At 67.9% G+C, this 56821-nt stretch carries 49 protein-coding genes, 1 tRNA gene and 1 pseudogene (2 of these 51 running past the window's edge); 22 read left to right on the top strand and 29 right to left on the bottom strand.

Features of this window, described 5'->3' with window-relative positions:
- From KF941_RS03065 to KF941_RS27785, 4 genes are all read left to right on the top strand, one after another.
- Positions 1-88: the final stretch of a DNA repair exonuclease gene (locus tag KF941_RS03065; RefSeq protein ID WP_214272515.1), read on the top strand. Its footprint begins 1175 nt before the window's first position; the window shows 88 of its 1263 coding nt (coding positions 1176-1263); the start codon falls outside the window, past its left edge; it ends in the stop codon at positions 86-88.
- On the top strand, positions 88-3462 hold the full coding sequence (locus KF941_RS03060; RefSeq protein ID WP_214272514.1) for a YhaN family protein: 3375 nt from the start codon (positions 88-90) through the stop codon (positions 3460-3462). Before KF941_RS03065 ends, KF941_RS03060 begins: the two co-directional genes overlap by 1 nt.
- Before the next feature lie 23 nt (positions 3463-3485).
- The gene (locus KF941_RS03055) at positions 3486-9416 is read left to right on the top strand and encodes a DUF3320 domain-containing protein (RefSeq protein WP_214272513.1); all 5931 of its coding nucleotides are present in this window, start codon (positions 3486-3488) and stop codon (positions 9414-9416) included.
- A 375-nt stretch (positions 9417-9791) separates the two neighbouring features.
- Positions 9792-10409, top strand: coding sequence for a hypothetical protein (locus KF941_RS27785; RefSeq protein ID WP_240540200.1), 618 nt, complete (start codon positions 9792-9794; stop codon positions 10407-10409).
- A 66-nt stretch (positions 10410-10475) separates the two neighbouring features.
- Here KF941_RS27785 and KF941_RS03045 read toward each other — a convergent pair whose 3' ends face one another.
- On the bottom strand, positions 10476-11063 hold the full coding sequence (locus KF941_RS03045; RefSeq protein WP_214272512.1) for a hypothetical protein: 588 nt from the start codon (positions 11061-11063) through the stop codon (positions 10476-10478).
- A gap of 282 nt (positions 11064-11345) precedes the next feature.
- Between KF941_RS03045 and KF941_RS03040 the strand changes: the two genes are divergently transcribed.
- The 7 genes from KF941_RS03040 to KF941_RS03010 all read left to right on the top strand — a co-directional run bounded on the left by KF941_RS03040 (position 11346) and on the right by KF941_RS03010 (position 20442).
- Positions 11346-12101: a hypothetical protein gene (locus KF941_RS03040; protein WP_214272511.1), complete on the top strand. Its 756-nt coding sequence runs from the start codon at positions 11346-11348 to the stop codon at positions 12099-12101.
- Between the two features lie 4 nt (positions 12102-12105).
- Entirely contained in the window at positions 12106-14337 is a 2232-nt protein-coding gene (locus tag KF941_RS03035; protein WP_214272510.1) for a Mu transposase C-terminal domain-containing protein, read from the top strand.
- A 2-nt stretch (positions 14338-14339) separates the two neighbouring features.
- Positions 14340-15308 (top strand): TniB family NTP-binding protein, encoded by a 969-nt coding sequence (locus KF941_RS03030; RefSeq protein ID WP_140848629.1) that lies wholly within the window; start codon positions 14340-14342, stop codon positions 15306-15308.
- A 2-nt stretch (positions 15309-15310) separates the two neighbouring features.
- Complete coding sequence (locus tag KF941_RS03025; RefSeq protein ID WP_214272509.1) at positions 15311-16861, top strand: TniQ family protein; 1551 nt, start codon at positions 15311-15313, stop codon at positions 16859-16861.
- Between the two features lie 830 nt (positions 16862-17691).
- On the top strand, positions 17692-19239 hold the full coding sequence (locus KF941_RS03020; RefSeq protein WP_240540199.1) for a S8 family serine peptidase: 1548 nt from the start codon (positions 17692-17694) through the stop codon (positions 19237-19239).
- A gap of 19 nt (positions 19240-19258) precedes the next feature.
- Positions 19259-19513: a hypothetical protein gene (locus KF941_RS03015; RefSeq protein WP_139293952.1), complete on the top strand. Its 255-nt coding sequence runs from the start codon at positions 19259-19261 to the stop codon at positions 19511-19513.
- A complete protein-coding gene (locus tag KF941_RS03010) occupies positions 19513-20442 on the top strand; it encodes a DNA/RNA non-specific endonuclease (RefSeq protein ID WP_214272507.1) in 930 nt (309 codons plus the stop codon). The genes KF941_RS03015 and KF941_RS03010 overlap by 1 nt, the downstream gene beginning before the upstream one ends.
- On the opposite strand, the gene KF941_RS03005 is transcribed toward KF941_RS03010, so the two are convergent.
- The 10 genes and pseudogenes from KF941_RS03005 to tatA form a co-directional block, all read right to left on the bottom strand.
- The gene (locus KF941_RS03005; RefSeq protein ID WP_214272506.1) at positions 20427-22079 is read right to left on the bottom strand and encodes an acyl-CoA dehydrogenase family protein; all 1653 of its coding nucleotides are present in this window, start codon (positions 22077-22079) and stop codon (positions 20427-20429) included. The genes KF941_RS03010 and KF941_RS03005 overlap by 16 nt on opposite strands.
- A 178-nt stretch (positions 22080-22257) precedes the next feature.
- Positions 22258-22758 carry an acetone carboxylase subunit gamma gene (locus KF941_RS03000; RefSeq protein WP_036759216.1) on the bottom strand — a complete coding sequence of 167 codons (501 nt, stop codon included), beginning with the start codon at positions 22756-22758 and terminating at the stop codon, positions 22258-22260.
- A gap of 69 nt (positions 22759-22827) precedes the next feature.
- Complete coding sequence (locus KF941_RS02995) at positions 22828-25143, bottom strand: hydantoinase B/oxoprolinase family protein (RefSeq protein WP_214272505.1); 2316 nt, start codon at positions 25141-25143, stop codon at positions 22828-22830.
- A 15-nt stretch (positions 25144-25158) separates the two neighbouring features.
- Entirely contained in the window at positions 25159-27306 is a 2148-nt protein-coding gene (locus KF941_RS02990; RefSeq protein WP_114536414.1) for a hydantoinase/oxoprolinase family protein, read from the bottom strand.
- Between the two features lie 140 nt (positions 27307-27446).
- Positions 27447-29198: a sigma 54-interacting transcriptional regulator gene (locus tag KF941_RS02985; protein ID WP_346428956.1), complete on the bottom strand. Its 1752-nt coding sequence runs from the start codon at positions 29196-29198 to the stop codon at positions 27447-27449.
- A 293-nt stretch (positions 29199-29491) separates the two neighbouring features.
- A tRNA-Met gene (locus tag KF941_RS02980) sits at positions 29492-29568 on the bottom strand.
- 200 nt (positions 29569-29768) lie between these two features.
- The gene (locus KF941_RS02975; RefSeq protein ID WP_036759181.1) at positions 29769-30611 is read right to left on the bottom strand and encodes an ATP-binding protein; all 843 of its coding nucleotides are present in this window, start codon (positions 30609-30611) and stop codon (positions 29769-29771) included.
- On the bottom strand, positions 30604-31482 hold the full coding sequence (gene tatC, locus KF941_RS02970) for a twin-arginine translocase subunit TatC (RefSeq protein WP_214273632.1): 879 nt from the start codon (positions 31480-31482) through the stop codon (positions 30604-30606). Before tatC ends, KF941_RS02975 begins: the two co-directional genes overlap by 8 nt.
- A gap of 33 nt (positions 31483-31515) precedes the next feature.
- Entirely contained in the window at positions 31516-32025 is a 510-nt protein-coding gene (tatB, locus tag KF941_RS02965; protein WP_036759186.1) for a Sec-independent protein translocase protein TatB, read from the bottom strand.
- Between the two features lie 192 nt (positions 32026-32217).
- Positions 32218-32370 (bottom strand): annotated as a pseudogene (gene tatA / locus KF941_RS27780) (twin-arginine translocase TatA/TatE family subunit); the annotation flags it as partial.
- Positions 32371-32529: 159 nt separating this feature from the next.
- Between tatA and KF941_RS02955 the strand changes: the two are divergent.
- Both KF941_RS02955 and KF941_RS02950 read left to right on the top strand, forming a co-directional pair.
- Entirely contained in the window at positions 32530-33141 is a 612-nt protein-coding gene (locus tag KF941_RS02955) for a MarC family protein (RefSeq protein WP_036759190.1), read from the top strand.
- Positions 33141-33716 carry a TIGR02281 family clan AA aspartic protease gene (locus tag KF941_RS02950; protein WP_072462053.1) on the top strand — a complete coding sequence of 192 codons (576 nt, stop codon included), beginning with the start codon at positions 33141-33143 and terminating at the stop codon, positions 33714-33716. Before KF941_RS02955 ends, KF941_RS02950 begins: the two co-directional genes overlap by 1 nt.
- Before the next feature lie 16 nt (positions 33717-33732).
- On the opposite strand, the gene KF941_RS02945 is transcribed toward KF941_RS02950, so the two are convergent.
- The 5 genes from KF941_RS02945 to KF941_RS02925 all read right to left on the bottom strand — a co-directional run bounded on the left by KF941_RS02945 (position 33733) and on the right by KF941_RS02925 (position 37606).
- Positions 33733-33882: a hypothetical protein gene (locus tag KF941_RS02945; RefSeq protein WP_157034092.1), complete on the bottom strand. Its 150-nt coding sequence runs from the start codon at positions 33880-33882 to the stop codon at positions 33733-33735.
- A 155-nt stretch (positions 33883-34037) separates the two neighbouring features.
- The gene (locus tag KF941_RS02940; protein ID WP_036759192.1) at positions 34038-34238 is read right to left on the bottom strand and encodes a hypothetical protein; all 201 of its coding nucleotides are present in this window, start codon (positions 34236-34238) and stop codon (positions 34038-34040) included.
- Positions 34239-34306: 68 nt separating this feature from the next.
- Positions 34307-34513: a cold-shock protein gene (locus KF941_RS02935; RefSeq protein WP_036759195.1), complete on the bottom strand. Its 207-nt coding sequence runs from the start codon at positions 34511-34513 to the stop codon at positions 34307-34309.
- A gap of 182 nt (positions 34514-34695) precedes the next feature.
- Positions 34696-36516 (bottom strand): ATP-binding cassette domain-containing protein, encoded by a 1821-nt coding sequence (locus KF941_RS02930; RefSeq protein ID WP_214272503.1) that lies wholly within the window; start codon positions 36514-36516, stop codon positions 34696-34698.
- A 127-nt stretch (positions 36517-36643) separates the two neighbouring features.
- Positions 36644-37606 (bottom strand): serine hydrolase domain-containing protein, encoded by a 963-nt coding sequence (locus tag KF941_RS02925; protein ID WP_036759718.1) that lies wholly within the window; start codon positions 37604-37606, stop codon positions 36644-36646.
- A 107-nt stretch (positions 37607-37713) separates the two neighbouring features.
- Between KF941_RS02925 and KF941_RS02920 the strand changes: the two genes are divergently transcribed.
- The 4 genes from KF941_RS02920 to recR are packed head-to-tail and all read left to right on the top strand — an operon-like array spanning position 37714 to position 40802.
- Positions 37714-38010, top strand: a complete 297-nt coding sequence (locus KF941_RS02920) for a DUF2218 domain-containing protein (RefSeq protein ID WP_036759720.1) — start codon at positions 37714-37716, stop codon at positions 38008-38010.
- Between the two features lie 59 nt (positions 38011-38069).
- Positions 38070-39848, top strand: a complete 1779-nt coding sequence (locus KF941_RS02915) for a DNA polymerase III subunit gamma/tau (RefSeq protein WP_214272502.1) — start codon at positions 38070-38072, stop codon at positions 39846-39848.
- A gap of 3 nt (positions 39849-39851) precedes the next feature.
- On the top strand, positions 39852-40196 hold the full coding sequence (locus KF941_RS02910; RefSeq protein ID WP_036759723.1) for a YbaB/EbfC family nucleoid-associated protein: 345 nt from the start codon (positions 39852-39854) through the stop codon (positions 40194-40196).
- A 3-nt stretch (positions 40197-40199) separates the two neighbouring features.
- Positions 40200-40802, top strand: coding sequence for a recombination mediator RecR (gene recR / locus KF941_RS02905; protein ID WP_072461993.1), 603 nt, complete (start codon positions 40200-40202; stop codon positions 40800-40802).
- A gap of 129 nt (positions 40803-40931) precedes the next feature.
- On the opposite strand, the gene KF941_RS02900 is transcribed toward recR, so the two are convergent.
- Positions 40932-41378, bottom strand: coding sequence for an Hsp20 family protein (locus tag KF941_RS02900; RefSeq protein ID WP_036759727.1), 447 nt, complete (start codon positions 41376-41378; stop codon positions 40932-40934).
- 212 nt (positions 41379-41590) lie between these two features.
- Positions 41591-41833, bottom strand: coding sequence for a DUF465 domain-containing protein (locus tag KF941_RS02895; RefSeq protein ID WP_214272501.1), 243 nt, complete (start codon positions 41831-41833; stop codon positions 41591-41593).
- 93 nt (positions 41834-41926) lie between these two features.
- On the opposite strand from KF941_RS02895, the gene KF941_RS02890 reads away from it, so the two are divergent.
- Positions 41927-42694 carry a DUF599 domain-containing protein gene (locus KF941_RS02890; RefSeq protein ID WP_036759729.1) on the top strand — a complete coding sequence of 256 codons (768 nt, stop codon included), beginning with the start codon at positions 41927-41929 and terminating at the stop codon, positions 42692-42694.
- Here the strand turns inward: KF941_RS02890 and KF941_RS02885 are convergent.
- From KF941_RS02885 to KF941_RS02855, 7 genes are all read right to left on the bottom strand, one after another.
- Positions 42605-43801 carry an MFS transporter gene (locus KF941_RS02885; RefSeq protein ID WP_036759730.1) on the bottom strand — a complete coding sequence of 399 codons (1197 nt, stop codon included), beginning with the start codon at positions 43799-43801 and terminating at the stop codon, positions 42605-42607. The genes KF941_RS02890 and KF941_RS02885 overlap by 90 nt on opposite strands.
- A 279-nt stretch (positions 43802-44080) precedes the next feature.
- Positions 44081-44866 (bottom strand): crotonase/enoyl-CoA hydratase family protein, encoded by a 786-nt coding sequence (locus KF941_RS02880; protein ID WP_214272500.1) that lies wholly within the window; start codon positions 44864-44866, stop codon positions 44081-44083.
- Positions 44863-45717 carry a hydroxymethylglutaryl-CoA lyase gene (locus KF941_RS02875; RefSeq protein ID WP_114536673.1) on the bottom strand — a complete coding sequence of 285 codons (855 nt, stop codon included), beginning with the start codon at positions 45715-45717 and terminating at the stop codon, positions 44863-44865. The genes KF941_RS02880 and KF941_RS02875 overlap by 4 nt, the downstream gene beginning before the upstream one ends.
- The gene (locus KF941_RS02870) at positions 45704-46357 is read right to left on the bottom strand and encodes a glutathione S-transferase (RefSeq protein ID WP_214272499.1); all 654 of its coding nucleotides are present in this window, start codon (positions 46355-46357) and stop codon (positions 45704-45706) included. Before KF941_RS02870 ends, KF941_RS02875 begins: the two co-directional genes overlap by 14 nt.
- A complete protein-coding gene (locus KF941_RS02865; RefSeq protein ID WP_214272498.1) occupies positions 46354-48282 on the bottom strand; it encodes a biotin carboxylase N-terminal domain-containing protein in 1929 nt (642 codons plus the stop codon). Before KF941_RS02865 ends, KF941_RS02870 begins: the two co-directional genes overlap by 4 nt.
- 79 nt (positions 48283-48361) lie before the next feature.
- Entirely contained in the window at positions 48362-48862 is a 501-nt protein-coding gene (locus KF941_RS02860) for an O-acetyl-ADP-ribose deacetylase (protein WP_072461999.1), read from the bottom strand.
- Positions 48863-48867: 5 nt separating this feature from the next.
- A complete protein-coding gene (locus KF941_RS02855; protein WP_214272497.1) occupies positions 48868-50472 on the bottom strand; it encodes a carboxyl transferase domain-containing protein in 1605 nt (534 codons plus the stop codon).
- A 143-nt stretch (positions 50473-50615) separates the two neighbouring features.
- Between KF941_RS02855 and KF941_RS02850 the strand changes: the two genes are divergently transcribed.
- Positions 50616-51224: an OmpW family outer membrane protein gene (locus KF941_RS02850; protein ID WP_116222255.1), complete on the top strand. Its 609-nt coding sequence runs from the start codon at positions 50616-50618 to the stop codon at positions 51222-51224.
- Between the two features lie 62 nt (positions 51225-51286).
- Here the strand turns inward: KF941_RS02850 and KF941_RS02845 are convergent, their stop codons facing one another.
- Genes KF941_RS02845 through KF941_RS02835 form a run of 3 tightly spaced genes read right to left on the bottom strand, consistent with a single transcriptional unit; the run spans position 51287 to position 53381 of the window.
- Positions 51287-51724, bottom strand: a complete 438-nt coding sequence (locus KF941_RS02845) for a lysozyme inhibitor LprI family protein (protein ID WP_214272496.1) — start codon at positions 51722-51724, stop codon at positions 51287-51289.
- Complete coding sequence (locus KF941_RS02840; protein ID WP_214272495.1) at positions 51724-52221, bottom strand: lysozyme inhibitor LprI family protein; 498 nt, start codon at positions 52219-52221, stop codon at positions 51724-51726. The genes KF941_RS02845 and KF941_RS02840 overlap by 1 nt, the downstream gene beginning before the upstream one ends.
- Entirely contained in the window at positions 52221-53381 is a 1161-nt protein-coding gene (locus tag KF941_RS02835; protein WP_214272494.1) for an isovaleryl-CoA dehydrogenase, read from the bottom strand. Before KF941_RS02835 ends, KF941_RS02840 begins: the two co-directional genes overlap by 1 nt.
- 184 nt (positions 53382-53565) lie before the next feature.
- Here KF941_RS02835 and KF941_RS02830 point away from each other — a divergent pair, with 184 nt between their 5' ends.
- Complete coding sequence (locus KF941_RS02830) at positions 53566-54120, top strand: histidine phosphatase family protein (protein WP_214272493.1); 555 nt, start codon at positions 53566-53568, stop codon at positions 54118-54120.
- The gene (gene cbiB / locus KF941_RS02825; protein WP_214272492.1) at positions 54117-55046 is read left to right on the top strand and encodes an adenosylcobinamide-phosphate synthase CbiB; all 930 of its coding nucleotides are present in this window, start codon (positions 54117-54119) and stop codon (positions 55044-55046) included. The genes KF941_RS02830 and cbiB overlap by 4 nt, the downstream gene beginning before the upstream one ends.
- Here the strand turns inward: cbiB and hemC are convergent.
- Complete coding sequence (hemC, locus tag KF941_RS02820; protein WP_208021314.1) at positions 55043-55984, bottom strand: hydroxymethylbilane synthase; 942 nt, start codon at positions 55982-55984, stop codon at positions 55043-55045. The two genes, cbiB and hemC, sit on opposite strands and share 4 nt — an antisense overlap.
- A 75-nt stretch (positions 55985-56059) precedes the next feature.
- On the opposite strand from hemC, the gene hemE reads away from it, so the two are divergent.
- Positions 56060-56821 carry the 5' portion of a uroporphyrinogen decarboxylase gene (gene hemE / locus KF941_RS02815; protein ID WP_214272491.1) on the top strand. The gene runs 267 nt beyond the window's last position, so only the first 762 of its 1029 coding nucleotides appear in the window; its start codon is at positions 56060-56062; its stop codon lies off the right edge, out of view.

Genomic DNA, 56821 nt, shown 5'->3' with positions numbered 1-56821 from the left:
TGCGGCTTTTGCCACGGCCTGCGCCGATCTGCTGCGACAGGGCAGCGATACGATCCTTGCCCGCCTTGCCCCGGTCGGAGAGGCGTGATGAGGCTGGACCGCCTTGATCTGGCCCGCTACGGCCATTTCACCGACAAGCGGTTGGACTTTCCCGCACCGGCGCCGGGCGGGCCGGATCTTCACGTTGTCTTCGGCCCCAATGAGGCCGGGAAATCGACACTGTTCTCGGGTTGGCTGGATTTCCTGTTCGGCATCCCGGCGCGCAGCCGTCACGATTTCCTGCACCCGGGGCCGACGATGCGGATCGCCGCGCGGCTTGGCCATGCCAGCGGCGCGCTGGAACTGGCGCGGGTGAAGCGCAACGGGCCAAGCCTGCTGGACGCTCATGGCGGCGTGGTTCCAGAAACCGTCCTGCACGCGGTTCTGGGCGGGCTGACGCGCGACGGTTATGCCGCGATGTTCTCGCTGGACGACGACACGCTGGAAAAGGGCGGCGACAGCATCCTTGCCAGCCGTGGCGACCTTGGCGAGATGCTGTTTTCCGCCAGCGCCGGCCTGGCCGGTCTTGGCCCGCAGCTTGATGCGATCCGCGCCGAACTGGACGCGTTCCACCGCCCCGGCGGGCGCAAGGGCGGGTTGCGCGCCGCCAAGGCGCGGCTTGCCGAACTGGACCGGCAGCGGCGCGATCTGGATACATCCGCCGCCGCGATGGAGCGGCTGCGGCGCGAGATGCGGGCGGCGGAACGCGACTGGACCGCCGCGCGCGAAGCCGAACAGGCGGCATCCGCGGCATTGCAACAGGTGCAGGCGGCGCTTGCCCTTATGCCGCAGCGCGAGCGGCTGGACCGGCTGGAGGGGGAGCTTGCCCCGTTCCAGTCGTTCCCGGATGCCGATGACGACCAGGCCCGGCTGTTTCGGGAAGCCGAAGACCGGCGGATCGCGCTGACAAGCCGGATCGCCGAACGGACCGGACGTGTCGAGACGCTGGAACGGAAACTGGCGGCCTTGCCCCTCGACACGGCGGTTCTGGCACAGCGCCCGGCCATTGCCGACGCCGAAGCCCTGCGCCCGGCCCATGACACCGCCCTGCAGGATCTGCCCCGCCGCCGCGCTGAGGCGCAGGAGGCGCAGACCACGCTTCAGCAGACGCTGGTGATGCTGGGGTGCGCCGATGCAAAAGCGGAAACTCTGCTTCTGGACCCTGCAAGGCTGTCGCGACTGCGCGGCCTTCTGACCCGCCATTCCGGCATTACCGCCACGGCGTCCAGCAGCAAGGCCGAGGCCGACAAGGCCCGTGATCGGTTGGCAACCGCCCGTAACCGCCTGGGCGATCCGGGTCAGGCGGGCGAAACCGGCGCGTTGCAAGTGCTGGTGACGCGGTTCCGCTCTGCCGATCCGGTCGAAGCGGCCGAACGCGCCCGGCGCGAGATGGACGAACAGCAGGCGAAGCTTGCCGCCGCGCTGGCCCGGCTGGCGCCGTGGCAGGGCGAAGCCGAGGCATTGGCCGCGCTTTCGGTGCCCGCAAGCTGGCAGATCGAACGCTGGCAGGCCGATGAGGACCGGACCCGGCAGGCGCTGGCCGAGGCCGGACATGGCCTGTCGCTGGCGGTCGATGCCCTGCGCCGCACCGAAGCCGAGGCGGCGCCCGATCAAACTTCCGGCCCCACCCTTGCCGAGGCGGCGGCGCGTCGCAGCCGTCGGGAAGCCCTTTGGGCGACGCACCGCGCCCGGCTTGATCCGGCCAGCGCCGATGCTTTCGAGGCCGCCTTGCGAGAGGACGACCGGATCTCTGCCCTGCTGGCCGACGCGATGGCCGAGGCGCGGCAGGCGGCCAATCGCGCCGCCGGGATCGAGGCGTTGAAGGCTGCCGTGGCCACCGCAGGTCAGCAGCAGGAACAGGCACAGGCGGCGCGGCTGGCGCATGACGCCGAAATAGCCAGTGCCTGCGATGCGATCGGATTGCAAGGTGCCGGTCTCGCCGATCTGGCCCGCTGGCTGGACCTGCGCCTAGCAGCGCTGGCCGAGCATACCACGCTGCGCCTTGCCCGCGATGCGCTGGCGCGGGCGGAGACCGGGCTGGACGCTGCGGCGACGGCACTGCGCGCCGCCCTTGGCCTGCCCGCCGACCAGCCGTTCGAGGTGCTTCTGGCCGAAGCGATGGCCCGCTTGGCGCAAGCCGAGCAACGCCGGCAGGCGCGGCAGCAACTGGCGGAATTGCAGGAAGATTTGCGACAGCGCGAAGGTGACCGCACAGAGGCCGAGGAGATTGCCGCAAGCTGGCTCTCCGACTGGCAGGGCGCCGCGTCGGGCACCCTGCTGGCCGGTCAGAGCATTGACGTCGAAGGCATGAGTCGGGTGTTGGACCTGGTCGATGCGCTTGGCCAGACCCAGGCGCAACTGGCCGGCCTGAACGACCGCATTGCCAAGATGGCGGCAAACCGCGACGCTTTTCGCGATGCGGCCGCTGCTGTGCTGGCCGCGCTGGACCTGCCCGAGGAAACGCCTTGGCCGCAGGTGCAGGCGCGCCTGCGCAAGGCCGAGGATGACGCCAGCGAAACCGTGCGGCTGAAGGCCGCATTGCTGGAGGAGACGACCGAGGCCGAAGAGGACGCCCGCCACGCTGCGACAAACGGGGCGGCGCTGCACGAGTTGGGAATGGCGATCGGCTGGGCCGAAAACAATGGCCGCGCGCTGGCGGACCATCTGGCTGACGCGCTGAAGGCCACGCGGCTGCGCAGGGAAGTCGCCGAGTTGCGCCTTGCCCTTGCCGCGCAACCGGACCTGCCGGAACAAAGCGATCACGACGACCTGGTGGCGCAGGAAGCGGCATTGCGGGGTCGGTTGGATTTGCTGCGCACCGAAACCCAGGAGCGGTTCGCCGCCCTTGCCGAGGCCCGGCGGCGCGTCAACGCGGTCGGCGGCGACGATGCCGTGGCCCGGATCGAGGCCGAGCGCGCCAATGTGCTGAACGACCTTCGCGAAGCGGCCCGTCACCATCTTGCGGGACGTTTCGGTCTTGCCGCGCTGGAAACCGGCCTGCGCCGCTATCGCGACAACCACCGCAGTGCCATGCTGACCCGTGCATCCGACGCGTTCTGTCAACTCAGCCGGGGCGCCTATTCGGCGCTTTCGGCACAACCGGAGGGCACGCAAGAGGTGCTCGTGGCGCAATCCCATGGCGGCGGCGCCAAGCTGGCCGCAGATCTGTCCAAGGGAACGCGCTTCCAGCTTTATCTGGCCCTGCGCATCGCCGGCTATCACGAACTGGCCAAAAGCCGGACCACGGTGCCCTTCATCGCCGATGACATCATGGAAACCTTCGACGACGACCGCGCCGCCGAGGCCTTTGCCCTGCTGGGCGAGATGTCCCGCAGCGGGCAGGTCATCTACCTGACCCATCACCGCCATTTGTGCGACATTGCCCGCGCCGCCTGTCCCGCCGCGCGGGTGATCGACCTGTAAGCCGCCTGCCTTTCGGAGTGACCATGCAAGATGACCAGCCCACGCCCGCCGTTCCCGAAACCGCGCAGGGGGCCGCAGCGCCGATCAATGCCGGGCCGAAGCTGGAATTTTCTCCCGTGCTGGCCCGCAAGGTGAATTTCGCTTCGGCCCAGAACGGCGTTTCGGTCCTGCGGCGGTTGCGGATCGCCAATACCGGGGATCAGGCCGCCTCGGCCATCACGCTGCACCTTACCGCAACACCGCCGATCCTGCGGGACAAGACCTGGCGTATCGACCGCGTCGCAGCGGGAGCCGAGATCAATCTGGCCGATCTGGAAACACCGCTGGATACGGCGATTCTTGCCGGGCTGGACGAGGCGGAAATTGGGCAGCTGGAATTCCGACTGGGTTACGACGATGCCCAGACCGAGCGAAGCCAGCACCGGATCGAGTTGCTGGCCCGCGACGAATGGGGCGGGCTGGCTGAGATGGACAATATCCTCGCCGCCTTCGTCTCTCCCAACCAGCCGCTGGTCGCACGGCTGCTGAAGGATGCCTCACGCCTTCTGGAAGCGTCGGGACATCCCGGTTCGATGGAGGGCTATCAGTCCGGAGATCCGCTTCGGGTGTGGATGATGGCGGGCGCGATCTGGTCGGCCGCCACCGCGCTTGGCCTGACCTATGCCGTCCCCCCAGCCTCGTTCGAGCGGATCGGGCAGAAGGTCCGCGACCCTGAGCGGATCCGCTCGGAAGGGCTGGCGACCTGTCTGGACAGTTCGCTGCTGCTTTCTGCGGCCTTCGAGGCTGCGGGACTGAACACGGCGGTGCTGTTCTCGGAAGGTCATGCTTGGGTCGGTGTCTGGCTGGTGCCACGCGATTTCGGGCGGCTGGTCGAACCCGATGTGGTGGCGGTGCGCAAGGCCGTCGTCGCGCAGGACTTCGTGCCGATGGAGACGACCCTGTTGACCCGGCGCCCCAGTATCGGCTTCGAGGCTGCGGTGGACGCTGGACGGGACCGCCTGTCCGAGGATCGGGAGACCGAATTCGTCCAGGCCGTCGACATCAATCGCGCCCGCGCGGCCCGCATTCGCCCTCTTGCCAGCCACAGGGCCCAGCAGGAGGCGCAGGTTGAGGACGAGAATGTGGTTCCCGCCGCGCTTCCCCGTGCCCTTGACCTTGGTCGCCTGCCCGGAGAGCTGATCGACGAGACGCCGACAACCGCGCTTGGCCGGATCGAACGCTGGCAGCGCAAGCTGCTGGACCTGTCCCTTGGCAACCGGCTGCTGAACTTCAAGGATACAAGGCTGGCGATGCCGACCATCTGTCCCGACCTGTCCGGGATGGAGGACCGGCTGGCCGGGGGAGAGGTGTTCCGCCTGCTGGCGCTGAAGGATGAACAGGCAATCGGCGGGCGCGATCTTCTGGCCGAGGAGGTGCGGCGGATCGAAACCGATCTGGCCCGCGATGCCCTGTCACGTGGGCAGATCGCCGTGCCGCTGACCGCGCGGGACATGGCCAATCGCCTGACCGATCTTTACCGCAAGGCGCGCAGCGATGCGCAGGAAGGTGGCACCAATACCCTGTTCCTTGCCGTGGGCTTCCTGCGCTGGAAACGCAGCGACACGGATACCCGCCATTATCGAGCGCCGCTTTTGTTGCTGCCCGTCAAGCTGGAACGGCGCTCGGCGCAATCGGAATTCCGCCTGTCGCAACTTGAGGACGAGGTGCGGATCAACGCCACGCTTCTGGAGTTCCTGAAGCGCGATTTCGAGTTGCGCGTGCCCGAATTGGAAGGCGATCTGCCGCGCGACGCCAGCGGGCTGGATATTCCGCGTATCCTCGAAATTCTGCGTCATCGCGTCCGCGACGTGGCCGGGTTCGAGGTGGTCGAGGAATGCGCCCTGTCCACCTTCTCCTTTGCCAAATACCTGATGTGGAAGGATCTGGTCGACCGCACCGACAGCCTGCGCGAGAGCCGTCTCGTGCAGCATCTGGTCGACAATCCGACAGAGGCATTCGCCGGGGCGGGAACGCCGATGCCCCAACCGGCCGATGTGGATCGCAAGCACGCGCCCGGCGATCTTCTCGCGCCGCTGTCGGCGGACAGCTCGCAGCTTGCCGGGGTCGTGGCGGCCGCCGAGGGCCGGGATTTCGTGCTCATCGGCCCGCCGGGAACCGGCAAAAGCCAAACCATCACTAATATCATCGCCGACCAGCTGGGGCGCGGCCGCACGGTGCTGTTCGTCGCCGAAAAAGCTGCCGCTCTGGACGTGGTGCAGCGTCGGCTGGAACGGCAAGGCTTGGGCGATGCGGTGCTGGAACTGCATTCCAACAAGGCTGATCGCAAAAGCGTGTTGGCGCAGCTTGGCCGGTCCTGGGACCGGGCCTGCAGGCACGACCCGCAGGAATGGGTGCGCGTGACCGAAGATCTGCGCCTGACCCGCGACCAGTTGAACGCCTATGTCGATGCGTTGCATCGACCCGGCACGCAGGGGTTCAGCGTCTATCAGGCCATCGGTCACACAGCACAGGGGGCTGCGCCTTTCGCGCTGTCGTTCGCGGGCAAGGACAGCCATGATGCAGAAAGCTGGCGCCGGCTGCGAGAACTGGCTGAGGAGGTCGGACAACGATACCGCGTGGTCTCCGATCTTGGCGATGGTGGGCCACTGGCGCTGATCGCACCGGGCGAATGGTCCTTTGGCTGGCAGGATGCATTCCTTGCTGCCACACGCCGTTTGCGGACCGCCATGCAACATGAGCGCACTACCTGCCGTGAACTGGCCACAGCACTGGGCTATCCGCAGGAGCAACCGCTTACGCCCGAACTGACCACAGCCCTTGCCGGACTACCTGCGGCGCGCCTTGGCCGTCCGGTGGTCAGCGGGGCCGGATTGACTGGCCCCCAGACGCTCAGGGCAGAAATTCCCGTGCTGTCCGATCTGATTGCGCAATGCGCGGCCCGACGGCAGGAGCTTTCGGCAGGCTATACCGACGATACGATTGCAGAAATGCCGCTGGAGGCACTTGAGCTGCAATGGCGCGAAGCCCAGACGAAAATGTGGCCCCTGGCCGGCATCGCCAAAGGAAAGGTGCAGAAGCTTCTGCAAAGCTATGCCCGTTCTGGCACCGCTGATCCGGCACAGGACATTCCAGCCTTGCGTCGCCTGCTGCGCCTGCAAGAACAGATTTCGGCCTCTCCCCTGTCCGCCCTGTCCGGATTCGCGGGTGAAGCCACCGATACCGCCGCCGTGGCGCTGGAGCTGGACGAGGCCGAATCCTATCTGCGCCTTGAGGCCTCGCTTGCCGCTACCGGGATTTCTCGCGAACGCCTGAATACGGGGCGGGCGGAATGGGCGCGGCGCGATGGAGGTGAACTGGAACCGGTTCTGCGCCGGATGGCTGCGGCAAGTCAGGATCTGGCAGTAGAGAAGGCCGCATTTGCTGCCGCTGGCGGTTTGCCGGATGTCGCTGAAATGCAGGCGGATGAGTATCTGGCCGCGATAGACAGCCTGCAAAGCCGTTTCCCCGACTGGATGAAATGGCTTGCCACACGGCAGCGCGCCATGGCCTCGGGGCTGGCGCCGATGATCGAGGCACTGGAAGCGGGTAACGCCATAGACGATACCGGCATGGCCTTCGAACGTGCCTATATGGCGTGGTGGTTGCGGTTGGCGATGGATGCCTCGCCCGTGCTGCGCGGCTTTGCCCATTGGGAGCACGACGCCCTCATTGCCCGTTTCCGCGCCCTGGACGAGGCAATGACGAAAATGGCGGCAGACGAGGTCATGCGGCGGCTTGGCAACGACCTGCCTGCCCGCGATTCTGTTCCGCGAAACTCCGAGTTGGGCACATTGCGGCACCAGCTTGGCCTGCAGCGCCCGACTCTGGCAATCCGTAGCCTGCTGTCGCAAATGCCCACAAATTTCAGCAAGCTTGCCCCCTGCGTGCTGATGTCGCCCCTGTCGGTCGCCCAATACCTGCCCGCCGGGCAGGCCCAGTTCGATCTGGTGATCTTCGACGAAGCCTCGCAGATTTCCACATGGGATGCCATCGGCGCCATTGCGCGTGGCCGTCAGGCGATTATCGTGGGCGATCCCAAGCAGTTGCCGCCCACCAATTTCTTCGGACGCAGCGATGATGGCAGCGAGGCTGTCACGGATATCGCGGAATTCGAAAAGGACATGCCGTCGATCCTTGACGAAGTTGCGGCGGCAGGCATCCCGACCCACCGGCTGAATTGGCACTATCGCAGCCGGGACGAGGCGCTGATCGCCTTTTCCAACCATTTCTATTACGATGGCGGGCTGATAACCTTCCCTTCGCCCGATGCTTCCGGGCAGGCCGTGCGCCTGCACAGGGTGGCCGGCACTTATCTGCGCGGTCAGGGCCGGACCAACCCTGAGGAAGCCCGCGCCATTGTGCGCCTGATCCGCAATCGCCTTTCCGAATGGATACGTCTGCCCGAGGACAAGCGCCCGACCCTTGGAGTCATCACCTTCAACGCTCAGCAACAGAGCCTGATCCTCGACCTGCTCGACGCGGAACGGAAGGCGGACCCTGCCATCGAATGGTTCTTCGCCGATGAAAGAGAGGAGCCGTTGATCGTCAAGAACCTGGAAAACATTCAGGGCGATGAACGTGATGTCATGCTGTTCTCGATCACCTTCGGACCAGATCAGGCAGGAAAGATCAGCATGGCCTTCGGTGCGTTGAATGGCGATGGTGGCGAGAAACGCCTGAATGTCGCGGTAACGCGGGCACGCGCGGAACTGCATGTATTCAGTTCGATCACCGCTGATCAGATCGACCTGGGACGCACCCGCGCCCGCGGCGTCAGGGATCTGAAGGCGTTTCTCGACTTTGCCGCACGCGGCGCCGTTGCCCTTGCGGCGCAGGACAGCGGCTCCGTTGGCCCGTTGGAATCACCCTTCGAGGAGGCGGTGCGCGATGCCCTTGCGGTGCGGGGATGGGAAGTCCACAGTCAGATCGGCGTTTCGGGATTCCGCATAGACCTCGGCATCCGGCATCCCGACCATGCCGGCGCATGGTTGGCCGGGGTGGAATGCGATGGTGCCCGCTATCACGGATCGGCCACGGCGCGGGACCGCGACCGCATCCGACAAGCGGTTCTGGAAGGTCTTGGCTGGTCCATCCTGCGGATATGGTCCACCGACTGGTTCCGAAATCCCGACGCGACACTGGATCGCGTGGACGCTGCGCTGCGCGATTTGCTGGAAAAGGACCGGGCCCGTCGTGCCGCCGAGGCTTTGGAGGATACAGTCATAACGGCCGATGCGCCTGATGCGTCGGCCGAGAAGCCGGTTGTGGTGGCCGAAACTGGCTCTGCCGAAAGACCGGACGCACCTGCACGATCCGCCATGATGACAGATGCCGCCGAAGATACGGCCGTGGTGGATCAGCCGCTGCAATTTGCACGGAATGTCATGGTTCCCGCAGCCGAACCTTCGCCGGAAGCGTCAGGACCAGAAACGGTCCAACCTGACGCAGCCCGGTTCTTCGAAGCCGATTACACTCCGGTCTTGGCGGCCCTTATACAGAAGCTTGCGCAGGATGAGGGGCCTCTGACCGAGGCGGCCCTTGCGCGCCGCGTTTCGCAGCTTCACGGATGGCAGCGCACCGGCGGACGCATTCAGGCCAGGGTTGCCGAGATGCATCACCTGCTTGATATTGCAGAGGAAACCGAGGTTCGCTTTTTCTGGCCCAAAGCAGGAGTTGCCAATCGCAAGCCCTTCCAGGGGCTTGGCGGGCGCGGTATCCGCGAAGTCTCGCGCACCGAAATCGCCTGGATGGAGGATCAACAGGCGGAGCGCATCGCTGCTGCGGAGGATCCGGTTCTGGAGCTTTCCCGACTGCTCGGCATCGCCCGGCTCAGCCAGGATGCCAGGGCATATATCGAGACCTGCCGGGCGTGGAGACACGCCGATGGCGGCCCGACTCCGCCATCGGGTGAATGACGTGGATGTCTGCATGTTCGCCAGGCTGATGTCCCATGGAGCAACATAGCTGGCGCTGATCGTCACCGTGATGTCTGATGCGGGCATGTCCAAGCGGGCTGAGCAGGGCAGTCAACCACATACCGGTTATCTGACATATCGAACAACTGGGGGGGGGGGGGAGCGCTGACTTTCCGCACCCCACCTTCTAAACAGGGCATCGGTGCAGAGCTTTCTGCAACCGGCTTGGTTTTGCGCCGCCGTTGACAGCCCTGAAGCTGTGGCTCTTCGAGGCCGTCTGCTTTGGAATATTTTTTATCCGTTATATTTGCGAATAAATTTGACTCATGTCGGAGCCTCGCATACACCTTCCCCTCAAGACGGAAGGAGCCCGGCATGGCAAACTCGACCAACATGGCAGTCGCGCTCGCGGCCATCTTCGGCCAGACCCTGACGAGTGTCGAGGGACTCAGCCGGGCCCTTAAACAGGCCGGTCTGCGAACCGATGGCGGCAAGGGGCGTGGGGCAAGCAACATGGTGGGACAGGATACGTTCAACCTGGCGATTGTTCTTGCCGCTGGTGTTGGCATGACCGCCGCTCCGGCCTTCGTCCGCAACGTCATCGACATGGAGCTGAAGGGCGGTGTTCTCCTGCAGGGAGAGCAGGCCGTATGGGCACCGGGAAATCAGCCGCCCCGAGGTTCCACGCTTGGCCTCATGAAGCAGGATCTGCTGCCCGGCGTTGAGATCACCTCAACCCTCGGCGCGTTCATGGGCAACTGGATCGACGGCCTGTTCGACGCGACATTGCCGTGGAAGGACGAGGGTATTGCCAACCTTGAAGTTGGCCTGAGCGGTCCGTGGGCTGATTTTACTCTGGAGTGGGCGGGCAATCGACTGGAACTCGGCTTTGCCGCGCAAGGGGCGGATCCGAGGGCCGAGCCTGACTGGGAGCGCCGGATCATTTTGCGCGGAAACCTTTTCCGCAAGCTGGTGCAAATTGTTGAGGCCTGACCCACACAAACGCCCTTCGCGATCCCGAATTATTGCCTTCAGACAGTTGGTTCCGAACATGATCCCTCATATCGCCCTTCCGGCCTTCCGCCTGATACGCTGATCCATCCGGATCGGGCGCAGGGTATCGCTCAGCCTGATGTCCCCACTGAACTGATCGCCGGCAAACGGCCCCGAATCGCCTGTCACCAGACAGGCTGATCCAAGGCTGACCGGGCAGTCCAGCGGGCCATCCACCCCCGCGCTTTCCTGCGGCAGGCGAAATTCGGCAGTCAGGCCGATTGTTTTTCGCACGGCCGTTGCCCGATCCGGACCGGAGCGGAAGAACTGTCTGTCGCGGCTCCAGGAGGTCGGTCCACAAGACCTGCCCTCACCTGGCGCCCAACGGGATGCGAAAAACGGAAACCCCTTTGGGGGCGAAACCAACCCGTTGATAAGACTTGCTTTCTTCCAATCCGGCGGACTGCAGGATATTGTCCCGCGCGACAGACGCGCGGCTTTTCGGAGGGATGAAACGATGAAGACCTGAGCCCTTAGATACGAAAACGCCGGAATGTTGGCGCATTCCGACGTGATCGTCAGGAAGACCGAAGTCCACCAGCGTTGATACTGGTCCTTTAGCAGATTCAGCGGTCCGCCGCAAGGATCTGTCATGGGCGACGGCCTTCCTCACCATAGCAGGCCTCTTTCCTGACGCGGCTGACAGCCGGCCTTGTCCCGCCCGTGAATCCGGCGTGGCGGGGAACGGCGCCCTCATGCCCTGGAACCGGAAAGCGGCTGTGAGTGAACCGCGTCCCCCGCAGGGGGACGCTCCGAACATCACGGTCATGAGGCACCACGGCTGATCCGAAGTCCGACAGGCCGGCAAGCTGTGCCTCTCATGCCCACCCCACATTCGCCGGAAGCGTCGCTTCCGGCAACGAGAGAAGTTTGTCCATGACCAAGAACATCACTAACAAGAGCAAAGCGGCAATCCGGCCTGCGGATCCGGGGTATTCGGGACCGCACTACTTCGGCAACGACCTCGACCTCCATCTGCCCTCGCGGGCGGAGCGGAAGATCGCGCGCTTCTCGAAAGGTCACTTCACTGGCCGGATCGTGACCGGCGACCCCAAGGGAAATGCGGCCGGGCAGCTGATGCTGGTGGAGAGCAACCTCGAATTCAAATGGTGCCTCGTCCTTCTTGCCCGCCCGGAAACGAAGGACCTGCGCGAACAGGCCGGGTTCGAGTGGTATGACATCAACGGGGAGATGCATACCCACTACTTCGACTTCCTCCTTACCGAACGTAACGGGAAGCGGATCGCTTGCGCGGTCCGGCCCGCTGCCCGCATCCGTGGTCGCTTGGGTGCGACCATGCCACGGATCGCACACCAGGCGCGGAAGCGCGGTTTTGCCCATGATGTCCGTCTGCTGACCGACGACGATCTGGATCCCGTCGCCCTGTTCAACGCGAAGCTGATGCACGGCATGCGGCAGTCGCAGCCGGAGGCGGACATCGCAGCAGAAAGGGTGATCTCGGAAATGACCGGCATCGCCGTGATCGAGGATCTGGTCCGGCGCATCGGCATGGGCGCGGACGGCTACCGGGCCGCGGTGCGGCTGATCCGCCGCCACCGCCTCCGTCTTCTCGACCATGTGCGTATCGGCTACCAGACCGCCGTATATGCCGCCCCCGGTTACAGGGCGTGATGACATGCAGCACATCACGTTTGCACCGAACCCTACCCATCGGCTGGCCCTCAGCACCTACGACCGCCTGACCATCGCCGGCATGTCGGTGCCGCTGCGCCCGATCAGCTGCAACGACCACGGTTGGGTCTTGGCCGAGACCGAAGGGAACGGCCTGTCTGAGGTCTATCCGCATATGCAGCTGGCCGGTCTCGACAGGGCAGGCCATATCCGGCACGAGCGGGGATACTTTGACCAGAACCGGGCACGGGCGCGCTCGAGCAAGCCGTCGCAGGCGCTGATTTCCGCGCTTCCGCCGAAGCAACTCGCCCCGTTCCTGAAGAGCAGCGCCTATCTCGCGGCCTACCAAAAGCTCAAGTCGGAAGGGCTGATCAAGGCGAGCCAAGAGTCGTTTACGGCGAATGAGGCCCTGCTTTTCGCCACGGCTTCGCGACTGGTTGACGAGCTCAACCCCACCGCCGGGAGCAGTCTGTCGAGGTCGGCGGACTTCCGCAAGGTTCCATCCTGGTCGACGCTGAAGCGATGGCAGAAGCGCGCTCGCCTCGGCGGTGAGGCCGCGCTGCCGGGGCGTTTTCACAAGCGCGGCAACCGAAACCGCAAGATGGATGGCGAGGCCATCGCCCTGATGGTCAGGACGATCCGGCGCGTTTGGCTCGACGAAAACCGCAGGGAGGCGAAACAGGTCTGGGAAGCGGTCGAGCGCGCCTTCAAGGCCGCCAACGAACAGCGCAAGATGGACGGCCAGCTGCCGCTGGTGCCGCCTTCGCGGGAGACCGTGCGAAAGGAGATCGCGCTGATCGATCCTTTCGGTGCAACGCTCGCACGCATCGGCCCCGGTGCCGCCCGGACGAAGTTCAGGCCGGTAGGAGCTGGCATCGAGGTGACCCGGGCCGGTGAGCGGGTCGAAATCGACGAGATCTCCATCGACCTCTTCACCATTCCGGAGATGCGCATGTTCATCGACGGAATCCCTGCGGCGCTGCGCAGGCGGCTCGGCGTCGACAAAAAATCCATCCGATGGACCGTCACCGTGGCCATCGATGTCCGGACCCGCTGCATCCTGGGCATCGCAATCAGCCGGACACCCAATCACCGCGCGGCACGGCAAGTGCTGCAGATGACCATGGTGAACAAGGGCAGATGGGCGTGCGCTGCCGACGCCCATGACTCTTGGGACATGGCATGTGTCCCCGAACTGATCGTCTCGGATGGCGGATCCGCCTTTATCGCGCCCGAGTTCAAGATGGCCTGCGCCGATCTCGGCATCGCCACCGAGATCGCTGTCGGGGGCCTGCCCGAGCTTCGGGCCTTCATCGAGCGAATCTTCGGAACACTCAACCTGCGCCTGCTTCCGCTGCTGAGCGGCCGGACCTTCGGTGATGTGGTTGAAAAGGGTGAGGCGGATCCGCAGTCGCTCGCCGCCCTGACCTTCGACGATCTGGCCTTTTGCCTGACCAGATGGATCGCAGACGCCTATCACAACACGCCGCATTCGGGCCTGGGGGGAAAGACACCCCGACAGGTTTGGCAGGAACTCGTGGCCCGGGACGGGGTCGCCCCGTCCCCCGACAACCAGCGCTGGCGGATGGTGTTCGGAGAACGCCTGATCCGCACGCTGGACAAACGCGGCATCATGGTTCTGGGGGTGCGCTATCACTGCGAGGCGCTGGCGCTCTGGATGACCCGCAAAGGGGAACAAAAGCTGCATGTGCGCTGGCATCCCCGCGATCTCGGAGGCATCGAGGTCTACCTCGGAGACCAATGGATCACCGTGCCCGCCGTGAAGAGCGGCTTCGAGACCTGGGACGCACTGGTCGGTAAAAGCGCCAATATCTGGCTGGATGCCATTCGCAACCTCCGCACCGCCCATCCGGACCGCAAGACCCTCTACTTCGACATGATCGACGAGGCGATGCGGGCGATCGAGGAGCGCAACGCGCAGGCCCGGTGCCTGGCCGACCTTTTCGTCGACGAATGGACCGAGGAACGTATCGAACAGGCGCGGCAACGGCTCCTCATCAGCTTCAGCACCTCCGCCCGTCCGCAGCCTGGAGTGCCGACCACCGATGGCCCGGGCCGTTCGATCCCTGCACCTGACGACGACGAGGATGAGCGGCTGCCGATCCCGCGCACCGCCGAGAAGCCTGCCCGGCGCAAGCCCGACATGTCCGGCCGCACCGCCTCCGGCCCAAGCGGCGAAATTTCTTCTGACAAAAACTGGAGCATCGAGGAATGACCATGCGTAACCCCGCCGATATCACCGAGACCATGGACAAGATCCGGAGCCTCTATATCCGGACCGAGCGCGACAATAGCTTCGCCGACCACCTGGACCGCCTGCTGTCCCGCGACGCCGAGGGCAACCTCCTGCCCGTGGCGCAGCGCTTTACCACGACCCGCGAAACCCGCGGGGTGATGGTGATCGATGAGCCGGGCGGCGGCAAGTCCACCCTCATCGACCATGCTCTCCGGCGCCATCCGGCGCTGAATGCCGGGCCGGACGGACAGCAGGCATGGCTTGCCGGCTCGGTTCCGTCGCCTGCCACGTTCAAGAGCATGATTGGCCATCTTCTGGAACAGAGCGGTTATCCTCCGATCCAGGGCCGCCGGGAGGCATGGTCGCTGGTGCAGTTGCTGCGTGCCCGATTCACGGTTTGCGGCATTGCCGTCCTTTTGATCGATGAGGCTCACGACCTGTTCTGCGCCGATCGCGGCCTGATCCTGCGGGCGATCAAATCGCTGATGCAGGGCGACGAGGCGGTTGCCATCATTCTCTCCGGCACCGGGAAGCTGCGCGATATCCTGCGGTCCGATCCGCAGGTCCAGCGCCGCTTCACCACGCTGCTTCTGCCGCCTGTCGACGCGGTGGCGGACCGCGCTCATATCACCGACATGATTGCGGCCTATTGCGAGCGTGCCGATCTGGAGCCGCCCGCCGAGCCCGATCTGGTCGATCGGCTGGTCCATGCTTCCCGCTACCGTTTCGGTCGCTGCATCGAGGCCGTCATCGGCGCCATCGAACGCGCCCTGATCCAAGGGCACGAAAGTCTGGACATGGGTCATTTCGCCGAGGACTGGACTCTGAAGGAGGGGAACGAACCGCATCGCAATATCTTCCTTGCGGAAGAATGGTGGCTCATCGATCCCGACCGCGAACCGGAGGAGGACATGCCTGTCGTCAACCCGCGCCGGAAGCGGAGCAAGTAACCATGGCCCGTCTTTTCCCCCGCCTGCCCTTCGTCCCCGACGAAACGCCGCTCTCCTGGGCCGCGCGGCTTGCCGCCTTCCATACCGGCGGGCGGCTGGTGCCGTTCCTCAACGATCTGGGTATCGCGCTCGTGGATCTGGTCGCGGGCGCAACGGAAGCGATCACGCGCCTCTGCGACATCGCGGATCAGGATCCGGATCCGGTGCTGCACAATACCATTCATGCCTTGGGGGAGCGCCAGTTCCTTCTGCGCGACGAGTCCTTTGCGGCCGAGATGACCACCGGGCCGGAGACACGCTTCTGCCCAGCCTGCCTGGCCGAGGACGAGGCGGGCGGATATCGACCCGACGCCCTGCGCCGCGGGCGGCTCATCTGGCGCTTGCAACCGGTCCGGGTCTGCCCGGTCCATCATCTGACGCTGATCTCGCGTCGGCTGAACAGATGGGACGATATCGCACACGAGCTTTCGGTTCTCGTGCCGGAAGGCCAACGGGCGCTACTGGCCCTGGCGGAAACCGCCCCTGTCCAACAGCCCTCCCCGTTGCAGGGCTATGTTCTTGCCCGCTTGGAGGGCCAATCGGGTCCCGCATGGGCCGACGGTCAGGGTATCGAACAGGTCACCCGCGCAACCGAAATGCTCGGCGGAGTGCTGGAGTTCGGGACGCAGGCCAAGCCGGCGGAACTCTCCATGACCGACTGGAATCGTGCCAGCAACAGTGCTTGGCCCTATGTCAGGCGGGGCGAGGCCGGTGTCCGATCCGGGCTGGACATGCTGCAACAGAGGGCAGTTGAACGGGGTATGGTCGGTCATCGCAACCGGTTCGCCACCTTCGGCATGCTCTACCGATGGCTTTCCTCGCCAAAACTTATCAAAGACCCCGGTCCTATCCGCGAAGTGCTGCGCCGGCACATTATCGACACGATGGACACCAAGCCAGGCGAGGTGCTGCTCGGCGAAGCCGTGGGCATTCCGAAATGGAGCAGCATTTCCTCCATCGCGAAATCCGGCGGCGTGCATCCACTCACCCTGAGGGACGTGCTGATCGCCAGCCGGGCCATTCCGCCCAAAGCGAAAGATCAGTCCTGCTCAGCAACCCTCGTGGATTTTCAAATCGGACACAGGGTGGCGTTAGAGATGCGCCGGGCCGTCGCGGTCACCGCGCTGCCCGGACTGCTGAACGCCTCGCGCCCGATGGTGACCTGTCTCATCAACACCGGCCTTCTGGCCGCCCTGCACGGAAGCAACGGTCGGAAGCAGGGCAAGGTCAGCCGTTCGGTTGACAGGTTGCGCGTGGAAGCGCTGATCAACGAAATCAACCAAATCTTCCCAAAGGTGGAATCCGCGCCAGCGGGCCACGTGAAGCTGGCAAAGGCCGCCGAGATGAGCCGGCTGCCGATGGAGGTCATCCTGATCGGGGTGTTCGGGCACCATCTGGAACGCGTGCTCCGCCTGCAGCGCGAACCGGGTCTCGGTGGTTTGCTCGTCGATCCGCAAGAGGTGAAAGCGCTGCCCGCCAGGATTCCGGACAAGGACATGCCCTTCGTGCTCTGAGCCTGTCCCGGCAGGTTCCGCTTTCGGCTCGGGCATCGTCCATGAGTGGGTGATTCCGCTTCATCCTCCCCTGCGCATCTATCGACCGCGTCCAATCCTCAGACTTCATGCATGCCGCCTTCGGGCGGCATTTTTCTTGCCTGAATTTCGAAGTTTCGAGGGTCACTTTATGGTTGCAGAAGGGTCAAAGACTTGAGGGTCCGGCAGAACCCATGCAAATTATAAAAACATTTCAGTGCTTTGTAGATCGCCCTGATTGAGGTGGGTCATTTTATGGTTGGCGGCACAATAGGGACTCGGATCTGTTCCAGCCAAGGCTGGAGCAAATCCGCCGGGACCGCCTCGGCTACGCTTGGCGCGGAAACGGGGCGGCCGCTGAAATCCGGCAATCGACAGCGCGGATCATCCACCGCTCTTTGCGAAAATACTGCCGCCTCATTCGCCATCACGGCGGTTGGCGCGGCCCTGTCTCCCGATGCGCGTCCTTAAAGCGCTGACAATCGCGACCGAAACTCATCCGACAGATGCAAGCCAGGCCGTGACATAGCCCTTGAGGGCAAAGCCGGTGCTGCTGCTTCCTTGCGGTCCAATGCCCGCGGCTCGCACTTGCCACAGGCATTGCACATCGTGGAAAGGGCCTGCCTTTTCATTCCCGCCCTGCGCTGGAACGACTGAACGGCCCCCGGCTTCTCCCAAGGCCCGAAACGACGGCCCGCCGCGGCCGGGAAAGGCGATAGGCGTGCCGGCACATGCCCGCCGGGCCGCAAACCGCATCTGGCGAAATCGCGTCAAAGGTGTAGCCTTGTGATTGCAGCTAGGAGCCGATGCGCATGTCCCGAAAGACCGCCCGCTATGTGATCGTCCCCGACGACAACGTCTTCAACGACAGCATGGAGACCACCAGCTTCCGGCTGTTCCGCGCCATGCACCGGCGGCTGTTCCGCGCGGCCGGGGCAAGGCCCGCCGACAGCATGGCGCAGGGCGCCTGCGAGGGCTCGGCACCGGCGACAAGGCCGCGGCTGCGGATGCTGGAGACCGAGGTCGGCCGCATCCGGCTGCTCGATTCCATCGGCGAGAACGAGGCCTCGCTGGTCAGCATGACGCCCGAGCAGGCGCGCGAATTGCAGCGCGCCTATCCCGGCCTGCGGGTGCGGCGCGAATTGCGGCTTTACCCGCTGCGCTACGGCCGGCTCAACATCATCCGCAAGGAGGCCAAGCCCGCCGCCTTCCGCTCGGCCAAGGAGCTTGAGCTGCGCTGCGTCGATGCGGCCAGCGGCAAGCCGGTTGCCGGGGCCTCGGTGGTGGTGGTGCTGGACGGCCGGCGCGGCTTCGGCATCTCGGATGCGGTGACGGACAAGGACGGGCGGTTCCGCACGCCGCTACCCGCGGGCCAGGCTCGCATCGACGCGGTGATCTGCCAGCCGCTGGCCGGATACTGGCCCGGCGGGGCCGAGGACATCCCCGTCAAGGAAGAGGGCGTGACCGGGCTGGAGCTGCCGCTGGTCCCCATCGCCGCGGATTTCGCGGACGGGCTGGACCGGATGCTGGCGCCGGCGAAGAAAACCGACGGGCGGGACGTCCGCGTCGCCATCGTGGACACCGGCGTCGATCCCGCCAAGGGGCTGAACCTGGAACGCGGGCTGAACACCACCGGGACCGAGCCCGCCGACGAATGGTTCGACAACGGCACCGGCCATGGCACCCATGTCGCCGGCATCGTGGCACGGGTTGCGCCGGGGGTGGTGCTGCATTCCTATCGCGTCTTCGAAAAGGGCGAGGGCGGGGCCAGCGAATTCGCCATCGCCCGCGCCATCCGCCAGGCGGTCGAGGACGGCTGCGACATCGTCAACCTGAGCCTGGGCCAGTCCTCCGAGCCGATCGCGATCTCGCGCGAGGTGCGCCGCGCGCGTGCCCTGGGCGTGGTCTGCGTCGCGGCGGCGGGCAACGACTACATGTCGCCCGTGTCGTATCCGGCGCGCTCGGGCGTGGTGGCGGCGGTATCCGCCGGCGGCGTGCTGGACGCCTGGCCCGAGGGCGCGATCACCGGACGAAATGTCGCAGGCGACCCTGCCCCGGTCCAGGACCGCTTTTTCGCCCGATTCAGCAATATCGGGCCGGAAGTGGACTTTATCGGACCGGGCGTGGGTATTATATCTTGGGTCGACAAGACCTCGAAAGGGGTGATGGACGGCACCTCGATGGCCTGTCCCGCCGTGGCCGGGCTGATGGCGCGATTGCTGTCCCGCACCCCCGAGATCCTTTCGTCAGAGCGCAACCAGCAGCGCTCTGACGACATTATCAAGCTGGCGAACAGCCATGCTGTTCCGATCGGTTTCGGCCCCCGCTACGAAGGCGCCGGCCTGATCGACCAGAAATGACGGCACAGAGGTGATGACCATGAAGGCCGAACGCAAGAAGACCCCGAGCTGCGTGCTCGTCTATTCCGATGACCGCGACCCCAGCCGCGAGGAAACCGCCGAGGTGCTGGACCAGTTGAAGCCGTTTCCCGCCGAAGAGGTCGTGCCGGGGACCATCCGGGTCAAGGGCAGCGTGAAAGACGTGCGCAAATGCCTGGGCGATCTTGCGCATTGGCAATTGGCGCAGGAAAAGATCTTCCGGCTCAATCCTCCGCACAAGGCGCAGCTGCGCTGATGCGGCGCGGCTTCGGCCCGCCCGCCGGGCCGGACCCGCTGCGGGTGGTCGAAACGCCGCTGCCGCTGGAAAGCTATGGCGACCGGCAGGGCTATGACCCGCGCTTCATCCTGCCCGAGCAGCCCCTGCCCCTGCCCGGCCCAGGCCGCTGGGCGGGTGATCTGGTGGGCCTGCTTCCCGAGGCGCGCGATCCCGGCGGGGACGGGACCGAGATCCGCTATACCCATTTCTCGGTCCGCATGGCGCGGTCGCGCGGCCTGCCGCTTTGCAGCGCCTGCAACATCGACGGCAGCCGGTCCCGGCGCGGCCTGCCGCGCAGCGACGTCTGGCGGCGCGACCCGCGCATCGACCCGCAGGCGCAGAACCTGCGCGAAGGCTATGGCAACGACCACCAGGGCCTGTTCAGCCGCGGCCACCTGACCCGGCGCGAAGACCCGAACTGGGGTCCGCCCGAGATCGCGCGGCTGGCCGAGGCGGACACATTCCACATCACCAATGCCGCCCCGCAGCGGCAGGGCTTCAACGGCGGCATCTGGCTGGCGCTGGAGGATTACGTGCTGGACAATGCCGACCGCGCCAACCTGAAGGTGACGGTCATCACCGGCCCCATGCTCTCGGCCCAGGATCCGGTCTATTACAACCGCCAGATCCCCACCGCCTTCTGGAAGATCCTGGCCTTCGTCCATGCCGGGACCGGGGAACTCACCACCATCGGCTATCGCCGCTCGCAGATGGATTACCTGCCCCGGCCGGCGGGCGGGCGCTTCGTCTTTGGCGATTTCCGCGACAGCCAGGTGCCGATCCGCGCCATCGCGCAGGAAAGCGGGCTGGACCTTGCCGCCTATGCCGAACTGGACGTGATGGCCGGCGCATCGCCCGAGATGGAGATCCGGGTGGCCAGCGCCGCCGATTTCTACCTGTCGCGCTGATCTGCCGTTTCCGCCTCGACCGGGAAGCCCTGGGCCAGGATGCGCTCGGCCATGGCGGCGGGGATGGCGCCGGGGGTGCGGCCGCGCTCGGCGCCAAGGCGCGTGCGCACGAAAGCCCCGGCCAGGTCGGCATCGCCCTGGACCAGCAGCACGGCAGCGGCCAGCAGCAGGGCGCTGCGCTCGGTGAACCAGCGCGCCTCGGCCTCGGGCACGCCGCCGCCCCAGCGCTCGCGATGCGCGGCCAGCGCCGCGTCATAGGCCGGGTCCAGCCCCAGGGCGCTATCCAGCCGCACCGCCAGCGTCTCGGCCGCCAGGGGTTCGCGCGCCAGCGTGCGCAGCACGTCGAGGCAGATCACATTGCCCGATCCTTCCCAGATGCCGTTCAGCGGCGCCTCGCGGTACAGCAGCGGCAGGGGCGTGTCCTCGACATAGCCCATGCCGCCCAGCACCTCCATCGCCTCGGCCACGACCATGGGACACAGCTTGTTCGACAGGTATTTCGCCAGCGCCACGCCGATGCGGGCAAAGGCGCGATCCTCGGCCTCGCAGCCGTCGAAGCTGGCGGCGACATGCAGGCCAAGCGCCAGGCAGCCCTGCCAGTCCAGCACCAGGTCGGCCAGCACCGCCCGCATCAGGGGCTGGTCGATCAGCCGGCGCTGGAAGGTGCTGCGATGGGCGGTCCAGTGATGCGCCTCGCGCAGCGCCGCCCGCATCAGCCCGGCCGGCGCCATGGCGGTATCGAGCCGGGTGTGATGCACCATCGCAAGGATGGTGCGGATGCCCTCGCCCTCGTCGCCGATCCGCCAGGCCAGGGCGCGGCAATATTCGATCTCGGCCGAGCCGTTCGAGCGGTTGCCGAGCTTGTCCTTGAGCCGCTGGATGCGGATGGCGTTGCGCCCGCCCTCCAGCCAGCGCGGCACCAGGAAGCAGGTCAGCCCGCGCCCGGTCTGCGCCAGCGTCAGGAACCCGTCCGACATCGGCGCCGAGCAGAACCATTTATGCCCGGTCAGCCGCCAGGCATCGCCGTCCGGCTCGGCCCGCGTGGTGTTGGCGCGCAGGTCGGAACCGCCCTGCTTTTCCGTCATCGCCATGCCCAGCGTCGCGCCCTGCTTGGCGGAAAGCGGCAGCACCGCCGGGTCGTAGCGCCGCGAAAGCAGCGCCGCCCGCCAGTCGCCGGGCAGGTCCGCGGCGCCCGAGACGACCGGGATGGCGGCATAGGTCATGGTCAGCGGGCAGCAATGCCCCGGCTCGACCTGGCTGGCCAGATAGACCATGGCGGCATGGGTCAGGTGGCCGGCCGGCCCGCCCTCCCACGCGACCGAGTGATAGCCGGCGGCGATGGAATCGCGCATGAAGCCATGCCAGGCGGGGTGAAAGCGCAGCTCGTCCAGCCGCCGGCCGCCGCTGTCGAACAGGACAAGTTCGGGCGGATGGCGGTTGGCATCGCGCGCCGCCCCCGCCGCCTCGGCCCGGCCGAGCCACGCGCCATAGCGGGCCAGCCCCTCGGGCTGCGCGCCGCCGGCCTCCAGCATGGCGCGCAGGGCCGGATCGTCGCGCCACAGGTCGCGGTCGCCGGGGCCCGGCGGCTGGTTCAGCACCTCATGCGTGCCCAACTCGGCGGTCGGATCGATGCGCATGGCCAGGCCCCTCCTGCTGCCTCGTGCCGGGCGATCCTAACCCGGAAGGCCGCCTCGTCGCGAGTCCCGATCGGGAAACGGACGGGCGGGCGGGCGATCGGCATGGAAAACCGCGGCGAAAACCGCGGCCGCCCGCATCGGGGCAGCCGCGGCGTCGGGCATGGCTCGGGACCGGCGGTCAGGCGCGTTCGGGGACGGGCAGGTCCAGCCAGTCGCGATAGAAGGTGTCGATGTCCGGTTCGAAATCATGGATCACCGGATACCAGGGCGTCGGCGCCTCGACATCCAGCAGATCGCCCGAGAGCGGGCAGAAATACTCCCGGATCACCTGCCATTCCGGCGAAGGCGCCATCAGCCGCGGATACAGCTCTTCCATCTGCGCCGGGGTGCTGCGCACGCGGATGCGGGCATGCAGCTTCCAGTTCTGGTCCCATTCGCAGAAATCGTAACCGGCCTGGCTGCGGATCATCCATTTCTTGTCCGACTGGCGCTGGACGATGTAGAGCTTGGGCCCCAGCGGCAGGATGATCGGGTCGTCCCAGTCCACCTGTTCCTGCAGGATCTCCAGGTAGATCTGGAAACGCTCCTTGTCCTTGGGCGTGGCCAGCATGGTGTGCAGCGTGTCGCGGTCGATCTTGCCGTCCACCAGGTCTTTGATCTTGGCTTTGGTATAGGCCATCATGTCCTCCCTTGGATTGGCCTTGAAGGGGTTGGCTGCGCCCGAGGGGGACCGGACGCAGCCGGGGCGTCATTCCTCGACGAATTGCACGGTCCTGACGTCCGGCAGTTCCGAGATGTCCATCGAGTATTCGCGCCCGTAGGAAGGGATCGGCAGGTCCGCCTCCATCAGCTTCCAGTCCGCCGGCAGGTTCCAGAAGTCCCGGAACTGCTGCTCGAACCGCGGCCCCAGCTTGAAGGATGCGGCAAACATCTGCTGGACATGCACGCCCGCGTCCTTGGCCAGGATGCGCTGGCGCTCGGCCTCCATCCATTCCTGGGTGGGCACCGATTCCTCCAGCCGCTGCTTGCGGATTGCCTTGCGCCGCGCCTCGGTCGCGGCCAGGTCCACGCCCTTCATGCCGTCGCCCGCGTCCTTCAGCACCACGCCATAGACGCTTTCGGCAAAGCGGGGCAGCAGGTAGCCGCCGTTCACGTCGTCGGCCACCTTCTGCGGCTCGCGGTCCAGCGGATCGCCGAAGCCGGGCCCGCCGCGCATGTAGTTCAGATAGAGGTCGTAGTCCTTGAACATGGCCTCGGTGGTGATCGCCTGCTTGTCGCGCTTGATGCGCGCATCGGGCAGCATCGCCTCCCAGGTCGGGTTCTCGGGGTCGGTGTCGCCGCCATGCGGGATGGCGCCGCCCTGGGCGATGATTTCCTGAAGCCGGGTGTCATGCGCCTCGAAGCGATAGCCAGAGGCGGCGGGATAGCCGCCCATCAGCCCCCAGTCCGAGCTGATATGGCCGTTGCCCATGAAGAACATGGTCCAGTCCTTGGCGTTCCAGACCATGCGCAGCGATTCAAAGCCGCAGCCGCCGCGATACTTGCCCGCGCCGCCGGAGCTGGCCTTGATCTGCCGGCCCAGATAGACCAGCGGCTCGGCCAGTTCCCAGATCTCCATGTCGCCCATGTCGCCTTCCGGGTTCCAGACCGCGGCGGCATGGCTGATGCCATCCATATGCGCGCTGGCGCCGACGCCGTTCGCCGCGCATTCGAACGAGTTCACGGCATGGATCTCGTCATACTGGTTGAAGCCACCGCCCTGCAGCCAGTTCGAGGTATTGGCGTTGCCGGCATTGACCTCTTCCAGGTAGCCGCGGCCGAAATAGGCCCGGCTGAGACCCCGCCACAGCGCCGTCCAGGAACTGACCAGGAAGTGCCAGGAATAGCTGAAGGCGACGCGCCGGTCGTCGGGGTTCATCCAGGTGCCTTTCGGCAGCCGGAACTCGGTGCCGTAGGCGGCGCCGTCGTTGATCATCTCGGTCGGGATCAGCGACTGGGTCATCATCACCCAGATGCCGCTGGTGAAGCTGACCTGATGGGCGTTGTAGGTATGCCAGCCCCAGCGGCTCGATCCCTCGAAGTCCAGCCGCCAGGTGCCGTCGCCGCGGATGGTGATCTCGGACGGCGTGTGCATGATCGTGTCGACCTTGGCAAAGTCGGACGGAACCCGCACGTCGTCATGGGCATAGGGGACGTCGACGAAGCCGACCTGGCGATACTTGCCGGGGATGGTCATCGCCTTGATGCGGGCCTGCAGGCCGATGCGGCCGTGTTCCACCGCCTCATAGGCGAATTTCCAGTAGGACTCGATGCCTTCGTCGGCGATCACCTCCTGCACCAGGTCGCGGATCATGTGGCAGCCGGCGACGCGGGTACGCTCGTCCAGCATCCAGTAGCGGGTGGTGCGCACCATGCGCTGGCTTTCATGCAGCCAGTCGCGGAACAGCGTGTCGTTCTCGCCGATCTTGCGGCAGGTAATGGAATAGCCGTCGCCAAAGCGCTGCACCTGCCCGGTGGACATCGACCCCGGCCCGACCGAGCCGGTGTCGATCACATGGGTCACGCCGCCGACCCAGCCGATCAACTCGCCCTCGTGGAAGATCGGGACGATGGTGTGGATGTCGCAGGGATGGACGTTGCCGATCAGGCTGTCGTTGTTGCAGAAGATGTCCTTGTCGCGGATGCCGGGGTTATGCTCCCAGCCGTTCTCGATCATGTATTTGATCGCCGCGCCCATGGTGCCGACATGGATGATGATGCCGGTCGAGGTCAGGATGCTGTCGCCGGCGGCGTTGTAGAGGGTGAAGCACAGTTCCCCCTCCTGCTCGACGATGGGCGAGGCGGCGATCTTCTTGGCGGTCTCGCGCGCATCGACCACCCCGGCGCGCAGCCGGGAAAACAGCTTGTTATACTTGATCGGATCGCTGTCGCGCAGGTCCAGCCGCTCGAGGCCGGCGTAATGTTTGGTCCGCTTGGTGGCCTCCATCAGCCGGTCGCGGTGCTGCTTCAGGGTCTCGCCGCCGCGGACGATGCCGCCGGTGTCGACCTTCGTTTGCATGTTCATGGTGTCATTCCTCCCTTAGACTTCCTTGAGGTGGAACAGGCGATGCCCGTCCAGGAACGTCTCGAAACCGCCCGGCACGACGAAGGTCGTGGCATCGGATTCGATGATCGCGGGGCCGGTGATGCGGTTGCCCGGCTGCAGCTTTTCCATCTGGTAGAGCTGCGCATCGACCCATGTCTTGTGGCGATAGAACTTGCGGGTGCCCAGCTTGGCATCCTCGGGCGGGGTTTCGCCCTGCAACTCCTCCTTGGGGATCTTGGGCTTGGGGATCGGCACCGTGCCGCGCATGATCGCGCCGGTCACGGAATAGCCCAGTTCGGGCGAGCGCGCCGAGGCGGCATAGACCCGGCCATAGGTGTCGTTGAACGCCTCGACCAGCTTGTCCCAATCCTCGGCGGAATGCGCCTCGGTGATCGGGCTTTCGATCTCCAGGTCGTTCAGCTGGCCGCGATACTGCATGCGGAAGCCCGGTTGCAGCTTGACCCGATCGGGGCTGTAGCCGTTGATCTCGAACTCTTCCAGCACGCGCTCGCGCAGTTCCTCCCAGGCGGCTTGCAGGGTCTTGGCCTGGTTGGCCTTCAGGTCGGCGCTGGCGTCGGTGGCGATGTTGATGTCCAGCGACTTGTCATAGCGGTATTCGAAATCCGCCGCCGCGCAGCCGAAGGCGGAAAAGCCCGCAGCCCAGGCCGGCACGATCACGTCCTCGAAGCCCAGCCCCTCGGTATAGCCGTAGGTATGGACCGGCCCGGCGCCGCCATAGCTGAAGCAGACGAAGTTGCCCGGCGTCGAGCCCTTGCCCGAGATCATCGAGCGCAGGTAGTCGCGCAGGTCGCTGTCCAGAAGCTCGATCACGCCGGCCGCCGCATCCTCGACCGACAGGCCCAGCGGATCGGCGATCTGTTCCTTCATCGCGTTCCAGGCGCGCTCGCGGTCCAGCTTGACCTGGCCGCCCAGGAAGTTGTCGGGGTTCAGATAGCCCAGGATGACGTGGCAGTCCGAGATGGTGACGGTCTCGATCCCCGATTCGGCCCAGCAGACGCCGACGCGATAGCCAGCGCTGTCCGGCCCCAGCTTGATCGCCTTGGTATAGGGGTCGAGCCGGATGAAGCTGCCCGCCCCGGCGCCGACCGAATCCATGGCGACAAGCGGCAGCGACAGGACCAGCCGCGCCATGTCGGGGTCGTTGCGGATGGTCAGCTCGTTCTGGGTGATCAGCGCCACGTCAAACGATGTGCCGCCGATGTCGGAACAGGCGATGTTGGAATAGCCCAGCACCTCGCCCAGGTATTTCGCCCCGATCACCCCGCCGATGGGGCCCGAGACGATGGTGCGCGCCAGTTCCTTGGCCTTCCAGCTGATGGTGCCGCCATGGGTCGCCATCACCCGGAAGTCGAATTTCGAGCCGTTCTCCTTGAAGGCCGACGAGATCTTGTTCAGCGTCTGCCGCGACGGCTCGGCGGCATAGGCTTCCAGGATCGTGGTATTGGTGCGGTGGGTTTCCTTGCGCACCGGGTAATAGTCGGTCGAGGCAAAGACCGGGATCGACTTGCCCGAGGCCGCCACCTCTTCCTGCACGATGTCGCGCACCCGGCGTTCATGGCCGGGGTTGCGATAACTGTGCAGAAGCGAGATCACGATGCCCTCGACATCCTGCGCGATCAGGTCGCGCGCCGCCTGCCGCGCGGTATCCTCGCGCAGCGGGATGACCACGGTCCCGGACATGTCCACGCGCTCCATCACGCCGCGGGTCAGGTGGCGCGGCACCAGCGGCTCGTCGTAGTAATGCGTGTTCAGGTGGATGCGGTCCTCGTAGGCAAAGCCCAGATAGGCCTGGATCGCGCGGCCCATGCGGTGGAAGTCCTCCATCCCCGCATTGACGATCAGCCCGCAGCGCAGCCCCTTGCGCTGCACCACGCGGTTCAGCATGGCGGTGCCGGAATAGACGCCGGTCTGGATGCCGGACAGCGCCTCCTCCAGCGTCAGGCCCCAATGCTCAAGCCCTTCCTTGGAACTGGCGATCAGGCCGAGCGCCTCGTTCTGCGGCGTCGATTGCGCCTTGCCGACGACGAATTCGCCCTCGCTGTCGACAAAGAACGTGTCGGTCATGGTGCCGCCGGCATCGATGCCCAGCACCTGCACCTTGCGATTGTTGGATTTGTCCAATGGCACGGTTTTCTCCTCCCATTGCGCCACCTCCCCGTGGCGTAATGACAGGATGGAACCGGGGGACCGACCCGTGTTGTCCGGTTTTCGGACGATGTGTCGGACAGCGGGCGGACAACGGGCGGACAGCTGCCGGCGCGTCAGTCGCGGCGCGGGCGCGGGATGCCGTATTGGTCCAGCTTCAGATACAGCGTCGAGCGCGCGATCCCCAGCCGCCGGGCGACCTCGGTCATGTTGCCGCCCGCCTCGGCCACGGCGGCGGCGATCTCGGCTCGTTCGCGGTCGCGCAGGGTGCTTTCGGCCCGCGGCCCGGCGGGCCGGGTCAGGTGCCGCGGCAGATCGGCTACGTCGACGAGCCCGCTCAGCGAGGTCGCGCCCAGCGATTCCATGAGGTTGCGCAATTCGCGCAGGTTGCCCGGCCAGTCATGCGCCTGAAGATGCAGCATCGCCGCCGGGGTAAAGCGCAGGGCCCGGCCATGGCGCTGCTGCGGATAGGCCGCGGCAAAGCGGCGGATCAGGGCGGGCAGGTCGTCGCGCCGCTCGGCCAGGGCGGGCAGGCGCAGGGTGGCGGCGGCCAGCCGGAAATACAGGTCGCTGCGCAGCTCGCCCTGCGCCATCCGCTCGGCCAGACCGGCCGAGGACAGCGACAGGATCTGCAAGGGCGCGGTTGCCGCGCGGCGCAGATGGGCCAGGACTTGCGCCAGCAGCGCCTGCACCGGCGGCGGCGCCTGGGCCGGCTCGTCCAGGCACAGCGTCCCGCCGCTTTCCGCCAACCGCGTCAACGCGCCCGCATCGACCAGGTCGTCGCGCAGCGCATCGGGGTCCAGCAGGCTGCAATCGACGAATTCGAAGCGCTGGCCCGCCTGCGGCCCCGCCCCGTGCAGCGCGCGGGCAAGGGTTTCCTTTCCCGCCCCCACCGGCCCCTCGATCAGCAAGGGCACGTTGCCCTCGACATATTTCGCGGCGGCGGCGCAGATCGGGCCCAGGCAGGCGCCGCTCTGGGCGATCTGCGCCAGGTCCACCGCCGGATCGGCCGGGCCGCGGCTGCGCAAACCGGGCCGCGGCAGGGTAAGCATGACGCCCAGCATGTCGCCGCGATCCGCCAGCACGTCCACGTCGGCATGGGGCAGAACCTGCCGCAGCCGGGCGGCCAGATGGCCCGGATCGCCATCGCGCGCGTCGGCCGGCAGGTGCAGCGCCCTGCCCTCGCCGTCCCAAGCCCGGCCCGCCGCGGCATCGAAACCGGCACTGGACCAGACCGGCTGGCCGAAGCGGTCCAGCACCATGATCGCATCGCCGCTGCGGTCGCGGCGCTCGGCCAGCAGCCGCTCGACCAGGCGGCGATGCTCCTGCAGGCCGGCGTTGCGCATCGCCTCCTCGATCTGCATGGCCAGCGTGACCGAAAAGGCCGCAACCTGGCCGAAGGACTGTTCGGAAGGCCCCGAGATGTCGATGGCGCCCAGCAACTCGCCGCTGAACGGATCCTTGATCGGCGCGGCGGCACAGGACCAGCGCTGGATCGCCTCGCAGAAATGCTCGACGCCCGAGATGGTGACGGGCTTGACCAGGTGCAGCGCCGTGCCGATCGCGTTGGTGCCGATGGTGTCCTCGTTCCAATGGCCGCCGGGGTGAAGGTGGTTTTCCTGCCCGCGCGACAGGATGCGGGCATCGCCCTCGGCCTCCATCACCACGCCGCTGCGGTCGCAAAGCAGCAGCATCATCCCCGCGTCGTTCAGCATGTAGCCGGCGCGGCGGATCGCCGTCTGCGCGGCCGAGCGCAGGCGCTGGTTCCGGCTGCGGATCGCGCGCAACTCGTCCTGCGCGACGCTGGGCGCGCGCTTGAGCGTCTCGATCTCCTTGCGTCCCCTGGACCTGACCCAGGATCTGAGCACGACCTCCCGTATGCTGGGGGGTACGCTCCCCAGCGCTCGGAATCGCTCCCAGTCCTCCTTCTGGATGCTTTCCGGCATGTTCTTGCGCCCTGCGTTAAAGGCTGACGGATAGTAAGGTGCGCGGCCCTGCCGGTGTCAAGAAAAAGCCGGCCGGACGGCCTGCGGCTTTTTACGCCGGTCGCGGCAGCGGCGGGTTCCCCAAAGGGCTTCCCGCCGTTCCGGTGCCCCCATCCCTTGCCCGCGCACAAGGGCAACGGACCCCAAGGGGTGGTTCATCTGCAAAGGGGGAGAAATGGTAGCGGAGGAGGGATTTGAACCCCCGACACAAGGATTATGATTCCTCTGCTCTAACCAGCTGAGCTACTCCGCCACGGAGTGCGTGCGATTTACGGCGGGCGGCGGGGGGCGTCAAGGGGCCGAAAGCAGGTTTCTGAAAGTTTTTGGCCCGCCCCCGGCCCCTGCGCCATGCCCGCCCGCGGCCGATCTTCTTCGTTGCCCAAATACCCAAAAATCACGCGCCACGGCGCGCGCGGCAAGCGCCACCGCCGCCTGCGCGGAAACACCGTCGAATCAGATCGCGATGCCGTTGCGCCCCGCGAGATCGGTAAAGAACTGCCAGGCCACCCGACCCGAGCGAGAGCCGCGCGTCGCCTGCCACTCGATCGCCTCGGCGCGCAACTGCTCCTCGGGGATCTGCAAGCCGTAGGCGTCGCAATAGCCGCGCACCATGGCCAGGTATTCGTCCTGCGAGCAGGGATGGAAGCCCAGCCACAGCCCGAAGCGATCCGACAGCGAGACCTTTTCCTCGACCGCCTCGCCGGGATGGATGGCGGTCGAGCGCTCGTTGTCGATCATGTCGCGCGGCATCAGGTGGCGCCGGTTCGAGGTGGCGTAAAGGATCACGTTCGCCGGCCGCCCCGAGATGCCGCCGTCCAGCACCGCCTTGAGCGACTTGTATTGCGTGTCGTCATGGCTGAAGGACAGGTCGTCGGAAAACAGCACGAAGCGGCGCTCGCTCGCCCGGCCCAGGATCGCCAGCAGCCGCCCGACCGAGCCCAGATCCTCGCGCGCGATCTCGACCAGCACCAGCGGCAGGCCCTGGCGCACCGCCTCGGCATGCACGGCCTTGACCAGCGAGCTCTTGCCCATGCCGCGCGAACCCCAAAGCAGCGCATTGTTCGCCGCATGGCCGCGGGCGAATTGCAGCGTGTTCGCCAGCAGCGTGTCGCGCGCCCGGTCGATGCCGATCAGCTGCACCAGATCGACGCGGTTGACCTCGGCCACCGGCTCCAGCCGGTCGGGGTCGGGCTGCCAGACATAGGCGGTGGCCTCGGTGAAACTCGGTTCGGGCGCGGGCGGCGGCGACATGCGTTCCAGCGCCGCGGCGATGCGCAGCAGGGCTTCGTCAGACATCGGCTTCCTGTTCTTCCAGCTCGCGTTTCTTCTCCATCCGCCGCACCAGGAAGATCGACACCTCGTAAAGCCCGTAGATCACCGAGAACAGCACGATCTGGCTGATGACATCGGGCGGCGTGACCATGGCGGCAAGGATCAGGATCACCACGATGGCATAGCGGCGCACGCTGGCCAGCCCTTCCGAGGACACCAGCCCCGCCTTGCCCATCAACGTCAGCGCCACCGGCAACTGGAAGGACAGGCCGAAGGCCAGGATGAACTTGGTGGTCAGCGCCAGGTATTCCTCGACCGAGCCCTGGAAGACGATGCCGGCCCAGGGCTGCTCGGCACCCGCCGCACCCCCCGCCCCAGCCGCCCCAGCCGCCCCAGCCGCGGCGGCGACCGCCGGATCGGCGGGCTGCGCCGCCGGACCTTGCTGGAAGCCCAGGAAGAAGTCGAAGGCCCAGGGCAGGATGATGTAATAGGCGAAGGCCGCGCCGATCAGGAACATCACCGGCGAGGCGACCAGGAAGGGCAGCAGCGCGTTCTTTTCGCTGCGGTAAAGCCCCGGCGCAACGAAACGCCACAGCTGGTAGCCGACCACCGGAAAGGCCAGCACGAAACCGCCGAAGAAGGCGATGCGCATGGCGACGAAGAAGCCCTCCTGCAGTTTCAGCAGGATCAGACCGCAGGCCTGGTCGCGCTTTTCCAACGCGTGACAGATCGGCTGGGTCAGGAAGTCGAAGATCGGGTTCCAGACGAAATAGCACAGCACCATCGCCACGACGAAGGCGAGAACCGACCAGATCAGCCGCGTGCGCAGCTCGGCCAGATGCTCGATCAGGGGGGCGGATGTGTCGTCGATATCGTCCGGCTTGGCAGATTTCATCGCCACGGGAGCGGCCTCTTCATGTCAGTCTTGTCAAGCGCGGTCGGACCGGCGCACGGCGTGCAGGCGGCGGCGCCCCTCGGCCGTGTCCAGCGCATCCTCGGCGGCTACCGGCGGGGCGGCGACGCCCGGCGCGGGCGGCAGGTCGGCGGGCGGGGCGGCAGGCGCGTCGCTGCCGTTCGCCGCGGGCTGCGGCGGCAGCGGGGCCGAGGGATCGGGGACGGGCGCCTTGCGGCCGGCCTCGTCCTTGGGGTTCAGCGGATCCCATTTCTCGAACCGCTCGGTCGCGCGTTCCAGCGCGTCAAGTCCCAGCGCGCGTTTCGAGCTCAGCGCGTTCACGTCCTTGAGCGTCTTGGCCGCGTCGTCAAGGCCCGAGCTCTTGGCCGCATCCTCCATCGCGCTGCTGAACTCGCGCGCCATCGAGCGCGCGCGCGCGGTGATCCGGCCCAGCGTGTGAAACAGCTTGGGCAGATCCTTGGGTCCGATGACGATCAGCGCCACCACGCCGATCAGCAGCAACTCGCTCCAGCCGATATCCAACATGACCGTCGGGCCGGGGGATCAGAGCTTGGTCGTGTCGGTCGGCGTCACGTCGCGCAGCGCGCTGTCGGCGCCGGTGCGGGCGCGCTCGGCGTCAAGCTTGGCGCGTTCGGCGGCCAGGTCGGCGCGGGCGCGCTCGATGTCGTCGGCGGTCTTCAGCTGCTCCAGTTCCTTGGGCTCGCTGTGGGCGGCGGCGTCGATATCCTCGGCGCCTTCCTTGACGCCTTTCTTGAAGGCGGTGATCCCCTTGCCGACCTCGCCCATCAGGGACGAGACCTTGCCGCGCCCGAAAAGAACCAGAACGACGATTGCGATCAGCAATAGCGCCATGGGTGAAGGTGCGTGCATCTGTTTTCCTCCGTGGCAGGCCCCTGGGCCTTGCGGTGCATCCATCTGTCCCGATATAGGTCGGGATCGCCCTCTTCGAAAGCCCCAAACGCGTGATCGCGCCGTTTGCCCCGCCGCCGCGCTTCGCCCCTGCCCAGGTTCCACGCCATACCGCCCGCCATGGAAAGCACCCAGATCATCAGCGCCTTTGTCACGCTGTTCGTCGTGATCGACCCGGTGGGGCTTGCGCCGCTGTTCATCGCCCTGACCCGCGACATGACGCCGCAGCGGCGGCGGCGGATCGGCTGGCGGGCCCTGGCCATCGCCGCGGCGCTGATGACGCTTTTCGGCCTTGCGGGCGAGGCGATCCTGACCGGCATCGGCATCTCGCTGTCCGCCTTCCGCATCGCCGGCGGGCTGCTCTTGTTCCTGACCGCGCTGGACATGCTGTTCGAACGCCGCACCGAGCGGCGCGAGGGCCAGGCCAGGGACGATGACGACGATCCTTCGGTCTTTCCGCTCGCGACGCCGCTGCTGGCCGGTCCGGGGGCGCTGGCCTCGATGATCCTGCTGGTCGGGCAGAACCCCGGCCCCGCCCATACGCTGATGATCCACCTGGTCATGCTGGCGGTCCTGGGCATCGCCGCCGCGCTTTTCGCCGTGGCCGGGCCCATCGCGCATGTGCTGGGCCGCACCGGGACCATGGTGGTCACGCGGCTTTTCGGCATGCTGCTGGCAGCGCTGTCGATCCAGTTCGTGATCGACGGGCTCAAGGGTTCGGGGCTGGTATGATGGGCGAGGAATTCGGCCGGATCGCCTATCTGGTGCTGCTGCTGGTCGCCGTCGGCGGCTTCCTGCTGGTCGAGCTGCGTGTCCGGCCGGGCCAGACGCTGCGGCAGGCGGCGGCCTGGGGGCTGATCTTCCTGGGCGCGGTGGCGCTGGCCGGGCTTTGGGACGACATCCGCGGCACCATCTCGCCGCAGGCACGGATGCTGGAAGGCGGCCGGATCGAGGTGCCGGTCGGCAATGACGGCCATTACCACCTGACCGCGCAGGTGAACGGCACCCCGGTGCGCTTCGTCATCGACACCGGCGCCACCAGCATCGCGCTGGGGCCCAGGGACGCCGCCCGCGTCGGCATCGACCCCGAGACGCTGGCCTATGCCGGCCAGGCCCGCACCGCGAACGGCATCGTCCAGACCGCAACCGTGCTGCTCGATTCGGTCGCCATCGGCGAGATCCGCGACACCCGCGTTCCTGCGGTGGTGCTGCGCGCCGAACTCGAGCAATCGCTGATGGGCATGTCCTACCTGTCGCGGTTTGCCCGTGTCAGCATCGAGGGGAACCGGCTGGTCCTGGAACGCTGACCGGCCGCCTGACGATTCAGGAGGCGGAGGCCGCCTTGCCCTCGCGCCCGGCAGCGGCCGAGGCTTCGATCTGCTTGTTCAGGAACATGATCGCCAGCCGGCGGCGGTCCTGCTGTCTTTGCGTGATCTTGCGGCGATTGACGCGCCTGTTCGATGTTCTTGCCATGTTTGTCTTGCCTTTTTTTCTTGAGATTATTGGGCCGCCCCCACCCGACCCTCGCCCGGTTGCGCCGGGAAAGGCCCGATGGGACCAGCCGCGATAAGGGGATAATATGGGAGCGGTCAGGAGGGACTGCGCAAGACCCGTGACGCGCGAGGCGTCTATTTCTTGCGCTTCTTGCCCGCTGTCCCGCCGTCGGCGGCTTCCCTGGCCAGCCGCGCCGCGCGCAGGCTTGCGGTCAGCTCCTGGCGGCGCTGGGTCTGCTCGCTGATGATCTGCCTGGCCTCGGAGGTGGTCCGATCCATCGCCGTCAGCGGCGTCGGCTCGCGGAAAAGTCCCTTCAGTCGGTCCTTGGGTGCCATGCGAGCCTCCGATAAGGTTGGTCCGACCAGGATCGGTCGGACCATCTGTCTTGAAATCGGGGGCCGGATCAGGCCAGCGCCAGGTCGCGCGCCGATTGACGGCCGTCGCGGCCGGTTTCGATTTCGAAGGTCACGGCCTGGCCGTCATCGAGTTGACGGATGTTCGCCCGCTCGAGGGCCGAAATGTGGACGAACACGTCCTTGCCGCCCTCTGCGGGGGCGATGAAGCCGAAGCCTTTGGTGGCGTTGAACCATTTCACGGTGCCATTGGCCATCGTGATGTCTCCTTAGAGTAATACCGTCCGCGACATGCGACGGCCCGGCTCAGTCAGATCGAAGCATAGTCTGAAGCCGGAAAGGAGACAGGATGCGGAAGAAATAACCTAGCCCGCAGAACATGGGGGGCAATGCGCAAAAATGCAAGGGCTGTCTGCACGCGGCCGGATATTCGGCCGATTCAGCCCTGGTCGCGCTCGGCCAGGTCCAGCCATTCCTCCTCGGCGGCGGCCAGCGCCTGCTGGCGTTCGACCAGGGCGTCGCTGGCCTTGGTGAACTTGGCCGGGGCGGTCTGGAACAGGTCGGGCTGGGCCAGGAACTCGGTCAGCTTGCCGATCTCGGCCTCCAGCCGCTCGATGACGGCCGGCAGCGTCTCCAGCCGCTTGCGTTCCGAAAAATTGAGCCCGGCGCGCGCCGCCTCGGCCTTGGGCGCGGGCGCGACCTGCGCGGGCCTGGCGGGGACCGGCCGGGTCGGCTCGGGCGCGGGGGTCGCCTGCGGGCGCTGCGCGCGATAGTCGGACCAGCCGCCGGGATAGATCGTGGCGCGACCGTCGCCCTCCATCGCCACCGTGGTCGTGGCCACGCGGTCGATGAAGTCGCGGTCGTGGCTGACCAGCAGCACCGTGCCGTCGTAATCGCCCAGGATGTCCTGCAGCAGGTCCAGCGTCTCGACGTCGAGGTCGTTGGTCGGCTCGTCCAGCACCAGCAGGTTCGAGGGCCGGGCCATGATCCGCGCCAGCAAAAGCCGCGCCTTTTCCCCGCCCGACAGGCTGCCGACCGGGGCGCGCGCCTGCGCCTCGTCGAACAGGAAATCCTTGAGATAGGCCACGACATGGCGCGGGTTGCCGCGCACCATCACCTGGTCCGAGCGCCCGGAAACCCGCATGGACGGGTCGCCCGCCAGCGCGTCCCACAGCGTCACCGTCTCGTCTATGGCGCTGCGCGCCTGGTCGAAGACCGCGATTTCCAGGTTGGTGCCATGCCTGACATCGCCGGTATCGGGCGCGATCTCGCCGGTCAGCATCTTGATCAGCGTGGTCTTGCCGGCGCCGTTCGGGCCGACGAAGGCCACGCGGTCGCCGCGCAGAACCCGCAGGTCGAAGGGCTTCAGGATCACCCGCTCGCCGAAGGACTTGGAGATGCCCCTGGCGTCGATCACCCGCTTGCCGGATTGCGGCCCCGCGTCCAGTTCCATCGCCGCCGTGCCCTGGCGGCGGATCTGGCCGGCGCGTTCCTCGCGCAGCGCGGCCAGCGCGCGGACGCGGCCCTGGTTGCGCTTGCGCCGGGCGCTGATGCCCTCGACCGCCCAGCGGGCCTCGGCCTTGATCTTGCGGTCGAGCTTGTGGCGCGCCTCGTCCTCGGCGGCCCAGAGGGTTTCGCGCCAATCCTCGAAATGTTCGAATCCCTTGTCCTGCCGGCGCACCTCGCCGCGGTCGATCCACAGCGTCGCCCGCGTCAGCGCCCGCAGGAAGGCCCGGTCGTGCGAGATCAGCACGAAGCCGGCCCTGGTCGTGGAAAGCTGCTCTTCCAGCCAGCCGATCGCCTCGATGTCGAGATGGTTGGTCGGCTCGTCGAGCAGCATCAGTTCCGGCGCCTCGGCCAGCAGCCGGGCGAGCGCCGCCCGCCGCCGCTCGCCGCCCGAGGCGGTGGCTGTCGGGCGGTCGGGGTCGAATTTCAGCCCCTCGGCCGCCATCTCGACGCGGTAGCCCTCGGCGTCGCCAAGGCCGGCGCGGGCGAAATCGCCCAGGGTGGCAAAGCCCGACAGGTCGGGATCCTGCTCCATGTAGCCGACATAGATGCCGGCGGGGGTGACGACCTCGCCGCTGTCGGGCTCGACCAGCCCGGCCATGACCTTCATCAGCGTGGACTTGCCCGAGCCGTTGCGGCCGACCAGCGCCAGCCGGTCGCCCTGCTGGACGGTCAGGTTCAGCCCGTCGAAGACGGGATTGCCGCCGAAGGTCAGGGAAATATCGGTGAGTTGCAAAAGCGGTGCGCGTGCCATGAGGGGGCAGATATGCCGCGCCAGCCTCCGGGTCAACGGGGGGCGGACGGGGGCGGGATGGGGGCGCTGCCCCCGGCCCTGCGGGCCTCCCCCGGAGTATTTTCGCAACGGAGAAACGGCCGGGAAATCACAGCGCCGCCACCAGCCGGCCGGCCAGCGCATGCAGCTCGGTGCGATAGCCCGAGCGGGCCGAGGGCTGGTCGGGGTCCGAGGTCATGGCGATGGCGACCGGCACCCGGCCGGGAAACACGTAGATCATCTGCCCGCCATAGCCCCAGCCATAGCGCACCGGCCGGCCGCCGATGCGGCTGATGAACCAGCCATAGCCATATGCCTCGCCGTTGAAGATCGAGCGGGTGCGCGGCTGCCAGCTGGCCTCGATCCAGCGCGGCGGGATCACGCCCTGCCCGCCCGCGGCATAGGCGGCGCCGAAGGCCAGGAGGCTGCGGGTGCTCATCGCCATCTGGTTGCCGCCCAGATGGATGCCCTGCGGATCACGGTCCCATGCGGCGATGGCGAAGCCGGGGATGCGCAGCCAATCCCGCGCCAGCGCCAGCGTCGAGCGCCCCGAGGCGCGCGCCAGCATGGCCGAGACCAGATGCGTCGAGGCGGTGGAGTAAAGCATCCCCTGCCCCGGATCGGCGACGAAGGGCGCGGCCAGCGCGGCGCGCACCCAGTTGCGGCTGCCGACCCAGCGGCCGTAGTTCGGCCCGGACTGGCGCTGCAGGCCCGCCTGCATCGACAGCAGGTGCCCCAGCGTCAGCCGCGCCAGGCGCGGGTCGGGGTCGGCAGGCAGGTCGGCACGCAGCAGCTCGGCCACCGGCTGGTCGGTGCCGGAGAACAGCCCGCGCGCGATGGCGATGCCCGCCAGCGCCGAGACGATGGATTTCGAGGCCGACTTGATGTTCGTCGCCCGGTCGGGCGTGAAGCCGCCGAAGCCGCGCGCCGCCACCTCCTCGCCGTCGCGCCAGACGGCGACGGCGCGCAATTGCGGCAGGTCCGCCGCCTCGAGCACCTCGCGCGGCGAGGCCGGCGCCAGGCGCGGCAGGGCCAGCAGCGGCAGGGCAAGCAGGATTGAACGTCGCCTCATCCGGGTTATATGGGGGACACCGGGTCCGGGCCGAGCCCGCTCACCGTTTCGTGACCCTTCCATGTCCGCCAGCCGCCGCCAGCCGGACCCGCAAGACAGGAAAGACCATGTCCCAGACCGTCATCCTTTCGACCTGCCGCGTGGCGACGCCGAACGGCAGCCGCTACCTGCAGCAGCTCTGCAAGCATTGGGCGCACAAGTTCGAGGTCGCCTTCGACCCCGCCCAGGGCCGCATCGTGATGCCCGAGGATCGCATCGTGACCCTGACCGCCACGCCCGAGGCGCTGGAAATCCGGCTGGAGGCGCCCGAGGACACCACCGCCCATATGCGCCACATCGTCGACAGCCACATCGCCCGCTTCGCCTTCCGCGAGGAACTGGCCTTCGACTGGCAGCCCGCCTAAGGGCGGTTGCCGCCCCCCGTCCGCGCCGCTAATCTGCGCCGGTCAACAAAGGCCGAGGCATGAGCGAGAGCGAACGGAACTACCAGGTGCTGGCGCGGAAATACCGCCCCGAGACCTTTGCCGACCTGGTCGGCCAGGACGCGATGGTGCGGACGCTGAAGAATGCCTTCGCCGCGGACCGCATCGCGCAGGCCTTCGTGATGACCGGCATCCGCGGCACCGGCAAGACCACCACGGCGCGCATCATCGCCAAGGGGCTGAACTGCACCGGCCCCGACGGCCAGGGCGGCCCGACGACCGAGCCCTGCGGGGTCTGCGAGCATTGCGTGGCGATCTCGGAAGGCCGGCACGTCGACGTGATGGAGATGGACGCCGCATCCAGAACCGGCGTGAACGACATCCGCGAAATCATTGAATCGGTTCACTATCGCGCCGCCTCGGCCCGCTACAAGATCTATATCATCGACGAAGTCCACATGCTTTCGACCAGCGCCTTCAACGCGCTTCTGAAGACGCTGGAAGAACCGCCGCCGCATGTGAAGTTCATCTTTGCCACCACCGAGATCCGCAAGGTGCCGGTCACGGTGCTGTCGCGCTGCCAGCGTTTCGACCTGCGCCGCATCGAGCCCGAGGTGATGATCGCGCTGCTGCGCCGCATCGCGACGGCGGAAGGCGCCGAGATCACCGAGGACGCGCTGGCGCTGATCACCCGCGCCGCCGAGGGCTCGGCCCGCGACGCGACCAGCCTGCTGGACCAGGCGATCAGCCATGGCGCGGGCGAGACGACGGCGACGCAGGTCCGCGCCATGCTGGGGCTGGCGGACCGCGGCCGGGTGCTGGACCTCTTCGACATGATCCTGCGCGGCGCGGCGGCCGAGGCGCTGGCCGAGTTGCAGGCGCAATATGCCGATGGCGCCGACCCGATGGCGGTCCTGCGCGACCTGGCCGAGATCACGCATTGGGTCTCGATCGTGAAGATCACGCCCGAGGCGCTGGACGACCCGACCATCGGCCCGGACGAACGCGCCCGCGGCCAGCAGATCGCGGAAAAGGTGCCGATGCGGGCGCTGACCCGGCTGTGGCAGATGCTGCTGAAGGCCCTGGAAGAGGTGGGCCAGGCCCCGAACGCGATGATGGCGGCCGAGATGGCGATCATCCGCCTGACCCATGTCGCCGACCTGCCCGACCCCGAGGCGCTGATCCGCAAGGTGCAGGCCAGCGCCGCGGCGGGCGCGTTCAGCCGCAGCGCCGCACCGGCCGCCGCGCGCAGCGAGGCGCCGCGGGCGGCCGCCGCGCCCCGCGCGCCCATGGCGGTGCGCCAGGACGGCAGCGCCGCGGCGCTGGCGGTCTCGCCCGATGCGCTGGCGGGGTTCCCGGACTTCGAATCGGTGATCGAGCTGATCCGGCGGATGCGCGACATGAAGCTGCTGCTCGATGTCGAGGATCACCTGCGTCTCGTGCGCTATTCCCCCGGCCGGATCGAGTTCCAGCCGACCGAGCAGGCGCCGCGCGACCTGGCGCAGCGGCTGGCGGAACGGCTGCGCGGCTGGACCGGCGGCCAACGCTGGGCGGTGACCGTGACCTCGGACCCCGGCCGGCCCTCGATCAGCGAACAGCGCGCCGAACGCGAGGCCGAGGCCCGCGCCCGCGCCATGCAGAACCCGACCGTGCAGGCGATCTTCGCCGCCTTCCCCGGCGCCAGGATCACCCGGATCCGGCCGATCCCGGTGCCGGTCGCGGTTGAAAAACCGGCGGGCGAGGATACATCCCCGCATGAGCTGACCGAAGGCCCGGTGGCCGAGGTCGAGGAATGGGATCCCTTCGAGGACGAGGATTAGGCGATGTTCAAGGGCCTTGGCGACATGGGCGACCTGTCGAAGATGATGGAAGCCGCCCAGCAGATGCAGACCAAGATGGCCGAGATGCAGGAAGGGCTGAACCGCCTGACCGTCACCGGCGAATCGGGCGGCGGGCTGGTCAAGGCCACCGCGACGGCCAAGGGCGAGTTGACGGCGCTCGACATCGACCCCTCGATCTTCCGGGCCGAGGACAAGGAAGTGGTCGAGGACCTGATCCTGGCCGCGGTCAGGGACGCGCAGCGCCGGGCGCAGGACAAGGCGGCCGAGGAGATGGCTCGCCTGACCCGCGAACTCGGCCTGCCCGCCGACATGAAGATGCCGTTCTAGGCGATGCCGCCCACCTCCGGCGACGAGATCGAGACGCTGATCGCCACCATGGCACGGCTGCCGGGGCTCGGGCCGCGCTCGGCCCGGCGCATCGTGCTGCACCTGATCCGCCGCCGCACCGGGCAGATGGCGCAGCTTGCGGCGCTGATGGCCAGCGTGGCGGAGCATGCCCGCGAATGCCTGGTCTGCGGCAATATCACCCAGTCCGACATCTGCCCGATCTGCGAGGATCCCGGCCGCGCCACCGGCGAGATCTGCGTGGTGACCGACGTGGCCGACCTCTGGGCGCTGGAACGCGGCCGCGCCTTTCACGGCCGCTACCACGTGCTGGGCGGCAGCCTCTCGGCGCTGGACGAGATCGGCCCCGAAGACCTGCGCATCCCCCAGCTCATCGCCCGCATCGCCGAGGAAAAGGTCACCGAGGTCATCCTCGCCCTCTCGGCCACGGTCGAGGGCCAGACCACAGCGCATTACATCGCCGAGGCGCTGGCACCCACCGGCGTCGCCGTCACCGGCCTGGCGCAGGGCGTGCCGATCGGCGGGGAACTGGACTATCTCGACGACGGCACCATCACCGCCGCGCTCCGCGCCCGCCGCCAGTTCTAGCGGCGCCCGCCGAGCCGGGGCTCTGCCCCGGACCCCGAGGGTATTTTCACAACAGAGAAAGACGCAGGACACGGATCGGCGGTGTGCATAAGAAAAGGGGCTCCGAAACCGGCGCCCCCGGCCGCGCCGTCAGGCGTCCAGCTTTTCCACCGCCTTGGCCGGCTTGGCGATCTCGATGCGGCGCGGCTTCAGCGCCTCGGGGATCTCGCGCACCAGGTCGATGTTCAGCATGCCGTCCTCGTGGCTGGCGCCCTGCACCCGGACATGATCGGCCAGGGTGAAGCGGCGTTCGAAGGCGCGGGTGGCGATGCCGCGATGCAGGTAGCTGCGGCCCTCGTCCTCGGCGGCCTTGCGGCCCGAGACGATGACGGCGCCGTCCTTGACCTCGACGCTCAGTTCGTCGGCGGAAAAGCCGGCGACGGCGATCGAGATGCGATAGGCATTCTCGCCGGTCTTCTCGATGTTATAGGGCGGGTAGCTGGCGATGTCGGCCGACAGGGCACGGTCCATGACATCGGCCATGCGGTCGAAGCCGACCGAGGCACGATAAAGCGGAGTCAGGTCGAAATTGCGCATGTTTCGCATCCTTCTTCAAGCGATACAAAGGCTTGCCCCCCGGTGCGGGCGGGCAGGTCCGTCGGCGCCCCAGGGGCCCTCCGACAGGGTTGAAGTAGGAATGCGCCCGGCGGCTTTCAAGCCCCGGCCCGCGGGCCGGACAGGCAAGGAAAAAGGGCGCGCGGACCCGCCGCACGCCCCATCCAGCCCCAGGCCGGCAGCCGGGCGGCCCGTCAGGCGCGGGCGACGGCCAGCATGCGGGCGATCTCGTCCTTCAGCCCGGCGCGCTGCTTGCGCAGCTGGGTCTCGGCCTCTTCCGACATCGGCGTATGGCGGCTTTCGGCCGCGGCGACCTGGTCGTTCACCTCGTCATATTCCTCAAGCAGGCGCGCGAAATGCGCATCCGAGAGCTTCAGCTCGTGAATGCGCTCCGCATCGTTGGGAAATTCCTCGTGGATGGCGTGGGGTGCTGCCATTTTCATCTGCTCCGGTACAAAGATAACCAGGTTGCTGGATAGACGCCGCGACGCAGGCTGGCAACAGCAAGACCACGAGGATAGAACCGCGCCATGGACCCGAACACCGCCCTGCCCGGCCTACCCGCCTTTGGCCCGCTGTCGCCGGCCGACCTTGCCGCCCTGCTCTGGCTGTTCCTGGCCTGGCTGGGCATCGGCTGGATCACCGAGAACCCGCCCAGGGCCCATCCCTCGGTCACGGTGCTGATGAAGGCCTATCGCCGCGAATGGATGCGACAATTCATCACACGCGACCCGCGCATCTTCGACAGCGCCATCCTGACCACCCTGCGCGAGGGCACGGCCTTCTTCGCTTCGGCCTGCCTGATCGCGGTCGGGGGCGGGCTGGCGCTGATCGGCAATACCGACCAGTTGGCCGGCGTGGCGCGCCAGTTCGACCTGGGCCACGTGCCGACGCTGAAATGGGAAATCAAGATCGTCGTGGTGCTGTTCTTCGTGGCCAACGCGCTTCTGCGCTTCGTCTGGTCGCACCGGCTGTTCGGCTATTGCGCGATCATCATGGCCTCGGTCCCGAACGAGCCCGACGACCCCCGCGCCGCGCCGCTGGCCATGCAGGCGGCCGACATCAACATCACCGCGGCGAAAAGCTTCAACTCGGGGCTGCGCTGCGTCTATTTCGCGCTGGGGGCGCTTGGCTGGCTGGCGGGGCCCTGGGGGCTGTTCCTGGCCACCAGCTACGTGCTTTTCATCTCGTGGCGGCGCGAATTCGCCTCACACTCGCGCCGGGCGATCATGAAGCCGGTTCCCGGCGAGACGGGCCTGCTGCCAGGCAAGCCCGAGGGCGAGCATCCCCGCCCCTGACAGCGCCACCGCCACCAGCCCCGAGGAACGCCAGCCCCAGCCCGCCGCCAGCGCCAACCCGGCGAGCCAGGGCCCCAGCGCATTGGCGGCGTTGAAGGCGGCGTGGTTCATCGCCGCGGCCATGCTCTGCGCCTCGCCCGCGACCTCCATCAGCCGGGTCTGCAAGGGCACCACCATGCCCGAGCCCAGGCCCAGCAGGAAGGACGAGGCCAGCATCATCCCCCAGTCGCCCACCGCCCAGGCGGCGAAAGCCTGGGTCGCGGCCATGAACAGCATCAGCCGCAGCGCCGCGCCCCAGGTGCCATGGCGCATGGTCAGCCGAGCGGCCAGGATGCTGCCCAGCGTGCCGCCGATGCCGAAGGCCGACAGCGTCGCCGGGATCGCCCAGCCCGGCGGCTGCGTCGTCGCCAGCATCGCGGCCGAGAGATAGGAATAGACCGCGAAGAGCCCGCCGAAGCCGATGGCGCCGACCAGCAGGATCAGCATGACCGCCGGATTGCGCAGCGCCTTCAGCTCGGCCAGCGGCCGCGCATCCCTGGGCGCGCCGACCCGCGGCGCCAGCCGCAGGATCAGCCAGCCTGCCAGCAGCGCCAGCACGCCGGGCAGCGCAAAGCCCCAGCGCCAGCCGAGCCCCTGCCCCAGCACCCCGGCCAGCGGCACCCCGGCGATATTGGCGACGGTCAGGCCCAGAAGCACCTGCGTCACCCCCTTGGCGCGCTGGTCCCGCGGCAGGGCATCGGCGGCAAACAACATGGCCACGCCCAGGAAGCCGCCATGCGGCAGGCCGGCCAGGAAGCGCGTGCCGACCAGCGTGCCATAGCCCGGCAGCACCGCCGCCAGCAGGTTCATCACCCCGTAAGCCGCGATCAGCCCCGCCAGATAGCGCCGCCGCGGCAGCCGCGCGCCCAGGATCGAGGTGATCGGCGCCCCCACCACCACGCCCAGCGCATAGGCCGACACGACATGGCCGGCCTGCGGCTCGCTGATGCCCAGGTCGCTCGCATACCAGGGCAAGAGCCCCATGGCGGCGAATTCCGAGGTGCCGATGGCGAAGGCGCCAAGGCCCAGGGCAAGGATGGCAAGCTTGAGATTGGGCTGCGGCGGCATGGCGGCACCTTCGGGGCTGGCGGATGTGGGAAAATCAGGCCCGCTAGCGTTAACAGATGCGACCATATGCCGCCAAGCCGCCCGCCGCGAAGCCCTGACATGCAATAGGCGCAAGGCTGCGACGGCATGCCGCCGGTTGTCTTCTTCGTTCCCAAAATACTCAAATCCCGCAGCGCGGGCAGGCGCAGCGTCGATGCGGCGACTGAACCTGCAATCCCGGCGCTGCAGAAAACCTTCCGATGAGTATTTTCGGAACGAAGAAGCTGTCGGGCCAGCGCCTCAGCCCGGCTGCCAGCGCGGCTTGCGCTTGTCGAAGAAGGCGGCGATGCCTTCCTGGGCCTCGTCGCCTTCCCAGACATCGACCAGGGCCTGGATGCTGGCCTCGATCTCGGCCTCGCCGATGGGCGGGCCGAGGCGGCGGGCCAGGCGCTTGGCCGCCGCCACCGCGCCGGGGGCGCAGGAGAGATAGGGCGCGATCTCGGCCTCGACGGCCGCGTCCAGCACCGCGGCATCGGCAAGGCTCGCCAGCAGGTTCAGCCGCATCGCCTCGCCCGCGTCGAAGAGGCGCGCGGACATGAAGACGCGGCGCGCCCCGTCCTCGCCCATGCGGGTCAGGACATAGGGGCCGATGGTGGCGGGGATCAGGCCGAGCCGAGTCTCGGTCAGGCCGAAGCGCGCCTCGGGCACGGCCACGGCGACATCGCAGACCGAGATCAGGCCGATCCCGCCGCCGAAGGCATTGCCCTGGACCCGGCCGATCAGCGGCTTGGGCAGGGTGTTCAGCGCGTTCAGCATCATCGCCAGTTCGCGCGCGCCGGCCCGCCGGGTTTCGGCATCGGCGCGCATCTGCTCCTGCATCCAGCCCAGGTCGCCGCCGGCGCAGAAGCTGCGCCCCTCGGCGGCCAGCACCACCACGCGCACGGCCGGGTCGTCGCCAAGCCGCTGCGCGGCTTCGGTCAATTCGCGGATCATCTGCGCCGAAAGCGCATTGTGCTTGTCCGGGCGCGCCAGCCACAGATGCGCGACGCCGCGGGCATCGGTCTCGATGCGGATCGTTTCCATCATGCGCCTCCTCTCATGCCGCGGGCCATGGCGGCGGCCTTTTCGATCACCGCCATGTCGAGCCCGGTGTCGTGGCCGCCCAGGGCCAGGTGCGCGGCGAGTTTCTCGGTCGCGACATTGCCCGCGGCGCCGGGCGCATAGGGACAGCCGCCCAGGCCCCCCACGGCGGCGTCGAAGACCCGCAGCCCGCGCGCGAGGCTCGCGTCGATATTCTCCAGCGCCCGACCGGCGGTGTCGTGGTAATGGCCGGCCAGGTTTTCGGGCGGCAGTTCCTCCAGAACTGCGGCCAACATGGCGTCGATCGCCTCGGGTCGGGCCTGGCCGATGGTGTCGCCCAGGCTCACCTCGTAGCAGCCCATGTCGCGCAGGCTGGCCGCGACGCGGGCGACGCTTGCGGGCGCCACCTTGCCGTCGAAGGGGCAATCCGTCACCACCGAGACATAGCCGCGCAGCGGGATGCCGTCGGCCCGCGCCGCCTCTGCCACCGGCGCGAGCCGCGCGAGGCTTTCGGCGATGGTGGCGTTCAGGTTCGCCCTGGAAAACCCCTCGGAGGCCGAGGCGAAGATCGCCACCTCGTCCGCGCCGGCGGCCCGCGCCGCCTCGTAGCCGCGCAGGTTCGGGGTCAGCACCGCATAGCGGATGCCCGGCCGGCGGGCGATGCCGGCCATGACCTCGGCCGCGTCCGCCATCTGCGGCACCCATTTCGGCGGCACGAAGCTTGTCACCTCGATGCGCCGGAAGCCGGCCTGCGACAGCAGGTCGACCAGGGCGATCTTTTCCGCCGCCGGGATCAGGCGCTTTTCGTTCTGCAACCCATCGCGCGGGCCGACCTCGAAGATCTCAACCTTGGACATCGGGCACCTCGTAGAAATCGCGGTCATAGATGGCGTCGCCCCCGGCGCGGGCCAGGGCGCGGCGATAGGCCGGCCGCGCCAGCATGCGGTCGCGATAGGCGGCCCGCGCCGGATAGCCGGCGGCGGGCAGGAAGCGGAACAGCGCCTCGATATTGAAACCCAGCATGCAATCGGCGGCCGAGAAGGTGGAAAGCAGCGTCTCGCGCCCCGCCAGATGCGCGTCGAGCGCCTGGGCGGTCACGGCCAGCCGCCGGGTATCGAGCCGCATCAGCGGCACCGAGCGCGCGCTTTCGGGCCGCAGGAAGATGTGGTGGATGTTCAGCGCCTGCAGGATATTGGCCTGGGTTTCGGCGAAATGGACCCATTCCAGGAAATCGGCGCGCTCGGGCTCGCCCGGTCTGGGGGCCAGGCGGCCTTCGCGCTCGGTCAGGTATTGCAGGATGGCACCGGATTCGAAGATGGCGCGGCCGTCGATTTCCAGCGCCGGGATGCGGCCGGCGGGGGAGAGCGCCCGGAACTCGGCGCTGCGCAGGCTGCCGTCGGTCAAGGACCAGGAGCGCAAGGTGCAATCGAGCCCCAGTTCCTCGATCAGCCAGAGCACGCGCATGGAGCGCGAGCCGGGGACATGGTGCAGGATCATGCGTCCTCTTCCTCCTCCAGCCGGATCAGGGCGGCGCCGGCCTCGACCTGGTCGCCGGCAGCCGCCAGCACCTCGGCCACGCGGCCGTCGCGGGCGGCGGTCAGCGTGTGCTCCATCTTCATCGCCTCGAGGATCGCCAGCGGCTCGCCCGCCGCCACCTGCTGCCCCGGCTCGACGAAGATCGCCTTGACGAGCCCCGGCATGGGCGACAGCGTCATGCCGCCCCCCGCCTCCTCGCCGCCGCGGGCCAGCGGGTCGAGCGGGATGAGCGTCAGCGAGCGGCCGCCGAAGACGCTGGTGCCCGCGGCATGGTTCACGATGCGCGAGCGGCGCGGGCTGCCGTCGACCCACCAGCGCCCGCCCTCATAGCCGATCTCATGCGTGCCGCCGTCCAGCGTGACGCGGGCGGCGCCGGGGCCCAGCACCTCGAGCAATGCCTCGCCGCCGTCCCAGGCGATGGTGCGGCGCAGCGGCTGCCACAGCGTGATGCCGCCGCGCAGCATCGGATCGTCGAGCCCGGCAAGGCCGAGGACTGCCAGTGCCTTGGCCCGCGGGTCGGGTTCGGCGGCCTCGACCAGCGCCTGGAGGTCGCGGGCGATCAGGCCGGTATCGACCTCGCCCCGGCCAAAGCCTTCGTGGCGGGTCAGCGCGATCAGGAAATCGACATTGGTGACAGAGCCCGCCACCTCGGTATCGACGAGCGCCGATTCCAGCGCCCGCAGGGCGATGGCGCGCGTCGCGCCATGGGTGACGATCTTGGCGATCATCGGGTCGTACCAGGGCGAGATGGCATCGCCGGGCCGCACCCCGGTCTCGATCCGGGCATGGTCGGGAAAGCGCAGATGCGCCAGCCGCCCGGTGGCGGGCAAAAAGCCCGCGGGCACGTCCTCGGCATAGAGCCGGGCCTCGAAGGCATGGCCGGTGATGGCCAGGTCTTCCTGCCGGGCCGGCAGCGGCTCGCCGCTGGCGACGCGGAGCTGCCATTCCACCAGGTCGATGCCGGTGACGAGTTCGGTCACGGGATGTTCGACCTGGAGGCGGGTGTTCATCTCCATGAACCAGAAGCCGTCGGGGCGAAGACCCCGGCTGGCATCGACGATGAATTCGACGGTGCCGGCGCCGGCATAGCCGATGGCCTCGGCGGCGCGGGTGGCGGCCGCGCCCATGGCCGCGCGCATCTGGGGCGTCATGCCGGGGGCCGGGGCCTCCTCGATCACCTTCTGGTGGCGGCGTTGCAGCGAGCAGTCGCGTTCGAAGAGGTGGACGGCGCGCTGGCCGTCGCCGAAGACCTGCACCTCGATATGGCGGGGCCTGGAGATGTATTTCTCGATCAGCACCGCCGGGTTGCCGAAGGCGGTGGCGGCCTCGCCCTGCGCGGATTGCAGCGCGGCGGGGAAGTCCCCGGCGCGTTCGACCAGGCGCATGCCCTTGCCGCCGCCGCCGGCCACCGCCTTGATCAGGACGGGATAGCCGATCCTGTCGGCCTGGGCCTGGAGGTGGTCCGCGTCCTGGTTCTCGCCGTGATAGCCGGGGACGACCGGGACGCCGGCCTCTGCCATCAGCGCCTTGGCGGCGTCCTTGAGGCCCATCTTGCGGATCGCCTGCGCCGAGGGGCCGATGAAGGTCAGCCCCGCCGCCGTCACCGCATCGACGAAATCCGGGTTCTCGCTGAGAAAGCCGTAGCCGGGATGGATGCCTCCGGCGCAGGTGTCGAGCGCGGCGCGGATGATGGCATCGCCGCGCAGGTAGCTGTCCTTGGGCGCCGGGCCGCCGATCGGCAGGGCCTCGTCGGCCAGGGCGACGTGGCGGGCGCCGCGGTCGGCCTCGGAATAGACCGCGACGGTCCGCACGCCGAGCTTGCGGGCGGTGTCGATGACGCGGCAGGCGATCTCGCCGCGGTTGGCGATCAGGATCTTCTGGAACATCCGGCGGCTCCTGTGGCAGCGGTCGGGCCGGGGGTTTCACACCCCCGGACCCCCGTGGGGTATTTGGAAAACGGAGAAATCATCGGCGGGCCTCGTCCACCGCCTGGCGGAGCGTGGCATGGCTGCCGGCGTCGAAGCCGACCAGGATCACTTCGAGGCCGGCGGCATGGTCGAGGATGGTCGCGACCGCGATGCGGGCGGCGCGCTCGGCCGGGAAGCCGTAGATGCCGGTCGAGATCGCCGGGAAGGCGATGCGGGCGATGTCATGGGCCTGGGCAAGAAGCAGGCTGTGGCGATAGGCGCTGGCGAGCAGGTCGTCCTCGCCCGCCGTGCCGCCTTGCCAGACCGGGCCGACAGCATGGATGACGTATCGGGCCGGCAGGCCGTAGCCCCTGGTGATGCGGGCCTCGCCGGTCGGGCAGCCGCCGATGGCGCGGCATTCCGCGAGCAGTTCGGGGCCGGCGGCGCGGTGGATGGCGCCGTCGACGCCGCCGCCGCCCAGCAGCGTGCGATTGGCGGCATTGACGATGGCGTCCATGGCGAGCCGGGTGATGTCGCCTTGCAGGGTGGAAATGCGCATCGGCGTCACATCCTGAAGATGCCGAAGCGCGTCGGCTCGATGGGCGCATTGAGGCTGGCGCGCAGGCTGAGCGCCAGCACGTCGCGGGTCTTTCGGGGGTCGATGACGCCGTCGTCCCAGAGCCGGGCCGAGGCATAGAGCGGGTGCGACTGGCGCTCGAACATCTCGATGGTGGGGCGCTTGAACTCGGCCTCTTCCTCGGCACTCCAGCGGCCGCCCTGGCGCTCGATCCCCTCGCGGCGCACGGTGGCCAGCACGCCCGCCGCCTGTTCGCCGCCCATCACCGAGATGCGGCTGTTGGGCCAGGTCCAGAGGAATCGCGGCGAATAGGCACGGCCGGCCATGCCGTAATTGCCGGCACCGAAACTGCCGCCGACCAGCATGGTGATCTTGGGCACATTGGTCGTCGCCACCGCCGTCACCATCTTGGCGCCGTGCCGGGCGATGCCCTCGTTCTCGTATTTGCGCCCGACCATGAAGCCGGTGACGTTCTGCAGGAAGACCAGCGGGATGCCCCGCATCGAGCAGAGCTCGATGAAATGCGCGCCCTTCTGCGCGGCCTCCGAGAAGATCACGCCGTTGTTGGCCACGATGCCGATGGGACAGCCTTCGAGATGGGCGAAGCCCGTCACCAGCGTCTCGCCGAAGCGGGCCTTGAACTCGTCGAAACGCGAGCCGTCCACCACGCGCGCGATCACCTCGCGGATGTCGTAGGGGGTCTTGAGATCGGCGGGGACGAGGCCGAGGATTTCCTCGGGGTCATGGGCCGGGGGTTCGGGGGATTGCCATGCGACGCCCTCCGGCCGGCGGCGGTTCAGGTTGGCGACGGCACGGCGGGCGATGGCCAGCGCATGGGCGTCGTCCTCGGCCAGGTAGTCGGCGACGCCGGAAAGGCGGGTGTGGACATCGCCGCCGCCCAGGTCTTCGGCCGAGACCACCTCGCCGGTGGCGGCGCGCACCAGCGGCGGGCCGGCCAGGAAGATCGTGCCCTGGTTGCGGACGATGATGGTCACGTCCGACATGGCCGGGACATAGGCGCCGCCCGCCGTGCAGGAGCCCATGACCACGGCGATCTGCGCGATGCCCTTGGCCGACATGCGCGCCTGGTTGTAGAAGATGCGGCCGAAATGGTCGCGGTCGGGAAAGACCTCGTCCTGGTTGGGCAGGTTCGCCCCGCCGGAATCGACCAGGTAGACGCAGGGCAGATGGCATTCCTCGGCGATCTCCTGCGCGCGCAGGTGCTTTTTCACCGTCATCGGGTAATAGGTGCCGCCCTTGACCGTCGCGTCATTGGCCACGACCATCACCTCTTGCCCATGCACCCGGCCGATGCCGGCGATCACCCCGGCCGAGGGTGCGGCGCCGTCATACATGCCATGCGCCGCCGTCGCGCCGATTTCCAGGAAGGGCGAGCCGGGATCGAGCAGGTTCGCCACCCGCTCGCGCGGGGGCATCTTGCCGCGGGCGACATGGCGCTCCAGCGCCTTCGCGCCGCCGCCCGCCGCCGCGGCCAGCGCCGCCTCGCGCACCGTCTCGAGCATGGCGAGATGCGCCGCGCGATTGGCGCGGAAGGTTTCCGAGGAAGGCAGGACCGAGGTGCCAAGCTTCATCGCATCATCCTTTCGGTCGAAGCGCCGGAGGTCTGCGCCAGTTTGTCGCAGGCCGGCCAAAAGCGGAAATATTGATCCAGATCAACGTCGAAGCCCGAAGCAAGGCGCGATGAGCGAGCATGCGACAAGAAAAGAGGATCGCCATGAGACACAAGCTTGCCATCGCCGCGGCACTCGCCGCGCTTGCCTCCCCCGTGCTTGCGCAATCGCAAGGCGACTGGACGCTTGGCTTCGGGATCGCGCATGTGAACCCGAAATCGGACAATGGCGTGCTGGCGGGGCCGACGCCGGTGGATGTCGGCAACAGCACCCGCCCCAGCATCACCTTTGAGTATTTCATTCGCGACAATATCGGCATCGAGGTGCTGGGCGCCCTGCCCCTCAAGCATTCGATCAAGTCGAACGGGACCGAGATCGGCACGGTCAAGCACCTGCCGCCGGTCGTGTCGGTGCAATATCACTTCGACGTGCATCCGCGCTGGAAGCCCTTTGTCGGCCTGGGCGTGAACTTTACCGGCTTCTGGGACGGCGAGGCCAAGGGGCCGCTGGCCGGCCAGGATCTGCGGGTCAAGAACAGCCTGGGCCTGGCCGCGCATCTGGGCGTGGATCACTGGATCAACGACCGCGCCGCGCTGCGTGCCGACCTGCGCTGGATCGACATCGACCCCGATGTCGAGCTGAACGGCACCAAGATCGGCACCGTGGAGGTCGATCCGCTCGTCGCCGGCATCAGCTATGTGATGAAGTTCTAGGCCGCCGTCACGGCCTGGACGGGGGCGTCGCCACCGGGCGCGCCCCTTTTCCCCACCGCCGCTCATTGCAGGTCCGCCAGCGACATGAGCAGCGCCACCTGCCGCGCCGTCTCGTCCCGGATGCAGCGGGCGCGGGCCAGATCGCCGGCGCCTTCGCACAGCGCCTCGCGAAAGGCGATCCAGCTGCGCTCCATCCGGCGCAGCGGCTCTGGCGGATCGGCGGCCTCCAGCGCCGCCTGGTAGACGGCGGTCAGCTTCGCCTCCCATGCCTGGTGCGAGGCGTCGAGGCAGTTCGCCATCGGGAAATCCGGGTCGTCGCCGGTGTATTTCTGCCGGGCGTAATCCAGGCAGGCATCCATCCCCGTCCCGGCGCAATCGGCCCGCGCGCCCTGGGTTTCGGCCGCGTCGAGGCATTGGTCGATCGCCGCCGGATCGAAGCCCGAGGCATCGCCGGCCAAGGCGGGCGTGCCCAGCAGCAGCAGGAAGGCCAGCGCGCGCATCACCCCTCCTCCTCGGCAAGGACGCGCAGCCGCAGTGCCTGTTCGGCAGAAAGCTGCATCATGCAGCCGGCATGAGCGATGCCGCGCATGGTGCTGCCCTGATAGCGCAGCGCCTCGAACCGGCAGCTTTCGTCGCGAAAGGCGATCCAGTTGCGCTGCGCCTGCTTCAGCACCGGTGCCGCTTCTTCCATGTCCTGGCCGTCGCCCTGGCCGGCATCCATGGCCTCGGCCCGGTTCATCGCCGCGGAATACCAGCGGTTGAGCAGCCGGTCCCAATCCGCCGCCTCGGCCGTCAGGCATTGCACCATGCCCGCGGTCGTCTGGCCGCCCGGCTGGTCCATGCAGGGCCCCGAGGCCGCGCCGATGCAGCTGCGCCGGTCGCCCCCTTCGCCAGCCATGCGGTCGAGGCAGGCGGCAAGCGGCTTGCCGTCATAGCCGGGCCCGTCCTGGGCCAGCGCCGGCGCAGCCATCAGCAGGAACAGCGCCAGCGCGCGCATCAGGCGATCTCCACCAGTTGGCGGCCGATCAGCATCCGGCGGATCTCGGAGGTTCCGGCGCCGATCTCCATCAGCTTGGCGTCGCGGAACAGCCGGCTGACGACCGAATCGTTCAGGAAGCCCGCGCCCCCCAGCGCCTGCACGGCCTGATGCGCCTGCACCATGGCCTGCTCGCTGGCGTAAAGCACCGCGCCCGCGGCGTCCTGGCGGGTGACGCGGCCGGCATCGCAGCTGCGCGCCACCTCGTAGACATAGGCCCGCGCCGTGTTCAGCGCGACATACATGTCGGCGATCTTGCCCTGCATCAGCTGAAACGACCCGATGGGCTGGCCGAACTGCTTGCGTTCCTTGACATAGGGCATGACCTCGTCGAGGCAGGCCGCCATGATGCCGGTGCCGATGCCCGACAGCACCAGCCGCTCGTAGTCGAGGCCCGACATCAGCACGCGCACGCCCTTGCCCTCGGCGCCCAGAACGTTCTCGAAGGGCACTTCGCAATCCTCGAAGATCAGCTCGCCGGTGTTCGAGCCGCGCATGCCCAGCTTGTCGAAATGCGGGCTGGTCGAGAAGCCCTTCATGCCGCGCTCGACGATGAAGGCGGTGATGCCGCGGCTGCCCGCCTCGGGGTCGGTCTTGGCATAGACCACCAGCGTATCGGCGTCGGGCGCGTTGGTGATCCAGTATTTGCTGCCGTTCAGCACATAGCGGTCGTTGCGCTTTTCGGCGCGCAGCTTCATGCCGACGACATCGCTGCCCGCGCCCTCCTCGGACATGGCCAGCGCGCCCACGGCACGGCCCGAACACAGGTCGGGCAGGTATTTCCGCCGCTGCTCGTCGGTGCCGTTCAGCTTGATCTGGTTCACGCAAAGGTTCGAATGCGCGCCATAGGACAGGCTGACCGAGGCCGAGGCGCGGGCGATCTCTTCGGTCGCGATGACATGCGCCAGATAGCCCATGCCGCTGCCGCCGAATTCCTCGGACACGGTGATGCCCAGCAGACCCAGTTCGCCCATCTCGCGCCACAGCTCGTTCGGGAAGGCGTTCTTGCGGTCCACCTCGGCCGCGATGGGCCTCACCCGCTCCTGCGCCCAGCGATGGACGGTCTCGCGCAGCGCGTTCACGTCCTCGCCCAGGTCGAACTGCATTCCCGCGGTGAACATCGGCCATCTCCTCCGTTTATTGAACGAGTGTTCATTTAACTGGTTTATGCCGCCGGAACCGGGCCGGCGTCAAGCCTGCTGTCGCGGCACCTCTTCTTGCCGCCGATCCTGCGCCGGCCGGGGCTTCGTTGACAAGCCCGCGTCCCCGCGCCATTCCTGCCGCGCCCAGCCGCAAGGATGCCCGATGAGCCCGCCTTTCGATACCGCCGCACGGCTGCTGATCCTGCGTCATGCGCCGCTGGCCGGGCCGGGGCTGGCCGGGCGGCGCGATGTGGCGGCGGATTGCAGCGACCGCGCCGCGCTCGACTGGGCGCGTGCGGCCTTGCGCGGCGCGGGCAAGCATTGGTCCAGCCCTGCCCTGCGCTGCCGGCAGACCTGCGCGGCGCTGGACCTGGCCCCCGAATGGCATCCCGGCCTGTGGGAGCAGGATTTCGGCGCCTGGGAGGAACCCGGCGCCATGATCCCCGACCTGGGCCCGCTGCCGCCCGAGGCGCTGGCCTGCCAGCGCCCGCCGGGGGGCGAAAGCTTCCTCGACATGGCGGCGCGGGTGCAGCCGCTGCTGGAGCAGGCCCGCGACACGGTGGCCATCGTCGCCCATGCCGGCACGGTGCGCGCTGCGCTGGCCCTGGCGGTCGGCCCGGCGGCGCTGTCATTCTCGGTGGCGCCGCTGTCGCTGACCATCCTGTCGCGCAGCCCGGCCGGCTGGGCCGTCGAGGCCGTCAACCGGGTCGCGCCATGACGCCCGAGACCTTGACCATCGCCCTGACCGCCCTGCTGGTCGATGCGCTGATCGGCTGGCCCGATGCGCTCTATCGCCGCATCTCGCATCCGGTGGTCTGGATCGGCCGGCTGATCTCGGCGCTGGATGCGCGCTGGAACCGCGGCCGGCACCGCATCGCCCGCGGTGCGCTGGCGGTGGCGGTGACGCTGGGCGCGGCGGTGATCCCGGCGCTGCTGCTGACCTGGGCCCTGGCGGGGCTGCCCTTCGGCCCGGTTGTCCTGGGCGTGCTGGCCTGGCCGCTGGTCGCCACCCGTTCGCTGCACGATCACGTCGCCGCCGTGGCCCGCCCCCTGGCTGCCGAGGATGTTCCGGCGGCCAGGGCGGCGGTGGCGATGATCGTCGGCCGCGACCTCGACGACCGGCCCGAGCCCATCGCCCGCGCCGCGCTGGAAAGCCTGGCCGAGAACGCCTCGGACGGCGTGGTCGCGCCCCTGTTCTGGGCGGCGGTGGCCGGGCTGCCGGGGATCGCCGCCTACAAGGCGATCAACACGCTCGATTCGATGATCGGCCACATGAGCCCGCGTCACGCGCTGTTCGGGCGGGTGGCGGCGCGGCTGGACGACCTGGTGAACCTGCCCGCCTCGCGCCTGACCGGGCTGCTCTTTGTCGCGGCGGCGGGGTCGCGGCGGGCCTGGCGGGTGATGCGCCGCGACGCGCGCCGCCACCGCTCGCCCAATGCCGGCTGGCCCGAGGGTGCCATGGCCGGCGCGCTGGACGTGCGCCTGTCGGGCCCGCGCCGCTATCACGGCGTGGAAAGCCTCGAACCCTGGCTGAACGCGGGCGCCCGCGACCCCGGCGCGGCGGATCTGCTGCGCGGGCTGGCGCTGTATCGCCGGGCGATGGCGCTGCTGGGGCTGGGCCTGGCGCTGGCCCTGGCGCTTTAGCTCCAGTCGAAGAAATCGGCAGGCGCGCGACCGCGCAATTCCTCGGCCAGGTCGGTGCCCATGGCCGCGCCGTCCGCGGCCGGCCCGATGCGCTCGCCGGCGATCACCTCGCTGCCGTCGGGGCGCAGGATCTCGCCGCGCAGCCGCAGCCGGTCGCCATCGAGTTCCGCCAGCCCGGCGATGGGCGTCTGGCAGGAACCGTCCAGCCGCGCCAGGAAGGCGCGCTCGGCCGTCACCCGCAGCGCGCTGTCGCGGTCCGAGATCGCGCCCAGCATCGCGGCGATGCGCGCGTCATCACTGCGCCGCTCGACGCCGATGCAGCCCTGCGCCACGGCAGGCAGCATCTCGTCGGGGGCGACCGCGCCGCGCGCCACATGCAGCATCCCCAGCCGCGTCAGCCCCGCCATGGCCAGGAAAGTCGCCACCGCGACACCTTCCTCAAGCTTTTTCAGGCGGGTCTGCACGTTTCCTCGAAACTCCACCAGCTTCAGGTCGGGCCGCCGCGCCGCCAGCTGCGCCCGCCGCCGCAGGCTTGAGGAACCGACGACAGCCCCTTGGGGAAGCTCGGAAATCGCCGCGAACTGCGCGCTGACGAAGGCGTCGCGCACATCCTCGCGCGGCAGGTAGCAGTCGATCACCAGCCCGTCGGGTTGCAGCGTCGGCATGTCCTTCATGGAATGCACGGCGATGTCGATCTGCTGCGCCAGCAGCGCATCCTCGATCTCGCGGGTGAACAGGCCCTTGCCGCCGATCTCCTTCAGCGGGCGGTCCAGCACGCGGTCGCCGGTGGTCTTGATCACCACGATCTGAAAGGCGTCGGCCGCAAGGCCATGCGCGGCCATCAGCCGGTCGCGGGTTTCATGCGCCTGCGCCAGCGCCAGGGCCGAGCCACGGGTGCCGATGCGGATGGGGTTCTGGGGGTCGGGCATCTGGGTCATGGCACAGGGCTTAGCGCCCCCCCTCGGCCTTGACAACGGGGACGCGCGCGCCATGAAGGGGGCGAGAGGTGAATTATGTCCGAAAAAACCATCCTGCGCGCGCTCAAGGGCGAGCGTTTGCCCGTTCCGCCCGTCTGGATGATGCGCCAGGCCGGCCGCTACCTGCCGGAATACCGCGCCACCCGCGCCCAGGCCGGCGACTTTTTGTCGCTGTGCTACACCCCCGACCTGGCGGCCGAGGTCACGCTGCAACCGATCCGCCGCTATGGTTTCGACGCGGCGATTCTCTTTGCCGACATCCTGCTTTTGCCGCAGGCGCTGGGGCTCGACCTGTGGTTCGTGACCGGCGAGGGGCCGCGGCTTTCCACCGTCACCACCGCCGCCGGGGTCGCGGCGCTGAAGCCGACCGGGGCGATCCACGACACGCTGGCGCCGGTCTATGAAACCGTGCGCATCCTCGCGCGCGAACTGCCGCGCGAGACCACGCTGATCGGCTTTGCCGGCGCGCCCTGGACCGTCGCGACCTACATGGTCGCCGGCCGCGGCACCCCCGACCAGGCCCCGGCACATGCCTTCAAGGCCGTGGACCGCGCCGCCTTCACCGCGCTGATCGACCGCATCACCGAGGCGACCATCGACTATCTCTCGGCCCAGATCGTGGCCGGGGCCGAGGTGGTCAAGCTCTTCGACAGCTGGGCCGGCTCGCTCAAGGGCCGGGACTTCGACGATTTCGCGGTCGAGCCCGCGCGCCGGATCATCGCCGCGCTGAAATCGCGCCATCCCGGCATCCCGGTCATCGCCTTCCCGCGCGAGGCCGGGCCGCGCTATGCGGGCTTT

The organism is Paracoccus sp. pheM1 (genome assembly GCF_018499825.1).
GTDB lineage: Bacteria > Pseudomonadota > Alphaproteobacteria > Rhodobacterales > Rhodobacteraceae > Paracoccus > Paracoccus versutus.
Note: the sequence above shows the minus strand (reverse complement) of the source record. Positions and strands in the feature narration are given on the sequence as shown.

Bases quoted from the DNA above. Each gene is read 5' to 3' on its own strand.
- KF941_RS03060 (WP_214272514.1), top strand. From the start codon at position 88: ATGAGGCTGGACCGCCTTGATCTGGCCCGCTACGGCCATTTCACCGAC.
- KF941_RS03055 (WP_214272513.1), top strand. From the start codon at position 3,486: ATGCAAGATGACCAGCCCACGCCCGCCGTTCCCGAAACCGCGCAGGGG.
- KF941_RS27785 (WP_240540200.1), top strand. From the start codon at position 9,792: ATGGCAAACTCGACCAACATGGCAGTCGCGCTCGCGGCCATCTTCGGC.
- KF941_RS03045 (WP_214272512.1), bottom strand. From the start codon at position 11,063: ATGACAGATCCTTGCGGCGGACCGCTGAATCTGCTAAAGGACCAGTAT.
- KF941_RS03040 (WP_214272511.1), top strand. From the start codon at position 11,346: ATGACCAAGAACATCACTAACAAGAGCAAAGCGGCAATCCGGCCTGCG.
- KF941_RS03035 (WP_214272510.1), top strand. From the start codon at position 12,106: ATGCAGCACATCACGTTTGCACCGAACCCTACCCATCGGCTGGCCCTC.
- KF941_RS03030 (WP_140848629.1), top strand. From the start codon at position 14,340: ATGCGTAACCCCGCCGATATCACCGAGACCATGGACAAGATCCGGAGC.
- KF941_RS03025 (WP_214272509.1), top strand. From the start codon at position 15,311: ATGGCCCGTCTTTTCCCCCGCCTGCCCTTCGTCCCCGACGAAACGCCG.
- KF941_RS03020 (WP_240540199.1), top strand. From the start codon at position 17,692: ATGTCCCGAAAGACCGCCCGCTATGTGATCGTCCCCGACGACAACGTC.
- KF941_RS03015 (WP_139293952.1), top strand. From the start codon at position 19,259: ATGAAGGCCGAACGCAAGAAGACCCCGAGCTGCGTGCTCGTCTATTCC.
- KF941_RS03010 (WP_214272507.1), top strand. From the start codon at position 19,513: ATGCGGCGCGGCTTCGGCCCGCCCGCCGGGCCGGACCCGCTGCGGGTG.
- KF941_RS03005 (WP_214272506.1), bottom strand. From the start codon at position 22,079: ATGCGCATCGATCCGACCGCCGAGTTGGGCACGCATGAGGTGCTGAAC.
- KF941_RS03000 (WP_036759216.1), bottom strand. From the start codon at position 22,758: ATGGCCTATACCAAAGCCAAGATCAAAGACCTGGTGGACGGCAAGATC.
- KF941_RS02995 (WP_214272505.1), bottom strand. From the start codon at position 25,143: ATGAACATGCAAACGAAGGTCGACACCGGCGGCATCGTCCGCGGCGGC.
- KF941_RS02975 (WP_036759181.1), bottom strand. From the start codon at position 30,611: ATGTCTGACGAAGCCCTGCTGCGCATCGCCGCGGCGCTGGAACGCATG.
- tatC (WP_214273632.1), bottom strand. From the start codon at position 31,482: ATGAAATCTGCCAAGCCGGACGATATCGACGACACATCCGCCCCCCTG.
- tatB (WP_036759186.1), bottom strand. From the start codon at position 32,025: ATGTTGGATATCGGCTGGAGCGAGTTGCTGCTGATCGGCGTGGTGGCG.
- KF941_RS02955 (WP_036759190.1), top strand. From the start codon at position 32,530: ATGGAAAGCACCCAGATCATCAGCGCCTTTGTCACGCTGTTCGTCGTG.
- KF941_RS02950 (WP_072462053.1), top strand. From the start codon at position 33,141: ATGGGCGAGGAATTCGGCCGGATCGCCTATCTGGTGCTGCTGCTGGTC.
- KF941_RS02945 (WP_157034092.1), bottom strand. From the start codon at position 33,882: ATGGCAAGAACATCGAACAGGCGCGTCAATCGCCGCAAGATCACGCAA.
- KF941_RS02940 (WP_036759192.1), bottom strand. From the start codon at position 34,238: ATGGCACCCAAGGACCGACTGAAGGGACTTTTCCGCGAGCCGACGCCG.
- KF941_RS02935 (WP_036759195.1), bottom strand. From the start codon at position 34,513: ATGGCCAATGGCACCGTGAAATGGTTCAACGCCACCAAAGGCTTCGGC.
- KF941_RS02930 (WP_214272503.1), bottom strand. From the start codon at position 36,516: ATGGCACGCGCACCGCTTTTGCAACTCACCGATATTTCCCTGACCTTC.
- KF941_RS02925 (WP_036759718.1), bottom strand. From the start codon at position 37,606: ATGAGGCGACGTTCAATCCTGCTTGCCCTGCCGCTGCTGGCCCTGCCG.
- KF941_RS02920 (WP_036759720.1), top strand. From the start codon at position 37,714: ATGTCCCAGACCGTCATCCTTTCGACCTGCCGCGTGGCGACGCCGAAC.
- KF941_RS02915 (WP_214272502.1), top strand. From the start codon at position 38,070: ATGAGCGAGAGCGAACGGAACTACCAGGTGCTGGCGCGGAAATACCGC.
- KF941_RS02910 (WP_036759723.1), top strand. From the start codon at position 39,852: ATGTTCAAGGGCCTTGGCGACATGGGCGACCTGTCGAAGATGATGGAA.
- recR (WP_072461993.1), top strand. From the start codon at position 40,200: ATGCCGCCCACCTCCGGCGACGAGATCGAGACGCTGATCGCCACCATG.
- KF941_RS02900 (WP_036759727.1), bottom strand. From the start codon at position 41,378: ATGCGCAATTTCGACCTGACTCCGCTTTATCGTGCCTCGGTCGGCTTC.
- KF941_RS02895 (WP_214272501.1), bottom strand. From the start codon at position 41,833: ATGGCAGCACCCCACGCCATCCACGAGGAATTTCCCAACGATGCGGAG.
- KF941_RS02890 (WP_036759729.1), top strand. From the start codon at position 41,927: ATGGACCCGAACACCGCCCTGCCCGGCCTACCCGCCTTTGGCCCGCTG.
- KF941_RS02885 (WP_036759730.1), bottom strand. From the start codon at position 43,801: ATGCCGCCGCAGCCCAATCTCAAGCTTGCCATCCTTGCCCTGGGCCTT.
- KF941_RS02880 (WP_214272500.1), bottom strand. From the start codon at position 44,866: ATGATGGAAACGATCCGCATCGAGACCGATGCCCGCGGCGTCGCGCAT.
- KF941_RS02875 (WP_114536673.1), bottom strand. From the start codon at position 45,717: ATGTCCAAGGTTGAGATCTTCGAGGTCGGCCCGCGCGATGGGTTGCAG.
- KF941_RS02870 (WP_214272499.1), bottom strand. From the start codon at position 46,357: ATGATCCTGCACCATGTCCCCGGCTCGCGCTCCATGCGCGTGCTCTGG.
- KF941_RS02865 (WP_214272498.1), bottom strand. From the start codon at position 48,282: ATGTTCCAGAAGATCCTGATCGCCAACCGCGGCGAGATCGCCTGCCGC.
- KF941_RS02860 (WP_072461999.1), bottom strand. From the start codon at position 48,862: ATGCGCATTTCCACCCTGCAAGGCGACATCACCCGGCTCGCCATGGAC.
- KF941_RS02855 (WP_214272497.1), bottom strand. From the start codon at position 50,472: ATGAAGCTTGGCACCTCGGTCCTGCCTTCCTCGGAAACCTTCCGCGCC.
- KF941_RS02850 (WP_116222255.1), top strand. From the start codon at position 50,616: ATGAGACACAAGCTTGCCATCGCCGCGGCACTCGCCGCGCTTGCCTCC.
- KF941_RS02845 (WP_214272496.1), bottom strand. From the start codon at position 51,724: ATGCGCGCGCTGGCCTTCCTGCTGCTGCTGGGCACGCCCGCCTTGGCC.
- KF941_RS02840 (WP_214272495.1), bottom strand. From the start codon at position 52,221: ATGCGCGCGCTGGCGCTGTTCCTGCTGATGGCTGCGCCGGCGCTGGCC.
- KF941_RS02835 (WP_214272494.1), bottom strand. From the start codon at position 53,381: ATGTTCACCGCGGGAATGCAGTTCGACCTGGGCGAGGACGTGAACGCG.
- KF941_RS02830 (WP_214272493.1), top strand. From the start codon at position 53,566: ATGAGCCCGCCTTTCGATACCGCCGCACGGCTGCTGATCCTGCGTCAT.
- cbiB (WP_214272492.1), top strand. From the start codon at position 54,117: ATGACGCCCGAGACCTTGACCATCGCCCTGACCGCCCTGCTGGTCGAT.
- hemC (WP_208021314.1), bottom strand. From the start codon at position 55,984: ATGACCCAGATGCCCGACCCCCAGAACCCCATCCGCATCGGCACCCGT.